This window comes from Pseudomonas laurentiana (assembly GCF_014648275.1).
Lineage (GTDB): Bacteria > Pseudomonadota > Gammaproteobacteria > Pseudomonadales > Pseudomonadaceae > Aquipseudomonas > Aquipseudomonas laurentiana.
In genome coordinates this window covers 1-56,798 of record NZ_BMQU01000014.1, presented here as the reverse complement: position 1 = coordinate 56,798, position 56,798 = coordinate 1, and the positions used below count along the sequence as shown (strand labels likewise).

Below are 56,798 nucleotides of genomic sequence, written 5' to 3'. Positions count from 1 at the left end.
CGTGCGCGATTTCTGCTGGAGCAACTGGAGGCCCACGCCCGTGAGTTGGGCCTTGAGCGCGGTGTTCACGCGTATTCGGCGTACCGCAACACCTTGTCGCTAGAGCAGCAAGGTACCTATCCTGGCGATCTGGAAATTGAAGAGCGGATTACCCGTTTGTTGCGCTGGAACGCCTTGGCAATGGTGGTTCGGGCCAACCATGCCTACGGTGACCTGGGTGGGCATATCGCCAGCTACGCGTCGGCAGCGGAAATTTTCGAGGTTGGTTTCCAGCATTTCTTCAAGGGGGGTGAGCGTCAGCACGCCGATTTGGTGTTTTTTCAGCCGCATTCAGCCCCTGGCGTTTACGCCCGGGCGTTCCTTGAAGGGCGTCTGAGCGAGGCGCAACTGTCGCGCTATCGGCAGGAGGTCGAGGGTGGCGGCCTGTGCTCTTATCCGCATCCTTGGTTGATGCCTGACTTCTGGCAGTTCCCTACCGGTTCGATGGGAATCGGCCCAATCAGTGCGATTTACCAAGCGCGTTTCATGCGTTACCTGCAGCACCGAGGCTTGGCGGATACGCGTGCTCGGCATGTCTGGGGGGTGTTCGGCGATGGTGAAATGGACGAGCCGGAGTCCATTGCCGGGCTGACCCTGGCGGCCCGTGAGCAACTGGATAACCTGACATTCGTGGTCAACTGCAACCTGCAACGCCTGGACGGGCCGGTACGGGGCAATGGACAGATTGTTCAGGAGTTGGAAGCCCTGTTCAGCGGTGCCGGCTGGCAGGTCATCAAGGTGCTCTGGGGTTCAGAGTGGGATGCCTTGTTCGCCCGCGACAGTGAGCATGTATTGTTACGCCAACTTGCGGCGACCCCGGACGGGCAGTTTCAGACCTTGGGAGCCAATGACGGCGCCTATAACCTTGAGCATTTCTTCAATCAAAGCCCGGCGTTGCAGCAGTTGGTCGCGCACATGAGCTCCGCCGAGATCAATGCTCTGAAGCGGGGCGGCCACGATTTTCGCAAGCTGTATGCCGCCTTTGCTGCGGCCAAGGCCTGTAAGGGGCGGCCAACAGTGATCCTGGCCAAGACCAAGAAGGGCTATGGCATGAGTGCTGCCGGTGAGTCGCGGATGACTGCGCACCAGGCGAAGAAACTCGATGTGCAGGCCCTGCTGGCCTATCGCGACCGCTTCAATCTGCCGCTCTCGGATGCTGATGTCGAACAGTTGCGTTTCTACCGTCCGCCTGAGGACAGCCCGGAAATGCGCTATCTGCACGCGCGTCGTGCAGCACTAGGAGGCTTTTTGCCGGCGCGCCGCAGTGAGGTTCGGTCGATACCGGTACCTTCGCTGGAGGCTTGGGCAGGGTTTGCGCTGCAGGCTGAAGGCAAGGAAATGTCCACCACCATGGCGGCGGTTCGTGTGCTCAGCGCTTGGTTGAAAGCGCCGGAGCTGGGGCCGCGCATCGTGCCGATCGTGGCTGATGAAGCGCGAACCTTTGGTATGGCCAGCCTGTTCCGGCAGATTGGTATCTACTCCCCGCAAGGGCAGCGCTACGAGCCGGAGGATGCCGGTTCACTGCTGTTCTACAAAGAGGCACAGGACGGTCAGTTGTTGGAGGAGGGCATTACCGAAGCCGGAGCATTGTCGTCCTGGGTTGCTGCTGCCACTTCATATGCGGTGCATGGCGAACCGATGTTGCCTGTGTATATCTACTACTCGATGTTCGGTTTCCAGCGGGTGGGCGACCTGATCTGGGCCGCCGCCGACCAACGTGCCCGGGGCATCCTGCTGGGAGCTACTGCCGGGCGTACCACGCTGGGTGGTGAAGGCCTGCAGCATCAGGATGGCTCCAGCCTGGTGATGGCGTCGATGGTGCCCAATTGCCGGGCCTGGGAACCATGCTTTGCGGGCGAGTTGGCGGTCATCCTGGAGCATGCTGCACGGCGGATGCTCGGTGAGCAGTGCGACGAGTTTCACTACATTGCCGTGATGAACGAGAGTTATCCACAGCCTTCGCTGTCCGACGCCGTTCATGCGGGTGTATTGCGGGGCATGTACCGGTTCACTGAGCACTCGCTGGAGCACGCTGCAGGGCGTGTACGTCTGCTGGGCTCCGGGGCGATTCTGCGTGAGGTGATCGCCGCCAGTGAGCTGCTGGCAAGCGAGTGGCAGGTTGAGAGCGAGGTGTTCAGTGTCACCAGTTTCAGTGAGCTGGCTCGCGATGCACGTGATACGCAACGTGCTGGACGGTTCGCGGAGTCGGGGGTAGAGGCTAGTCACCTGCAGCAGTGCCTGGGCGGCAGCGCACCGATCATTGCCGCCACTGACTATGTGCGAGCCTGGCCGCAGTTGATTGCCGAGTACCTGTCGGCACCTTATGTCACGTTGGGCACTGACGGGTTTGGCCGTAGTGATACGCGGCAGCAGTTGCGTCGGTTCTTTGAGGTCGACCGCTTCAGTATTGTCCTGGCCAGTCTGCATAGCTTGGTGCAGGCCGGGTCGTTGGCGCCGCGTGTGCTGGAGCAGGCTGTAGCGCGGTATCCCGCCTGTAGCGAGACCGCACCGTGGTACAGCTGACCCGCTTGTCGGACCTGAAAATGCGTTTCCTGCCTGCAACGGCTTGCCCGCGTGTGCCAGCGAATGCGCGGCGCTTGCATCGTTGGCAAGCCAACTCCCACAGGGATCCGAGCAGGGCACCGCTTTTTCTGTGGGAACAGGCTTGCCTGCGATGGTTCTGGCGGGTGTCAGCAAGTGCGCGGCGAGGGATTAGCGCCAGAATGTCTTTGGCCTAATAAAAGAACCCCCGCTAAAGAGCGGGGGTCGTCAGCAACCTGAGGGGCCTTGCAAAGGCCCTTTGGGGGCTCAGTTGCGCTTGAGCCCGTAATGCTCGTCGAGCATGCCCGGGGCGTTTGGCGTCTTCGGTGCGTAGTCCTTCGGCGCTTCCTGATCGCGCGGAGGCGTCAGGCGCTCGCGAGGTGCCTGTGGTGTTTCGGCGTGCAGCGAGGCCAGCAGGCGTTGACGGGTGAGTTCGTCCAGGGCCAGGCGGTTGGCGCCTTCAGTCAGATGGTCCTGAACATCCTGATAGCTTTGAGTGAGTTTTTTCACCAGCGCTGCAGTGCTGTTGAAGTGGGTGACCACTTCGTTCTGATAATTGTCGAAACGTTCCTGGATTTCGTCCAGCTGCCGCTGGGTGCTGCTCGGCGCGGCATTGGGCAGCAGGCGAGCGACCAGAAAACCAACGACGACACCTACTGCCAGGGCTAGGGTCGGCAACAACCAAACTAAGAGCGAGAGTTCCACGAGTCCTTCCTCTATAAACGGCTTTGCTTTACGTTAACGGCTCGGACCTGCGCTGTATACCGCGAACTATCGCAAATATCTCAGACAGAATCATTCAGCTAGACGAGTCGACCCTTTCCGAGGTCACGGAGTTCTTCCTTGCTTATCCGCGAAACCCCCGTATTCATCGATGGCCCGGTTGGCCAGCTCGAAGCCCTTTACCTCGATGCCGCTGACGCCCGTGGCGTGGCCTTGCTCTGCCACCCTAACCCCGTTCAGGGCGGTACCATGCTCAACAAGGTGGTTTCCACCTTGCAGCGTACGGCGCGTGATGCGGGTTACATCACGGTGCGCTTCAATTATCGCGGCGTCGGTGCCAGCGCCGGCAGCCATGATATGGGCACTGGTGAAGTCGATGACGCTCAGGCGGTGGCCGCCTGGGTGCGCGAGAAACATCCCGAATTGCCTTTGACGCTGTTCGGCTTTTCCTTCGGTGGTTTTGTCGCCGCCAGCCTTGGCGGTCGCCTGGAAGCGGCGGGCGTGCCGCTGGCCCGGCTGTTCATGGTAGCCCCGGCGGTCATGCGCCTGAGCGCGAATGATGTGCTGCCGCAAGACTGCCCGCTGATCGTGATTCAGCCTGATACCGACGAAGTGGTTGCGCCGCAATGGGTCTATGACTGGTCTGCCGCACTGTCACGCCCCCATGAGCTGCTGAAAGTGGCAGAATGCGGACACTTTTTTCATGGCAAGCTGACCGACCTCAAGGATCTGGTGCTGCCGCGCCTTTCGAACTGATACAAGCCTGATAAGCGATTACCCATGACCACTCGTATCCTTACCGGTATCACCACCACGGGCACGCCCCACCTGGGCAACTACGCTGGTGCCATCCGCCCGGCGATCCTGGCCAGCCGCCAGGACAATGTCGACTCGTTCTACTTTCTGGCCGACTACCACGCCCTGATCAAGTGCGATGACCCGCAGCGCATCCAGCGCTCGCGCCTGGAAATCGCAGCGACCTGGCTGGCCGGTGGTCTGGATCCTGAGCGGGTCACGTTCTACCGTCAGTCCGATATCCCTGAAATTCCAGAGCTGACCTGGCTGTTGACCTGTGTCGCCGCCAAGGGTTTGCTCAATCGCGCCCACGCCTACAAGGCGTCCGTGGACAAGAACCTGGAGAACGGCGAAGACCCGGATGCCGGTATCAGCATGGGCCTTTACAGCTACCCGGTGCTGATGGCCGCTGACATCCTGATGTTCAATGCGCACAAGGTGCCGGTGGGCCGTGACCAGATTCAGCACGTGGAAATGGCGCGTGACATTGGTCAGCGGTTTAACCACCTGTTCGGCCAGGGCAAGGAATTCTTTGTCATGCCTGAAGCGCTGATCGAGGAAAGCGTGGCGACCCTGCCAGGCCTCGACGGGCGCAAGATGTCCAAGAGCTACGACAACACCATCCCGCTTTTCAGCAGTGCCAAGGAGATGAAAGACGCGATCTCGCGCATCGTCACCGACTCGCGTGCGCCGGGTGAAGCGAAGGACCCGGACAATGCCCACCTGTTCACCTTGTACCAGGCGTTCTCTACACCGGATCAGGCGGCAGAATTCCGTACTGAGCTGCTGCAGGGCCTGGGCTGGGGTGAAGCCAAGCAGCGCCTGTTCCAGTTGCTCGATGGCCAGTTGAGCGAAGCGCGTGAGCGCTACCATCAACTGATCGCACGTCCAGCCGATCTGGAAGACATCCTGCTGGCCGGTGCACAGAAAGCGCGCAAGGTGGCAACGCCTTTCCTTGAACAGCTGCGTGAGGCGGTAGGCCTGCGCTCGTTCCGTAACATCGTGCAGGGGCCTGCCGAGGTCAAGAAAAAGGCTGCCAAGGCTGCGCGCTTCGTCAGCTTCCGTGAGGATGATGGCAGCTTCCGCTTCCGTCTGCTGGCCGCCGATGGTGAGCAGCTGCTGCTGTCGCGCAACTTTGCCGATGGCAAGACGGCCGGTGCGGTGACCAAGCAACTGCAGCGGGGGCAAGCACTGGATGTACGCAGTGAAGGCCTGGGCTTCAGCCTCTGGCTGGAAGGCGAATGTGTCGCCGACGGCCCGCAGTTCAGCGACGCAGCGGCTCGCGATGTTGCCATTGAGAGCTTGCGTGTGGCCTTGCAGCCACAACAGGACTAAACAGGCTATCGGAAGTCTGATTGCCAATAACCGGGGCCGTCGCTACAGTGACGGCCCGCTTTTGTTGCCTTGCTAACGAATTATGACGCCCCTAGAACGATATCAAGCAGATCTGAAACGTCCCGAATTCTTCCATGATGCGGCGCAGGAAACAGCGGTGCGTCACCTCCAGCGCCTGTATGACGATTTGATCGCGGCGCAGAACAGCAAGCCAGGCGTGTTTGGCAAGCTGTTTGGCAAGAAAGACCAGACGCCTGTAAAGGGCCTGTATTTTTGGGGTGGGGTAGGGCGGGGCAAGACCTACCTGGTCGATACCTTCTTCGAGGCGCTGCCGTTCAAGCAGAAGGTGCGCACGCACTTCCACCGCTTCATGAAGCGGGTCCACGAGGAAATGAAAACCCTCAAGGGCGAGAAAAACCCGCTGACCATCATTGCCAAGCGTTTCTCTGAAGAAGCGCGGGTGATTTGCTTCGACGAGTTCTTCGTTTCCGACATCACCGACGCGATGATCCTCGGCACCCTGATGGAAGAACTGTTCAAGAACGGCGTTACGCTGGTGGCAACGTCCAACATTGTCCCCGATGGTCTGTACAAGGACGGTCTGCAGCGTGCGCGCTTCCTTCCGGCCATTGCCCTGATCAAGCAGAACACCGAGATCGTCAACGTCGACAGTGGCGTCGACTATCGTCTGCGTCATCTGGAGCAAGCCGAGCTGTTCCATTACCCACTCGATGAGGCGGCTCATGAGAGCCTGCGCAAGAGTTTCCGTGCCCTGACGCCGGAATGCACCCAGGCTGTCGAGGGTGACGTGCTGATCATCGAGAACCGTGAAATTCGTGCACTGCGTACCTGTGATGACGTCGCCTGGTTCGACTTCCGCGAGCTGTGTGACGGCCCGCGCAGCCAGAACGACTACATCGAACTGGGCAAGATCTTTCATGCGGTGCTGCTCAGCGGCGTCGAGCAGATGGGCGTGGCGACTGACGATATCGCTCGGCGCTTCATCAACATGGTCGATGAATTCTATGACCGTAACGTGAAGCTGATCATCTCTGCCGAGGTCGAGCTGAAGGACCTGTATACCGGTGGGCGCTTGAGCTTCGAGTTCCAGCGTACCTTGAGCCGGTTGCTCGAGATGCAGTCCCACGAGTTCCTGGCCCGGGCACATCGTCCTTAATCAGGAAACAACCCATCGCTGGCGAAGCCTGATCCCGCACTGAGCACGCTGTGCTGCGGGACAGGCTAGCCTGTGTGCTGCTTACGCTTCCTGCATGAACTGCTGGCGGTACTGGTTGGGTGACAGTGCCGTGTGCTGGCGGAACAGCCGTGCGAAGAAGCTCGCATCGTCATACCCCACCTCATAGCTGATGGTCTTGATGCTCTTGCGCGTACCGGACAGCAAACCCTTGGCTGTTTCGATCCGCAGGCGCTGCAGGTAGTGCAGCGGCTTATCGCCCGTGGCGCTCTGGAAGCGACGCATGAAATTGCGAATGCTCATGCCGTGGTTGCGTGCCACGTCCTCAAAACGGAACTTGTCGGCAAAGTGCTCTTCGAGCCATTGCTGGATTTGTAGAATGATCAGGTCCTGATGCAGTTTCTGCCCACCAAACCCCATGCGTCCCGGCGTATAGCTGCGCTGCACCTCGTAGAGAATGTCACGGGAGACCGCCTGGGCCACATTGGAGCCGCAGAAGCGCTCGATCAGGTAAATGTAGAGATCGCATGCTGAAGTGGGGCCACCCGCGCAGTACAGGTTGTCGGCATCGGTCAGGTGTTTGTCCTGATTGAGGCTGACCTTGGGGAAGCGCTCCGCGAACTGGTTGAAAAAGCGCCAGTAGGTGGTGGCTTCCTTGCCGTCGAGCAGCCCGGCTTCGGCCAGCCAGAACACACCGCTGGCTTCACCGCAGAGGACAGCGCCGGCGGCGTGTTGCTCACGTAGCCAGGGCAGGACCTGTGGGTAGCGCTGGCACAGGGCATCGAAGTCATCCCAGAACGCCGGCAGGATGATGATATCGGCCTGTTCCAGGCCGCCGTCTACGGGCACCAGCACATCGCTGAAGCTGCTTACAGGTTTGCCGTCAGGGCTGACCAGGCGTGTTTCGAACATGGGCTTGAGGCCCAGGCCCAGTTGCTTGCCATAACGCAGGCTGGCCAGATGGAAGAAATCCTTGGCCTGCATCAGGGTTGAAGCGAACACCTTGTCGATGGCCAGAATGCTGACGCGCCGCAGGGACGCGGAGGGTTGGGTAAAGATCATTTCGTTATTCTTATAGGGGAAAGTGGTCAATCACCGGCTGGATCGTCTTATTTTTTGCCGGTGATGTCTACCCTGCGTACCCGCGTTTGGCGCGGGCACGCTGTTACCCTCTACGGTGCGGGGTTCGGCTGGTCCTGGTGGATGGCTTCAATGCTGGCCAGCAGCTCATCACTCAACCTGAGTTCATGGCTGGCCAGGTTGCTGTCCAGTTGCTTCAGGGACGTGGCACCGATGATGTTGCTGGTGACAAAGGGTTGCTGGGTGACGAAAGCCAGTGCTATCTGTGCCGGGTCCAGGCCGTGTTCGCGGGCCAGTGCCACATAGCGGCTACAGGCCGCCACGGTCTGTGGGTTGGAGTAGCGAGAGAAGCGGCTGAACAGTGTCAGGCGACCCTTGGCAGGGCGTGCACCGTTCTCGTACTTGCCCGAGAGCATGCCAAAGGCCAGGGGCGAGTAGGCCAGCAAGCCGCACTGCTCGCGGATGGCGACTTCCGCCAGGCCGACTTCAAAGCTGCGGTTGAGCAGGTTGTAGGGGTTCTGTATGGAGACCGCCCTGGGCCAGCCACGGCTTTCTGCCAGCTGCAGGAACTTCATGGTGCCCCATGGCGTTTCGTTGGATAGACCAATATGACGGATCTTGCCGGCCTTGACCTGCTCGTCAAGGACTTCGAGGGTTTCTTCCAGCGGGGTGAAGTGGTCGTTTGGCAGGTGCTGGTAGCCCAGCTTGCCGAAAAAGTTGGTACTGCGCTCTGGCCAATGCAGTTGGTAAAGGTCGATCCAGTCGGTCTGCAGGCGCTTGAGGCTATCGTCTAGCGCGGCAACGATGTGTTGGCGATTGTGCTTCAGTTGGCCGTCACGAATGTGGCTGATGCCATTGCCTGGGCCGGCCACCTTGCTGGCGAGAATCCAGTCCGCGCGGTCACCTTGCTGCTTGAACCAGTTACCGATGATTTGCTCGGTGGCGGCATAGGTTTCCGGGCGTGGGGGCACGGGGTACATTTCCGCGGTGTCGATGAAATTGATGCCGGCTGCCTTGGCTCGTTCGATCTGGGCGAAGGCTTCGGCCTGGCTGTTTTGCTCGCCCCAGGTCATGGTGCCCAGGCACAGGGCGCTTACATTGAGGTCGCTGCGGCCCAGTTTGCGGTAGTCCATTTGCATCTCCCAAGGCAAAAGAAGCATAAAAGCAGGTTGAATTTTTTTTCGCAATCTGGATAATTCAGCCCCTCTCTGTACTGCGGAAGTGATGCCCCGCGTACCGAAGAACCCTGCCGAATATTGGACGCGCTGACCCGAGCCCCCGATAGCGTCCGTGTGCGGCTGTGTCCTTGACTTGTCAAGGTGCGCACTATCCAGTAAGATCTGCCGTCTTATTTTCGCTGGGCGGCCTCTGAGGCTATAAAGAATGAAAACTTTTACTGCTAAACCGGAAACAGTAAAGCGCGACTGGTTCGTAGTTGACGCCGCTGGTCAGACCCTGGGTCGTCTGGCTACCGAAATCGCTAGCCGTCTGCGTGGCAAGCACAAACCAGAATACACCCCTCACGTTGACACCGGCGACTACATCGTCGTTATCAATGCCGAGCAGGTGCGTGTTACTGGCGCCAAAACTTCGGACAAAATGTACTACTCCCACTCCGGCTTCCCGGGCGGTATCAAGGAAATCAACTTCGAGAAGTTGATCGCCAAGGCCCCAGAGCGCGTGATCGAGACCGCGGTTAAAGGCATGCTGCCTAAGAACCCACTGGGTCGCGACATGTACCGTAAGCTGAAAGTCTATGCGGGCGCTACTCACCCTCATACTGCTCAGCAGCCCCAAGAACTGAAGATTTAACGGAATAGTTCATTATGTCGGCGACTCAAAATTACGGCACTGGCCGTCGCAAGACCGCAACCGCTCGCGTTTTCCTGCGTCCGGGCACTGGTAACATCTCCATCAACAACCGTTCTCTCGAGACGTTTTTCGGTCGTGAAACCGCGCGCATGGTAGTTCGCCAGCCGCTGGAACTGACTGAAACCACCGAGAAGTTCGACATCTACGTCACCGTTATCGGTGGTGGTGTCAGCGGTCAAGCCGGTGCTATCCGTCACGGTATCACTCGCGCTCTGATGGACTACGACGAAACCCTGCGTGGCGCTCTGCGTCGTGCTGGCTACGTCACCCGCGACGCCCGTGAAGTCGAGCGTAAGAAAGTGGGTCTGCGTAAAGCACGTAAGCGTCCGCAATACTCCAAGCGTTAATTCGCTGCAGTATTCAAAAAAAGCCCAGTTCCAGGTGGAACTGGGCTTTTTTTATGTCTTGAATACATGAGTCGGACTTCAGTGTGACAACTTGCCGCATAGATGCAAGTCAAGCACTGCAAGGGGTCCAAGGTTTTGGCCGGGCTAATCACCTTGTCAGAGCAGGGTCTTTTAATTACCATTCGGCAAATTTTTACGCAGTTCAGAAATTATTTAGTAGATGCCTGTTGCAACAGGCCACAAAGCTGATGGGAGAGGACTGAATGAGCAATGACGGCGTCAATGCAGGCCGGCGTCGCTTCCTAGTAGCAGCCACGTCTGTGGTGGGTGCTGCTGGAGCGGTGGGGGCTGCGGTCCCGTTCGTGGGGTCATGGTTCCCCAGTGCCAAGGCGAAAGCCGCAGGTGCACCGGTGAAGGTCAATATCGCCAAGGTCGAGCCAGGACAGCAGCTAATTGCTGAGTGGCGCGGTCAGCCCGTCTTCGTCGTTCGCCGTACAGAAGAAATTCTTGGCAACCTGAAAAAGATTGCCGGCGATCTCTCTGACCCGGAATCCAAGGCATCGGTTCAGCCAACGTACGTTGATCCGTCGAATCGCTCGATCAAGCCTGAAATTCTCGTGCTGGTTGGTCTTTGCACTCATTTGGGCTGCTCCCCGACGTTCCGCCCTGAAGTGGCACCCGTCGACCTAGGGCCGAAGTGGGTCGGTGGTTATTTCTGCCCTTGCCACGGCTCCCACTACGATTTGGCGGGCCGGGTCTACAAGTCTCAGCCAGCGCCGCTCAATCTGCCGGTGCCGCCGTACTCTTATGAGTCGGACGACATCATTGTCGTCGGTGTCGATCAGGAGAAAGCGTGATGAGTAAGTTCATGGATTGGGTTGATGCGCGCTTCCCCGCGACCAAAATGTGGGAAGACCATCTCAGCAAGTACTACGCGCCGAAGAACTTCAACTTCTTCTATTTCTTTGGCTCCCTGGCGCTGTTGGTGCTGGTTAACCAGATCGTCACGGGTGTCTGGCTGACCATGAGCTTCACGCCGTCGGCGGAAGAGGCCTTCGCCTCCGTCGAATACATCATGCGTGACGTCGAATACGGCTGGGTGCTGCGTTACCTGCACTCTACGGGTGCATCGGCGTTCTTTATCGTCGTCTACCTGCACATGTTCCGCGGCCTGCTCTACGGTTCCTACCAGAAGCCGCGTGAGCTGGTGTGGATCTTCGGCATGCTGATCTACCTGGCCCTGATGGCTGAAGCCTTCATGGGTTACCTGCTGCCATGGGGCCAGATGTCCTACTGGGGCGCCCAGGTGATCATCTCGCTGTTCGGTGCGATCCCTGTCATCGGTGGCGACCTCACCCAGTGGATTCGTGGTGACTACCTGATCTCCGGCATCACCCTGAACCGCTTCTTCGCCCTGCATGTGATTGCCCTGCCCATCGTTATCCTGGGCCTGGTTGTGCTGCACATTCTGGCGCTGCACGAAGTGGGTTCGAACAACCCGGACGGCGTTGACATCAAGAAGCTCAAAGATGAGAACGGTGTTCCGCTCGACGGCATTCCTTTCCATCCGTACTACACCGTCAAGGATATCGTCGGTGTCGTGGTCTTCCTGTTCGTCTTCTGTCTGATCGTGTTCTTCTTCCCGGAAATGGGCGGTTACTTCCTCGAGAAACCGAACTTTGAGCAGGCGAACGCCTTCAAGACACCCGCGCACATCGCGCCTGTCTGGTACTTCACACCGTTCTACGCGATTCTGCGTGCCGTACCTGACAAGCTGCTTGGCGTCGTAGCCATGGGTGCTGCCATTGCCGTGCTGTTCGTACTGCCTTGGCTTGACCGTAGCCCGGTCAAATCGATGCGTTACAAAGGCTGGCTGAGCAAGATCTGGCTGGTGGTGTTCTGCATTTCGTTCGTGATCCTGGGTGTGCTGGGTGTTCTGGCGCCGACTCCGGGTCGTACCTTACTGTCGCAGGTATGTACCTTCCTGTACTTCGCCTACTTCATTCTGATGCCGTTCTACACCAGGCTTGAGAAGACCAAACCGGTTCCGGAAAGGGTGACTGGCTGATGAAAAAGCTATTTGCAGTATTGATTCTGGCAGTGATGCCTTCGTTGACCTTTGCATCCGGTGGCGAGACCGTCGAGCTGCAGAAGGTTGATATCGATCTGACTGACAAGGCCGCTCTGCAGGACGGTGCGCGCACCTTTGCAAACTATTGCATGGGCTGCCACAGCGCCAAGTTCCAGCGCTATGAGCGCGTTGCCGACGACCTCGGTATCCCGCATGAGCTAATGCTCGAGAAGCTTGTGTTCACCGGTGCGAAGATCGGCGATCACATGAAAGTCGGCATGCAGCCTAATGATGCCAAGGCCTGGTTTGGTGCTGCGCCGCCCGACCTGACCCTGGTTGCCCGGGTGCGTGGCACGGACTGGCTCTACAGCTACCTGCATGGTTTCTATGAAGACAAGGCGCGTCCTTGGGGTGTGAACAACACCATCTTCCCTAACGTGGGCATGCCTAACGTGTTGGTAGGGCTGCAGGGCAAGCAGGTAATCGGTTGCAAGCAGGTTCAGATCGTCACCGACGGCAAGAAGCAATTCGACCCGCTGACCGGCACGCCTTTGACGCATGAGGCATGCGACCAGCTGACCATCGTGCCGAAATCCGGTACCCTGAACGAAGAGCAGTTCGACGAGAAGGTCAAGAATCTGGTGACCTTCCTGGCGTACTCGGCCAACCCGGTCAAACTGGAAAGCCAGCGCATCGGTACTTACGTGCTGCTGTACCTGGCCTTCTTCTTCGTATTCGCTTACCTGCTCAAGCGCGAATACTGGAAGGACGTGCACTGATCACGCAGTAGTTTCTGGTAGTTGAACGCGCCCTGGGGCGCCTCTGCAACGCAGGGGTGTCCGCAGGGCGCGTTTGCATTTGTACCATTCATAATTACATTCGCGAGGAGGATCACCATGGGCGTGACCAACCGGTTAGCCTGCTACTCCGACCCCGCTGACCACTATTCTCATCGGGTACGCCTTGTTCTCGCCGAGAAGGGGGTCAGTGTCCAGATCATTGATGTGCCAGCGGGCCAGCAACCGGCGAAGCTGATTGAAGTGAACCCATACGGCAGCCTGCCAACGCTGGTTGATCGCGATCTGGCGTTGTTCGAGTCGACCGTGGTGATGGAATACCTCGACGAGCGTTATCCGCACCCGCCGTTGCTGCCGGTGTATCCGGTGGCCAGGGCCAACAGTCGGTTGCTGATACACCGTATCCAGCGCGACTGGTGCGGGCTGGTTGACCTGATTCTCGATCCGCGTAGCAAGGACAGCGCGCGCGCCCAGGCGCGCAAAGAGCTGCGAGAGAGCCTGACCGGCGTTTCTCCGCTGTTTGCTGAAAAACCTTGTTTCTTGAGCGAGGAGCAAAGTCTGGTCGACTGTTGTCTACTGCCCATACTCTGGCGATTGCCGGTGTTGGGTATCGAATTGCCGCGGCCGGCCAAACCGCTGCTGGACTACATGGAGCGACAGTTCGCTCGTGAAGCTTTCCAGGCGAGCCTGTCCGCTGCTGAACGTGAAATGCGTTAGGTTTTAAGGAGCCGTTTATGAACTCCAGTCGCCCTTATTTGGTGCGTGCGTTGTATGAGTGGATCGTGGATAACGATTGCACGCCGCATATGCTGGTCAATGCCGAGTACCCGGCGGTACAGGTGCCGCAAGGTTTTGCCAGTGATGGTCAGATCGTCCTGAACATTTCGCCCAGTGCAGTGCGCCATTTGCACATGGATAACGAGGCCGTGAGCTTCGAGGGGCGCTTTGGTGGTGTCGCGCATACCCTCTACGTGCCCACAGGCGCGATTCTGGGCATTTACGCTCGGGAGAATGGTCAGGGTATGGTGTTTGAGCTTGAGCCACCTCTGATGGACGATGACGAGCTTGAGGGGGAGGATGAATCGGACGATGACACCGATAACCCGCCGCCGCGTCCAAGTGGCCGGCCTAGCTTGAAAGTGGTCAAGTAACAAAAAAGGCGATCCTGAGGGATCGCCTTTTTTGTGCTCGCTGTACCGCCGATCAGGCAACCGACAGGGCACCTGGTCAGGGGTCAGTCGATGTATTCGAACAGCTTGACGATCTTCTGTACCCCGGACACGCCCTGCACCAGGCTGGTCGCCCGTGCGGCTTCTTGTTGGGTCATGAGGCCGAGCAGGTACACGATGCCGTTCTCAGTGATCACCTTGATGCGTGAGCCAGGTATGTTGGCGTCGGCCAGCATCTGGGTTTTGATCTTCGTGGTCAGCCAGGTGTCATTGTTGCGGGCGAGCAGCGAAGAGGGCTGGATGACCTGCAGTTCGTTATGCACTTTCTTGACCCGCTGAACCTGGCTTGCAGCCTGTTCAGCGAGGCTCTTGAGGTCGGCGCGTGGGGTCTGGCCGGCCAGCAGGACGATGCCGTTGTAGCTGCTGACGACAATGTGCGAATTCTTGTCCAGGTCTGGACTGGCCTTGGCGACGTTCACCGCCACCTTGGTTTCGATCAGCGAGTCGTCAATCTTGCTGCCCAGTGTGCGAGTGCCGCGATCATCTTCGATCGGGGCTTCGCGGCTGGCGCTGATTACCGAGCTGCAACCGGCATTCAGGCCGAGGCACAAGGTCAGGGCCATCAGGCTCAGGCGTTTTGCGGTCATTCTTCACTCCCAAACAATTGGCTGTCGATCAGATCGCAGAGACAGTGGATCGCCAGCAGGTGGACTTCCTGGATACGTGCGGTGACGTCGGCCGGGACGCGAATCTCGACGTCCTCTGGCAGCAGCAGCGAAGCCATGCCGCCACCGTCGCGTCCAGTCAGAGCTACGACAATCATTTCGCGATCATGTGCGGCCTGGATCGCTTGAATAATGTTTGCCGAGTTACCGCTGGTCGAAATTGCCAGCAGTACATCGCCGGGTTGGCCAAGGGCGCGGATCTGTTTGGAGAACACCTCGTTGTAGCTGTAGTCATTGGCGATCGAGGTGATGGTCGAGCTGTCGGTCGTCAGGGCGATTGCAGGCAGGCTTGGGCGTTCACGTTCGAAACGGTTCAGCAGTTCCGAGGAAAAGTGCTGGGCATCTCCGGCCGATCCACCGTTGCCGCATGCGAGCATCTTGCCCTCGTTGAGCAGGGCATTGACCATGACCTGGCTGGCTTGCTCAATGTGAGGTGCAAGGACGTCCATCGCCTGTTGCTTGGTGTTGATGCTGGCCTGGAAAAGCTGGCGAATTCGGGATTGCATGTCCATCAGTGTGACCTTAAGTGGGGCGGCTGGCCGGGCGCGTCGGGAAGCCGGATACCCCGGCACATGACTGTGCAGCCCGTGAAGCAAAGAGCAAATTGAGTTCGGTGGGCAAAAGATGCATTGCCAAGCGCGGGTTCAGCACTCAAAGGCATTTTTCAGCCATTCGAGTGACTGGCCTGCATGGCCGCTGCCTTGCAGGGCAATGACATCGAATCGGCAGGGGTGCTGGGCCCATCGAGCTTCCTGCTGCAGAAAATGTTCGGCGGCAAGCGCCAGTCTTTCCTGCTTGCGCGCATCGATACTGCCGAGTGCGCCGCCGAAGCTCGTGTGCAGCCGGTAACGAACTTCGACGAATACTACTGTATCGCTGTCGAGCATGACCAGATCAAGCTCGCCGCGTTTGCATCGCCAGTTCTGCGCCAGCAGGTGCAAACCCTGCCCTTGAAGGTACTGCAGGGCCTGCTGTTCGGCGGCTTGGCCGGCCTTTTGGCGCGAACTGTCGGGCATCAGCGCGGTGTATCGGGCAGGCGTTTGACCTGGCCAGCGGAGAACTCGGCCCAAGGCAGTTGGCGTTCGATGCGCTGGTTCGGGCTCATGCTCAGGCTGCCGGAGAAGCCTTCGATGCGGGTATCTGGCAGGGCCTTGAGTTGGCTCAGGCGTGGTGCAAGGCTGTAGGCATCGATACCCATTGCATAAAGACGACCCAGGCTCCCGCCCGCTTGTGGCCACTGGCGAACGACCTGCTGACGCAGCGAGTTGCCGGTGTCGAGCAGCCATGGGGTTTCGCAGAAGCGAATGCCATTCATGTCGTTGTACTGGTTGACGTCGCCCGAGGCGCTGTACAGGTGCGACGTTGCATACACGGGAACGTCACCGGCGTACTGGAAGTTCAGGGTCGGCTTGATCTGCTGGGCTTGTTGCGGGGTGGCGGCCAGGAAGATGAAGTCGATGTCCTGGCGGCGCGACGGTTGTGCCGAAACATTGCCACCAACCGTGCTCTGCAGGCTCTTCGCGCGACCTTCGCTCTGACGCAGTTGGAACAGCTCGGCGATCTGCTGGGCGAGGGCAACGGGTTGGTCGATATGTTCGGCTGCGATCAGCGTGCCGCCCTTGGCTTCCCAGTCCTGACGGAAGGCCTTGAGTACGCGGTCGCCCCATTCGCCACGTGGCACCAGGGCTGCAGCGCGGCGCATGCCGTCGGCGCGTGCACGGCGCGACACTTCACGTGCCTCGTCTTCGGCGGCCAGGCCGAATTGGAACAGTTGCGGCGGGTTACCCTGACCGACATCGCTGTAGTTCAGGGCGAGGGTGGTGATAGGCAGTTGGGTGCGTGCACTCAATTGCTTGACCAGTGGCTTTTCCAGTGGGCCGATGACCAGCTGTACGCCGGCAGCCTGCGCCTGGCGATAGAACTCATCGAGGGAGGTCAGGCGCGAGCTGTCGAATACCTGAATGGCGGGTGGCTGCTGGCCGGCCTGCTGGGCTTGCAAGTGGGCGGCCATGAAGCCGTCACGCAGGGCGCGTGCGACCGACGCCAGTGGGCCTTCCTGCGGCAGCAGCAGGGCAATTTTGGTCAATGGCTGGCTAGCCAGTTGCTTGAGTTTGACCAGTGGCAATGGCAGCTGCAGGGCGGCAGGGTGCTCACTGTGTTGGCCGCGCCAGGCTTGGATGGCTGCTTGTTGCTGCTCCAGGGTACCGGCGTTTTTTACGGCAAGGGCCAGGCTGGCCCAGCCGGCCAGGGTGTCGTTGCCCATGCTGATGCTCTGCAGCTGTTCGCTCGGCAAGGCGGCGACCAGGTTCCAGATGGCTTCATGGTTGGCACTGGCTGCATTACCTTCAAGCAGTGGTGCCAGCTGAACGCGTTCCTGGGCAGCGGCCAGGGTTTGGCCGTCGGCCTCAAGGGCCGCGGCGCGCACGCTGTAGGTGCGTGCCTGTTGCTCCTTTGGCAGCTCGTTCAGGCGTGCCAGGCTCGGATGGCTCAGGGCGCTGAGTGCGGCTTTGGGCTGATTGCGGCTCATGGCCAGTTCGGCGGCCAGGGTGCTGGCAAATACCTGTTGTGCTGGCTTGAGTGACTCCAGCGGCACTTGCTCAAGAATCTGAGAGGCGCGCGCGTTGTCTTTTTGCGTGTGGGCCAGGTCTGCTGCACTCAGGCGCAGCAGTGCGGCTTTTTCCGGTGTCTTGCTGGTGGCGGCCTGGTCGAGCAGTTGCTCGATGCTGGCATCTGGAGTGCGTGGCAGCTCGCCCAGGCTTGATGAGGGCGAACTGGCGCAGGCTGCCAGCAGGGCAGCGAGACAGAGGGCTGAGAGCAGCCGCAGGCTTGCGATCATGTAAATGTCCTGTTACTCGATCAAATTAACCTGCAATTGTACCCAAGCGCTTGCCCGGGTGCGATCTCGCTGGCGCTAAACCTTCACTATAGGTCGTTCGGCTTCGCGTCAGACGGGTCTTGGTTACGCATTGTTGCTGGCGATCGGGCTACAATGGCGCCTTTGATCTAGATGACGGGTGTGTGCTGTGACCGATGCTTCAGGTGCTTCCAATTCCACTGCCGGTACGCTGTATGTAGTGGCCACGCCAATTGGCAATCTGGATGACATCAGTGCTCGCGCCCTGAAGATTCTGAGTGATGTGGCGCTGATTGCTGCAGAAGACACCCGGCACTCGGTGCGGTTGCTGCAGCACTTCGGAATCAACACGCCCTTGGCTGCCTGCCATGAGCACAATGAGCGTGATGAGGGTAATCGCTTCATCACCCGTCTGCAGGCGGGTGACAGTGTTGCGCTGATTTCCGATGCGGGCACACCGTTGATTTCCGATCCGGGCTATCACCTTGTGCGGCAGGCACGTGCTGCGGGTATCGCGGTGGTGCCGGTCCCGGGTGCGTGTGCCTTGATCGCGGCGTTGTCCGCAGCGGGCTTGCCGTCCGATCGTTTTATCTTTGAAGGGTTTCTGCCGGCCAAGGCGGTCGGGCGCAAGTCGCGCCTGAGCCAGCTGAAGGAGGAGCCCCGCACGCTGATCTTCTACGAGGCACCGCATCGGATCCTGGAGTGCCTGCAGGATATGGAGTCGGTGTTCGGTGCTGACCGTCCGGCACTGTTGGCGCGTGAGTTGACCAAGACATTTGAGACGCTCAAGGGTTTGCCGCTGGCCGAGTTGCGAGCCTTTGTCGAGGCTGACAGCAATCAGCAGCGCGGAGAATGCGTGGTGCTGGTGGCCGGTTGGGTGGCGCCGGAGGACGAGCAGGCCGTCAGTGCCGAGGTTATGCGTGTGCTCGATCTGCTACTTGCGGAAATGCCACTCAAGCGAGCAGCTGCATTGGCTGCGGAAATTACCGGTGTGCGCAAGAATGTTCTGTATCAAGTTGCCTTGGAAAAACAGAAAGGCGAGTGATATCACCTGGCCATTCTTTCTATTTAAGCTTGTCCTTGAGCCTTTCTACCGTTAACCTTCGCGGCGGAGAGTCGATTGGACAGTCGCTGCCTTCTTTTGTTCTGCAAAAGAGGGGGGAGGAAAGTCCGGGCTCCATAGGGCAGAGTGCCAGGTAATGCCTGGGGGGCGCGAGCCTACGGAAAGTGCCACAGAAAATAACCGCCTAAGTACTTCGGTACCGGTAAGGGTGAAAAGGTGCGGTAAGAGCGCACCGCACGTCTGGTAACAGTTCGTGGCTAGGTAAACCCCACTCGGAGCAAGACCAAATAGGGTTCCATATGGCGCGGCCCGCGTTGGAACCGGGTAGGTTGCTAAAGGCGTCCAGTGATGGCCGTCGTAGAGGAATGACTGTCCTCGACAGAACCCGGCTTACAGATCGACTCTCCACCTTTTTCCTCCCCTGCTTGAATCGATAGCAGATTCGCTTTGGTAATACCGAAAAAATCTTACTCTTAAGAAACTACTTTAAGTTCGCACTCCATCCGTTTGAGTGAATTTGTAATTTATCGTCAAAAATCCCTCCGATAAGTCTCTTCATTTTCCAATGTTGCGCTAAATCTCCGATCTGTAAGGGTTTTCCCTATAAGGGTGCCTTGACGGTGTGGTGGGCGGATTCCTATAGTGTGCGCAAGTGGCAGAAAGTGGCATGAAGTGGGTTTTCAGGCACAAAAAAACAAACATTTAGGGAAGCGCAGCCGTGTTTCGCGGAGCAAACGCTATCAACCTCGACGCCAAGGGCCGTCTCGCAATGCCGAGCCGGTACCGTGACGAGCTTGATTCGCGCAGTTCCGGGCAGTTGATCGTGACGATTGATGCTGTTGACCCGTGTTTGTGTGTCTACCCGCTCGACGAGTGGGAAGTTATTGAAGCCAAGTTGCGAGCGTTGCCGTCATTGCGTGAAGAGAACCGCCGCCTGCAGCGTTTGCTGATCGGTAATGCGGTGGATCTGGAGCTTGATGGCAGTGGGCGTTTCCTGGTGCCTCCGCGTTTGCGTGAGTACGCCAAGCTCGACAAGCGGGCAATGCTTGTGGGGCAACTGAACAAATTCCAATTGTGGGACGAGGATGCCTGGAATGCTGTTGCGGCAGCAGACCTGGTCGCCATTCAACAACCGGGCGCCATGCCTGATGAACTACGTGATTTGATCCTGTGACTATAGATAGCGGCTTTAACCACATCACCGTGCTGCTTGACGAAGCCGTCGAGGCTCTCGCCATACGCGCCGATGGCTGCTACCTGGACGGCACGTTCGGTCGCGGCGGTCACAGCCGTTTGATCCTTCGGCACCTGGGGCCGGAGGGACGACTGCTCGGCTTCGATAAAGATCCTCAAGCGATTGCAACCGGGCAAGCGCTGGCGGCCGAAGACGGCCGCTTTGTTATTGTGCAGCGCAGTTTTGCCGAGCTGGGTGCAGAGGTTTCCGAACGTGGCCTGGCCGGCAAGGTCAGTGGCGTGCTGCTCGACCTGGGGGTTTCCTCGCCTCAGCTGGATGACCCCGAGCGCGGTTTCAGCTTTCTGAACGATGGCCCACTGGATATGCGCATGGACCCATCGCGGGGTATCAGTGCAGCGGAATTCATTGCTACGGCGCCCGAGGAGGAAATTGCCCGGGTGTTCAAGGAGTACGGAGAGGAGCGCTTCGCCAAGCGCATGGCCCGTGCCGTGGTTGAGCGTCGCCAGGTGCAACCGTTCACTCGCACAGCAGACCTTGCTGAGGTTTTGAAAGTGGCCAACCCGGCATGGGAGAAGGGCAAGAACCCGGCAACCCGTGCATTCCAGGGGCTGCGTATTCACGTCAACAACGAGTTGGGCGATCTTGAGGCAGGCCTTGAAGCAGCCCTCGACATGCTGGAGATCGGCGGTCGTCTGGTGGTGATCAGTTTCCACTCCCTGGAAGACCGGATCGTCAAACTGTTCATGCGCAAACTGGTCAAGGGTGAGGCCGACAACCTGCCGCGCAACCTGCCTGTACAGCACAAACATTTCGAGCCGAAGATCAAGGTACACGGCAAGGCGCAGTTTGCCTCCGATGCCGAGCTCAAGGCTAACCCGCGTTCGCGTAGTGCGGTCATGCGGGTTGCGGAGAAGCTGCGGTGAGCAAGCTTTTTGCCAAGCCTCTACCAGGCGGAAGCTTCCTGATGCTTCTGCTGTTCATCGGCGTGCTCGTTTCGGCGATCGCCGTGTCCTACAGCGCGCACTGGAATCGTCAGCTGCTTAACACGCTCTATGGCGAACTGAACGAACGCGACAAGGCGCAGGCCGAGTGGGGTCGCTTGATCCTTGAACAAAGTACCTGGACCGCCCATAGCCGGATCGAGAGCCTGGCTAGCGAGCAACTGAAAATGCGTATTCCTGGCGCCGATGAGGTAAGGATGGTGGTGCCATGATGAAGCTTGAAGGCGCACTTTATCCTTGGCGGTTTCGCGTGGTGCTCGCATTGCTGGCCGTGATGGTCGGCGCCATTGCCTGGCGGATTGTCGATTTGCAGGTGGTCGACCGTGACTTCCTCAAAGGGCAGGGCGACGCGCGCAGCTTGCGACATATCCCTATTCCCGCACACCGCGGCCTTATCACCGACCGTAACGGCGAGCCGTTGGCGGTCAGTACGCCTGTTACCACGCTGTGGGCCAACCCGAAGGAAATGCAGGCGGGCAAGGACCGTTGGCCAGTACTGGCGGCTGCCCTCAAGCAGGACCCCAATCAGCTGAGCCAGCGTCTTGAAGCGCAGGCCAACAAAGAGTTCATTTATCTGGTGCGTGGCTTGACCCCTGAGCAGGGGCAGGTTGTGCTCGACCTGAAAATGCCAGGCGTCTACGGCATTGAAGAGTTCCGACGGTTCTATCCGGCCGGTGACGTAACCGCGCACATGGTCGGTTTTACCGACCTTGATGATCACGGCCGCGAAGGCGTTGAGCTGGCCTACGATGACTGGCTGGCTGGGGTTCCTGGAAGGCGCCAGGTGATCAAGGATCGGCGTGGCAGGCTGATCAAGGACATTCAGGTAACCAAGAACGCCAAGGCAGGGAAGACCTTGGCGTTGTCGATTGACCTACGTTTGCAGTACCTGGCGACCCGTGAGTTGCGTAACGCGATTGCCGAGCAAGAAGCCAAGGCCGGCAGCCTGGTGATCATGGACGTGAAGACCGGCGAAGTGCTGGCCATGGTCAACCAGCCAACGTACAACCCGAACAACCGTCGCAGCATGTTCCCGGCTGCAATGCGCAACCGGGCCATCATCGACGTGTTCGAGCCAGGCTCCACCGTCAAGCCGCTGTCGATGAGCGCGGCATTGCAAAGTGGGCGCTGGAAGCCGACTGACAAGGTCGAGGTGTACCCCGGTACCCTGCAGTTGGGCCGTTACACCATTCGTGACGTGTCCAAGACTGAAGGCCCGATTCTTGACCTGACCGGCATCCTGATCAACTCCAGTAACGTCGGCATGAGCAAGATCGCCTTCGATATCGGTGGTGAGTCGATCTATCGCGTCATGGCTCAATTGGGCCTGGGCCAGTACACCGGCCTGGGGTTCCCGGGTGAGCGTGTCGGCAACCTGCCGAACCACCGCGAGTGGCGCAAGGCCGAGACTGCCACGCTGTCTTATGGCTATGGCCTGTCGGTGACTGCGCTGCAGCTGGTGCACGCGTATGCGGCATTGGCCAACGACGGCAAGATGGTGCCGCTGAGCATCCTCAAGACCGACAAGGCACCTGAAGAAACCCAGGTTGTGCCTAAGGAAACCGCAGAAACCATCCAGGGCATGCTGCAGCAAGTGATCGAAGCGCCGCGTGGTGTATTCCGGGCGCAGGTGCCGTTCTATCACGTCGGCGGCAAGAGCGGTACGGCCCGTAAGGCCACCATCGGTTCCAAAGGTTACACCGAGAATGCCTACCGCTCGCTGTTTGCAGGCTTCGGGCCAATGAGTGATCCGCGTTACGCCATCGTGGTGGTTATCGACGAGCCGAGCAAAGGCGGCTACTTCGGTGGCCTGGTTTCTGCGCCGGTGTTCAGCAAGGTCATGTCGGGCACCCTGCGTTTGATGAACGTTCCGCCGGACAACCTGCCGGCACCTATTCCACCGCAGCAGGTCAATGCTGCGCCCGCCAAGGGAGGGCGCGGATAATGACAATGCCATTGAGTAAGCTGTTTGCCCAAGCGTCCCGTGATCCATTGATTCGCGAGCTGACGCTCGACAGCCGTAACGTGCGTCCCGGCGACTTGTTCCTGGCTGTGCCGGGTACGCGTGTCGACGGGCGCGAGCACATTGCCGACGCCCTGGCGCGTGGGGCTGCTGCCGTTGCCTATGAGGTGGACGGTGCCAGTGTCTTGCCGTTGACGGATGTGCCGTTGATTCCGGTCAAAGGCCTTGCCGCGCAGTTGTCGGATATTGCCGGGCGTTTCTATGGCGAACCCAGCCGCCTGCTGGATCTGGTCGGTGTTACCGGGACCAATGGCAAGACCAGCGTGACTCAGCTTGTGGCCCAGGCGCTGGACCGACTGGGTCAGCACTGCGGCCTGATCGGCACCTTGGGTACCGGTTTTTATGGCGCTTTGCAAAGTGGTCGCTTGACCACGCCTGACCCGATTGCGGTACAGGCCACACTTAATGATCTGAAGAGCCAGGGCGCTCGCGCCGTGGCCATGGAAGTGTCCTCCCACGCTCTGGATCAGGGCCGGGTAGCGGCGCTTGCGTTCGATATTGCAGTAATGACCAACCTGTCCCGTGATCATCTGGATTACCACGGCAGCATGCAGGCGTATGAAGAAGCCAAGGCGCGCTTGTTCGATTGGCCGAATCTGCGGTGCCGGGTGGTCAACCTTGATGACGAGTTCGGTCGTCGTTTGGCTGCCGAACAGGGTAGCTCGCGTCTGATCAGCTACAGCCTGAACGATGCCGATGCCTCGCTTTACTGTCGTGAAGCACACTTCGACGATGATGGCGTGCGCGCCGTCATCGTGACTGCTCAGGGGGAGCGCACCCTGCGTAGCCGCCTGCTCGGGCGCTTCAACCTGAGCAACATGCTGGCTGCGGTTGGCACGTTGCTGGCCCTGGATTACCCGCTGGACGAAATTCTCAAGGTGACCCCTGAGCTGGACGGACCGGTTGGGCGCATGCAGCGCCTGGGCGGCGGCGGTCAGCCGTTGGTCGTGGTCGATTACGCGCACACACCGGACGCCCTGGAAAAGGTGCTCGATGCCTTGCGTCCACACGCCAAGGGGCAGTTGGTGTGCCTGTTCGGCTGTGGTGGTGATCGTGATCGCGGCAAGCGCCCATTGATGGCGCAGGTGGCTGAGCGTCTGGCTGACCGCGTGCTGGTCACTGATGACAACCCGCGTAGCGAAGATCCGCAGCAGATCTTTGCGGATATTCGCGCGGGCTTCAGTGATGTGACCGCCGCTGAGTTCGTTGCCGGGCGCGGTGAAGCCATTGCGCAGCTGATCGCCAGTGTTGCGGCGGATGATGTTGTCGTCCTGGCCGGTAAAGGTCACGAGGATTATCAAGAGATCAATGGTCAGCGGCATGCCTTCTCCGATCTGGTTGAAGCCGAGCGCGCGCTGTCTGCCTGGGAGGCTGCTCATGCTTAAGCCACTGTCGCTCAGCGAGTTGACCGTAGCGTTGCAAGCACGCGTGCAGGGTCGCGATGCGACCTTCAATGGCGTCAGCATCGACAGCCGCGCAATTGCTCCCGGGCAGTTGTTCGTGGCCCTGACCGGTCCGCGTTTCGATGGCCACGACTACCTGAATGACGTTGCAGCCAAAGGGGCTGTGGCGGCATTGGTCGAGCGTGAAGTGCCGGGCACTGATCTGCCGCAACTGATCGTGGCCGACAGTCGTGTTGCATTGGGCCAGTTGGGCGCCCTGAACCGTGCCGCCTTCGACAAGCCTGTCGCGGCGATTACCGGTTCCAGTGGTAAAACCACGGTGAAAGAGATGCTTGCCAGCATCCTGCGTACCCGTGGGCCTGTGTTGGCTACCCGTGGCAACCTGAATAACGACCTCGGGGCACCGTTGACGCTGCTGGAGCTGGCGCCGGAGCACACGGCCGCGGTTATTGAGTTGGGGGCTTCGCGTATTGGCGAGATCGCCTACACCGTTGGTCTGACCAAGCCGCACGTCGCCGTGATCAACAATGCCGGTACGGCCCATGTCGGCGAATTTGGCGGTCCGGAAAAGATCGTTGAGGCCAAGGGCGAAATTCTCGAAGGCCTGGGACACGACGGTGTGGCGATCCTGAACCTTGACGACAAGGCCTTCGCGATCTGGAAGCAGCGCGCAGGTGATCATCGTGTCATCAGCTTTGCACTGAACAATGCGGCTGCTGATTTTCACGCCAGTGCGCTTGATCGCGATGTGCGCGGCTGCCCGGCGTTCGACCTGCATAGCCCGCTGGGTTCTGCGCGGGTGCAGTTGAACCTGCTTGGCACGCACAACGTCAGCAATGCCTTGGCTGCCGCTGCTGCTGCCTATGCCTTTGGTCTGACACTTGACGGTATTGTCGCCGGCCTGAACGCCGTGCAACCGGTCAAGGGCCGCACTGTGGTGCAGATGGCGGCAAATGGCGTGCGGGTAATCGATGACACTTACAACGCAAACCCCACCTCCATGTGTGCTGCCGTTGATATACTCGCCGGCTTTTCCGGTCGCACTGTTCTGGTGCTCGGGGATATCGGCGAATTGGGCCAGTGGGCCGAGGAAGGGCATCGGCAGGTTGGCGATTACGCCAAGGACAAGGTTTCGGCACTCTACGCCGTAGGGCCGATGATGGCTCACGCTGTTGCGGCGTTTGGTGCAAATGCCCGCCACTTCGCTACTCAAGCTGACCTGATAGAATCCGTTCGCGGTGAGCAGGCTGGCAATACCACCATTTTGATCAAAGGTTCGCGCAGCGCTGCGATGGAAAACGTCGTGGCGGCCTTGTGCGGTTCCAGCGGGGAGAAACATTAATGCTGCTGCTGTTGGCCGAGTATCTGCAACAGTTCTATAAAGGCTTCGCGGTCTTTCAGTACCTGACCCTGCGTGGGATTCTGGGCGTGCTGACCGCGTTGTCGCTGGCCCTGTGCCTGGGGCCCTGGATGATCCGTACACTGCAGATTCGCCAGATCGGTCAGGCAGTACGTAATGACGGCCCGCAATCGCACCTGTCCAAGTCCGGCACCCCGACCATGGGTGGCGCCTTGATCCTGTCGGCCATTGCCATCAGTACGCTGCTCTGGGCGGACCTGAGCAACCGTTATGTGTGGGTCGTGCTGATTGTCACGCTGCTGTTCGGCGCCATTGGCTGGGTGGATGACTACCGTAAGGTGATCGAGAAGAACTCGCGTGGCCTGCCGAGCCGCTGGAAGTATTTCTGGCAATCGGTGTTCGGCCTGGGCGCTGCGATTTTCCTGTACATGACCGCACCGACCAGCGTTGAAACCACGCTGATCGTACCGATGCTCAAGGACGTCACCATTCCACTGGGCATTGGCTTCGTGGTGCTGACCTATTTCGTGATCGTCGGTTCGAGCAACGCGGTCAACCTGACCGATGGCCTCGACGGCCTGGCGATCATGCCCACTGTGATGGTGGGTGGTGCCTTGGGCATTTTCTGCTACCTGTCGGGTAACGTGAAATTCGCCGAATACCTGCTTATCCCTTACGTACCGGGCTCGGGCGAGCTGATCGTGTTCTGTGGCGCATTGATCGGTGCGGGCCTGGGCTTCCTCTGGTTCAACACCTATCCGGCCCAGGTCTTCATGGGTGATGTCGGCGCACTGGCACTGGGTGCTGCGCTGGGCACCATTGCCGTGATCGTCCGCCAGGAAATCGTTCTGTTCATCATGGGCGGCATCTTCGTCATGGAGACCCTGTCGGTGGTCATCCAGGTGGCGTCCTTTAAATTGACCGGTCGTCGTGTGTTCCGCATGGCGCCTATCCACCACCACTTTGAACTCAAGGGTTGGCCCGAGCCGCGTGTGATCGTCCGTTTCTGGATCATTACCGTGATTCTGGTGCTGATTGGCCTTGCCACCCTGAAACTGAGGTAGACACGCGTGTCACTGATCGCTTCTGACCACTTCCGCATTGTTGTCGGCCTCGGCAAGAGCGGCATGTCCCTGGTTCGCTTCCTGGCGAGCCGGGGCATTGCGTTTGCGGTCGCCGATACGCGCGAGAACCCGCCGGAGCTGGCAACGCTGCGACGCGACTATCCACTGGTGGAAGTACGTTGCGGTGAGCTGGATGTGGACTTTCTGTGCCGCGCCGATGAGCTGTATGTCAGCCCGGGGTTGGCGCTGGCGACCCCAGCCTTGCAACAGGCGGCTGCCCGTGGCGTGAAACTGTCGGGTGATATCGAGCTGTTTGCCCGCAATGCCAAGGCGCCAATTGTCGCGATCAGCGGCTCCAATGCCAAAAGCACCGTGACCACCTTGGTCGGGGAGATGGCGGCGGCTGCCGGCAAGCGTGTGGCAGTGGGCGGCAACCTGGGGACGCCGGCCCTGGACCTGCTGAGCGACGATGTCGAACTGTATGTCCTGGAGCTGTCCAGCTTCCAACTGGAAACCACGGACCAGCTCAACGCCGAAGTGGCGACCGTACTGAACATCAGTGAAGACCACATGGACCGCTACAGCGGCCTGCCGGCCTACCACCTGGCCAAGCACCGGATCTTCCGCGGTGCGCGTCAGGTCGTGGTCAACCGCCAGGATGCGCTGAGCCGCCCCCTGCTGACCGAGGGCCAGACCTGCTGGACCTTCGGTTTGAATACGCCTGATTTCAGGGCATTCGGTCTGCGTGAAGAGAATGGCGAGAAGTTCCTGGCCTTCGAATTCCAGAACCTGATGCCGGCGCGTGAACTGAAGGTTCGCGGTGCTCACAACCAGTCCAATGCCCTGGCCGCGCTGGCGCTGGGTCATGCTGTTGGCCTGCCGTTCGACGCCATGCTGAGCAGCCTGCGCAGCTTTACCGGCCTTGCTCACCGTTGCCAGTGGCTGCGTGAGCGTGACGGGGTGAACTGGTATGACGACTCCAAGGCGACCAACGTCGGTGCGGCACTGGCCGCTATCAAAGGCCTGGGAGCCGATATCGACGGCAAGCTGGTGTTGGTGGCTGGCGGTGATGGTAAAGGCGCCGATTTCAGCGCCCTGCGTGCGCCAGTGGCCACCCATTGCCGCGCTGTGGTGCTGCTGGGGCGTGATGCCGAATTGTTGGCGCAGGCCCTGGGTGACAGCGTGCCGCTGATTCGTGTCAAGACGCTCGACGAAGCTGTTCAGCAATGCGCCGTGTTGGCCCGTCCGGGCGATGCCGTGTTGCTGTCTCCAGCCTGCGCCAGCCTCGACATGTTCAAGAACTTTGAAGAGCGTGGGCGCCTGTTCGCCCAAGCGGTGGAGGGGCTCTCATGATCTTTGGCGTCATCAAGCCCTACCCGTCGCCGTTGATTACCGGGCGTGGCATCGACCTGGACTTCCCGCTGCTTGCCGGTTGCCTGGCCCTGTTGGGCCTGGGCCTGGTGATGATCACCTCGGCGTCTTCGGAAGTGGCGGCCGCGCAATCAGGCACACCGCTGTACCACATGTTCCGGCACCTGGTGTACGTCCTGTTGGGCTTGGGTGCTGGCGTGGTGACCATGATGGTGCCGATTGCCACATGGCAACGCATGGGTTTCCTGATGCTGGTGGGGGCGTTCGGCCTGCTGGTGTTGGTGCTGGTGCCGGGTATTGGACGGGAAGTGAACGGTTCGATGCGCTGGATCGGCTTCAGCTTCTTCAACGTGCAGCCGTCGGAAATTGCCAAGGTTTTCGTGGTGATCTACCTCGCCGGGTATCTGGTGCGACGCCAGACAGAGGTACGCGAAAGCTGGATGGGCTTCTTCAAACCGTTCATCGTTTTGCTACCGATGGCCGGCCTGTTGCTGATGGAGCCTGACTTCGGTGCCACCGTCGTGATGATGGGCGCTGCTGCGGCGATGTTGTTCCTCGGTGGTGTTGGTCTGTTTCGCTTCAGCCTGATGGTGGTGTTGGCGGTCGGGGCCGTGTTTGTCCTGGTACAGGCTCAGCCTTACCGGATGGCGCGTTTGATCACCTTCACCGACCCCTGGTCCGATCAGTTCGGTTCGGGATACCAGCTGACCCAGGCGCTGATTGCGTTCGGTCGTGGCGAATGGCTGGGTGTCGGCTTGGGCAACAGCGTCCAGAAGCAGTTCTACCTGCCTGAAGCGCATACCGACTTCGTGTTCTCGGTGCTGGCTGAAGAACTGGGCGTCGTTGGCTCGCTGGCGACCGTGGCGTTGTTCCTGTTTGTCACGGTGCGTTCGCTGTACATCGGTTTGTGGGCCGAGAAGGCCAAGCAGTTCTTTGCCGCCTACATGGCGTTTGGCCTGGCGTTCCTGTGGATCGGTCAGTTCTTGATCAATATCGGTGTGAACGTCGGCCTGCTGCCGACCAAGGGCCTGACACTGCCGTTCCTCAGTTACGGCGGTAGTTCCCTGGTGATTTGCTGTGCCTGTGTGGGGTTGCTGCTGCGAATCGAGTGGGAGAGTCGAACCCACCTGGGCAGTGAAGAGCACGAATTCGATGAAAGCGATTTTGCCGAGGAGCCGAATCATGGCCGCTAACGGCAAGAACGTATTGATCATGGCGGGTGGCACCGGAGGCCATGTGTTTCCGGCGCTGTCCTGTGCCCGTGAGTTCCAGGCGCGCGGTTACACCGTGCATTGGCTGGGAACGCCGCGTGGCATTGAAAATGAACTGGTTCCTCAAGCCGGGCTGCAGTTGCACCTGATCAATGTCAGTGGCCTGCGTGGCAAGAGCAAGCTGTCGCTGCTCAAGGCGCCGTTCACGGTGCTCAAGGCCGTGTTGCAGGCGCGCCAGGTGATTCGTCGGCTCAAGCCCGTATGCGTACTGGGTTTCGGCGGTTATGTAACAGGTCCGGGCGGTGTCGCCGCGAAGCTGTGTGGCGTGCCGCTTGTGATTCACGAGCAGAACGCGCGAGCAGGTACCGCCAATCGTTTGCTGGTGCCGCTGTCTGCGCGGGTCTGCGAAGCGTTCCCTGACACCTTCGCCGCGTCTGAAAAACGTCGTACCACCGGCAATCCGGTGCGCAGCGAACTGTTCCTTGAGACCGTGCGTGAACCGTTGGCTGGGCGCCGCCCGCACCTGTTGGTGCTGGGTGGCAGCCTGGGTGCCGAACCGTTGAACAAATTGTTGCCTCAGGCATTGGCACTGGTTGCGGAACCAATCCGCCCGAAAGTGTTCCATCAGGCCGGGAAACAGCATGATCAGATCACTGCAGAGCGTTATCGCGAAGCAGGGGTCGAGGCTCAGGTAGAGCCCTTTATCAAGGATATGGCCCAAGCCTATGGCTGGGCTGATCTGGTGGTCTGCCGTGCAGGAGCCTTGACGGTCAGTGAGCTGGCGGCAGCGGGACTGCCTTCGTTGCTGGTGCCCTTGCCCCACGCGATCGACGACCACCAGACCCATAACGCCCATTATCTGGCTCGTGAAGGCGCCGCCTTCCTGATGCCGCAAGCGACAACTGGCGCAGCGCAGCTCGCTGAACGCCTGAACGAGGTGCTGATGCAACCGGAAAAACTCAACACGATGGCCAGCACCGCACGGCGCCTGGCCAAGCCTGCTGCCACCCGCACCGTGGTCGATATCTGCCTGGAGGTGGCCCATGGTTGAGAATCAGAAAGCCATGCCTCAACCCGAAATGCGCCGTATCCGCCGTATTCATTTCGTCGGTATTGGCGGTGTGGGGATGTGCGGTATCGCCGAAGTACTGTTGAACCTGGGTTATCAGGTATCAGGTTCTGATCTCAAGGCGTCGCCGGTCACCGAGCGTCTGTTGTCGTTCGGCGCCGAGATTTTCATCGGTCACCGTGCCGAGAACGCTGCCAGCGCCGATGTGTTGGTGGTCTCCAGCGCGATCAATACGGCCAACCCGGAAGTTGCTACTGCCCTGGAGCGCCGTATTCCGGTGGTGCCGCGTGCCGAGATGCTCGCTGAGTTGATGCGTTACCGTCACGGCATTGCCGTTGCCGGCACCCATGGCAAGACCACCACCACCAGCCTGCTGGCCTCGGTGTTTGCTGCAGGTGGGCTTGACCCGACGTTTGTCATCGGTGGTCGTCTGAATGCAGCCGGTACCAATGCCCAGCTGGGTACCAGCCGCTACCTGATCGCTGAAGCCGATGAGAGCGACGCCAGCTTCCTGCACCTGCAGCCGCTGGTGGCTGTGGTGACCAACATCGACGCCGACCATATGGCGACCTACGAAGGCGACTTCAACAAACTGAAGAAAACCTTCGTCGAGTTCCTGCACAACCTGCCGTTCTATGGTCTGGCGGTTGTGTGCCTGGACGATCCGGTGGTTCGCGAGATTCTGCCGCAGGTCAAGCGTCCGACCGTCACGTACGGTGTCAGCGAAGAAGCTGACGTGCGGGCAATCAATATTCGTCAGTCGGGCATGCAGACCCACTTCACCGTGCTGCGTCGTGATCGCGAGCCGCTGGATGTGTCGGTGAACATGCCGGGTAACCATAACGTGCTCAACGCCCTGGCAACCATTGCCATCGCGACCGATGAGGGCATTAGCGACGAGGCCATCGTCCAGGGGCTTTCGGGCTTCCAGGGTGTCGGTCGACGCTTCCAGGTCTATGGCGAGCTGCCAGTGGACGGTGGCAGCGTGATGCTGGTGGATGACTACGGTCACCACCCGACCGAAGTGGCTGCAGTGATCAAGGCCGTGCGCGGTGGTTGGCCGGAGCGTCGTCTGGTGATGGTGTACCAGCCGCACCGTTATAGCCGCACCCGCGACCTCTACGACGATTTCGTGCAGGTACTGGCTGATGCCAACGTGCTGCTGTTGATGGAAGTCTATCCCGCTGGAGAGGAGCCAATCCCCGGCGCCGACAGCCGTCAGCTTTGCCGCAGCATTCGCCAGCGTGGGCAGCTCGACCCGATCTACATCGAGCGTGGCATCGAACTGGCCCCACTGGTCAAGCCACTGCTGCGTGCCGGCGACATCCTGCTGTGCCAAGGGGCGGGTGATATCGGTGGCCTGGCCCCGCAACTGTTGAAGAGCCCGTTGTTCGCGAGTGCTGCTGCCAGCGAAGGGAAATCGAAATGACTGTTAACGACTATTCGAAACTGCATTCACACATCGCACCGAAGGATTTCGGCCGGGTAGCGGTGCTCTATGGCGGCAAAAGCGCTGAGCGTGAGGTCTCGCTCAAGTCGGGAGCGGCAGTCATTGACGCGCTGCAGACTGCAGGCGTCGACGTGGTTGCCATTGATGTGGGTGATGACCTGCTCAGCCGTCTGCAGAGCGAGAAGATCGACCGCGCGTTCATCATTCTCCATGGCCGGGGTGGTGAAGACGGCAGCATGCAGGGGCTGTTGGAGTGCCTGGGCATTCCTTACACCGGCAGCGGCATTCTTGCTTCGGCGTTGGCCATGGACAAGCTGCGGACCAAGCAGGTCTGGCAGAGCCTGGGTATTCCAACCCCGCGCCATGCCGTGCTGGCCAGCGAAGCTGACTGTGTGGCTGCTGCATCGACACTAGGCTTTCCGCTGATCGTCAAGCCGGCCCATGAGGGCTCGAGCATTGGAATGGCCAAGGTACACAGCGGTGAAGAGCTGATCGCAGCCTGGAAAGACGCTGCCCGTTATGACGCACAAGTATTGGTCGAGCAGTGGATTCAGGGCCCGGAGTTTACCGTGGCTGTGCTGCGCGACCAGGTGTTGCCACCCATCGCCCTGGGCACACCGCACTCGTTCTACGACTACGACGCCAAGTACCTGGCAAACGATACCCAGTACCGCATTCCCTGCGGGCTGGAGGCTGCAAAGGAACAGGAGCTGATCGACCTCACTGCCCGTGCTTGCGAAGCCATCGGCATCGCAGGTTGGGGCCGGGTCGATGTAATGCAGGACGAGCAGGGCCGGTTCTGGCTGCTTGAAGTCAATACCGCACCAGGCATGACTGATCACAGCCTGGTCCCGATGGCGGCTCGCGCAGCCGGTCTGGACTTCCAGCAGTTGGTGCTGGCAATCCTGGCCGCTAGCGTTGAGGCGCGAGGTTAAGCCCATGCAAGGCGCGATGTTACGTCATCAGCAACCCGCCACCGGTCGCAAGCCGGTGCCGCGTGGTGCCAGCCGAATGGTGGCCAAGGAGCCACTGTCGGCGCGCCTGCCCAAGGCAAGGTTCAGCGTTTTCAAGCGTCTGCTATGGCCTGTGCTGCTGGTGGTCGCCGGTTTCGGTGCCTACGAAGGTGCACAGCGCCTGATGCCGTATGCCGATCGGCCGATTACCAAGATTGCCGTACAGGGTGACCTCAGTTACATCAGCCAGCAGGCCGTGCAGCAACGGATTGCGCCTTATGTTGCCGCAAGCTTCTTTACCGTAGACCTGGCGAGCATGCGTGCCGAGCTGGAGCAAATGCCCTGGATCGCTCGTGCCGAGGTCCGCCGGGTGTGGCCGGATGAAGTTGTGATCCACCTGGAGGAACAGCTACCGATCGCGCGCTGGGGGGATGATGCACTGCTCAACAACAAGGGGCAGGCCTTTGCCCCGCGTGAGCTGGCCAATTACGAGCACCTGCCGCAGCTGATCGGGCCGCAGCGGGCGCAGTTGCAAGTGATGCAGCAGTACCAGATTTTGAACCAGATGTTGCGGCCCATGGGGTTCTCGATCGCTCGACTGGAATTGCGCGAGCGTGGCAGTTGGTTCCTGACCACGGGTGCCGGCAGTGCCGGTCCGGGTATCGAACTGCTGCTGGGACGCGACCACTTGGTGGAAAAAATGCGCCGTTTCATTGCCATTTACGACAAGACACTCAAAGAGCAGATCACCAACATCGCCCGCATTGATCTGCGATATGCCAACGGCCTGGCCGTTGGCTGGCGGGAACCGAATGCACCGACGACGGCCCAACCCGCCGTTGCGAAGAATTAGAGAGAGGCAGGACCATGGCAAATGCGCATAGCGGCAAAATGATCGTCGGGCTGGACATCGGCACCTCCAAGGTGGTGGCGCTGGTGGGCGAAGTCGCGGCTGACGGCACCCTGGAGATCGTCGGGATCGGTACGCATCCATCGCGCGGCCTGAAGAAGGGCGTCGTCGTGAATATCGAGTCGACCGTACAGTCGATTCAGCGCGCGGTCGAAGAGGCCCAACTGATGGCCGGCTGCCGCATCCACTCGGCATTCGTTGGCGTTGCCGGCAATCACATTCGCAGCCTGAACTCCCACGGTATTGTTGCCATTCGCGACCGTGAAGTCAGCGCCGCCGACCTTGAGCGCGTCCTGGACGCTGCCCAGGCCGTGGCGATCCCTGCCGATCAGCGCGTTCTGCACACCCTGCCGCAAGACTATGTGATCGATAACCAGGAAGGCGTGCGCGAGCCGCTGGGCATGTCTGGCGTGCGTCTGGAAGCCAAGGTCCACGTGGTGACCTGTGCGGTCAATGCCGCCCAGAACATCGAGAAGTGCGTGCGTCGCTGCGGCCTGGAAATCGACGACATCATTCTCGAACAGCTGGCGTCGGCGTATTCGGTACTGACCGACGATGAAAAAGAACTGGGCGTGTGCCTGGTTGATATCGGCGGCGGCACTACTGATATCGCCATCTTCACCGAAGGCGCTATCCGTCATACCGCAGTGATCCCGATTGCGGGCGACCAGGTGACCAACGACATCGCGATGGCCCTGCGTACTCCGACCCAATACGCCGAAGAAATCAAGATTCGCTATGCCTGCGCCCTGGCCAAACTGGCGGGCGCTGGTGAAACCATCAAAGTGCCGAGCGTAGGTGATCGCCCTCCGCGTGAACTGTCGCGTCAGGCGCTGGCTGAAGTGGTCGAACCACGTTACGACGAACTGTTCACCCTGATTCAGGCCGAACTGCGTCGTAGCGGTTACGAAGATCTGGTTCCCGCAGGCATCGTCCTGACCGGCGGTACCTCGAAGATGGAAGGCGCGGTAGAGCTGGCGGAAGAGATTTTCCACATGCCGGTACGCCTGGGTGTGCCGCACAGCGTTCGCGGCCTGAGCGATGTGGTCCGTAACCCGATTTATTCCACTGGTGTGGGCCTGCTGACCTACGGGCTGCAAAAGCAGTCCGACGGCGTGACCCTGACCGGTATCAACAGCAACAGCTATGGCGATGAACCGAAGGCACCCGTGCTGGAACGCTTGAAGCGTTGGGTGCAGGGCAACTTTTAAAGTTTCAAAGCAGTAGTAGTAGGCGCAAAAACTAGAGAACTGTAAGGAGAGGGAAAATGTTCGAGCTCGTAGACAACGTCCCGCAAAGTCCGGTCATTAAAGTGATCGGCGTCGGTGGCGGCGGTGGCAACGCCGTCAATCATATGGTCAAGAGCAACATCGAAGGCGTCGAGTTCATCTGCGCCAACACCGATGCTCAGGCGCTGAAAAACATCGGCGCGCGCACCATCCTGCAACTGGGTACCGGCGTGACCAAGGGCCTGGGTGCTGGTGCCAATCCTGAAGTCGGTCGTCAAGCGGCACTGGAAGACCGTGAGCGCATCGCTGAAGTACTGCAGGGCACCAACATGGTGTTCATTACCACCGGCATGGGTGGTGGTACCGGTACCGGTGCGGCGCCGATCATCGCCGAAGTGGCCAAGGAACTGGGCATCCTCACCGTTGCCGTCGTTACCCGGCCATTCCCGTTCGAAGGCCGCAAGCGCATGCAGATTGCCGATGAAGGCATTCGCGCACTGGCGGACAGCGTCGACTCGTTGATCACCATTCCCAACGAAAAACTGCTGACCATCCTGGGTAAGGACGCCAGCCTGCTGTCGGCGTTCGCCAAGGCCGATGACGTGCTGGCGGGTGCCGTTCGCGGTATCTCCGACATCATCAAGCGCCCAGGCATGATCAACGTCGACTTCGCCGACGTGCGTACCGTGATGAGCGAAATGGGCATGGCAATGATGGGTACTGGCTGCGCCAGCGGCCCGAACCGTGCTCGCGAAGCCACTGAAGCGGCCATTCGCAACCCACTGCTCGAAGACGTCAACCTGCAGGGCGCCCGTGGCATCCTGGTGAACATCACCGCAGGTCCTGACCTGTCGCTGGGTGAATACTCCGATGTGGGTAGCATCATCGAGGCGTTCGCTTCTGATCACGCCATGGTCAAGGTCGGTACCGTTATCGATCCGGACATGCGTGACGAGTTGCACGTCACCGTTGTTGCGACCGGCCTGGGTGCGAAAATCGAGAAGCCAGTCAAGGTTATCGACAACACCATGCAAACCGCTTCCGTGCAGACCCCTGCACCTGCGCCAGTGCGTGCCGAGCAACCGTCGGTGAACTACCGTGATCTGGAGCGCCCGACTGTCATGCGCAATCAGGCACATGCCGGTGCCGCAGCGGCTGCTAAACTCAACCCACAAGACGATCTGGATTACCTGGACATCCCGGCATTCCTGCGTCGTCAGGCTGATTAATGAAATTTATCAGGGGTATAAGGGTGATTGGTGTTCAGCAAAGGCCGGGTCTGCTATTATCCCCAGCCTTTGTTGATACCAGTTCGCAATTTGCGCTGAAGCGGCCAATGCCATGATTAGACAACGCACCCTGAAGAATATTATCCGTGCCACAGGTGTCGGCCTGCACTCCGGGGAAAAGGTTTACCTGACCCTCAAACCCGCCCCTGTGGATACCGGCATTGTATTTTGCCGCGCCGACCTCGACCCCGTGGTGCAGATCCCTGCCCGCGCGGAAAACGTTGGCGAGACCACTATGTCGACGACGCTGGTCAACGGCGATACCAAGGTAGATACGGTAGAGCATCTGCTCTCGGCCATGGCTGGCCTGGGCATCGATAACGCCTACGTCGAGCTCTCCGCGTCCGAAGTGCCGATCATGGACGGTAGCGCTGGGCCCTTTGTATTCCTGATTCAATCTGCCGGCCTGGAAGAACAGGACGCAGCCAAGAAGTTCATCCGCATCCTGCGCGAAGTGACAGTGGAAGACGGCGACAAGCGCGCTACTTTCCTGCCGTTCGACGGGTTCAAGGTGAGTTTCGAGATCGATTTCGATCACCCGGTGTTCCGCAACCGTACCCAAAGCGCCAGCGTGGACTTTTCCAGCACTTCGTTTGTGAAGGAAGTCAGCCGCGCCCGTACCTTCGGGTTCATGAGCGACATCGAGTACCTGCGCAAGCATAACCTCGCACTCGGCGGCAGCGTGGAAAACGCCATCGTCGTCGACAAGGAAGGCGTGTTGAACGAAGACGGTCTTCGCTACGAAGACGAGTTCGTCAAACACAAGATCCTCGACGCCATTGGTGATCTCTACCTGCTGGGCAACAGCCTGATTGGCGAGTTCCGTGGCTTTAAGTCCGGGCACGCGCTGAACAACCAGCTGCTGCGCAAGCTGATTGAGGAAAAAGATGCTTGGGAAGTGGTGACTTTCGAAGATGCCAGTACGGCACCGATCTCTTACATGCGTCCGGTTGCGGCAGTGTAAGTACGAACACTCTCTTCTTTAGTTTTTGAGGCCACCTTCGGGTGGCCTTTTTTATGTGCCGCCCGTCAGTCTTGCGTGGAGCCTTTGTCTTTGTCTTTGTCCTTGTCCTTGTCCTTGTCCTTGGCATGGCTGGCCAGGCGTTCCAGCGCTGCCCGTAGCTTCGGATCACTGATGCCCTCGGCTGTCGCCTGAATGTTCTCGGCAGCCCGGCTGGAGATGTCGATGGGATGCCCGGTGGCTCGTGGCGCTGCAGTGGGGGGCTGCACCTTGAACAGGATTCGATTCAGGTTGTAGAACGCCTCCAGGCCCTGTAGCTGGCGTTGCAGGCGTTTTTGCTGATACCGCAGGCGGGTCGCCCAGTGGCCGTCAGTGACAATCAGCAGCAGTGTTCCTTCTCGCCAGGAGGCGACATGGCAATGTTCTCGAGCTGCAGGCTGCAACTGGCTTTCCAGCAGGCGCTGTAAGTGCGCCAGGCGTTGAGCCTGGTTGAGCAGCGCCTTGAGAGGCCGCGCCTCGCGCAGCAATATGGCTGGCGCGCGTGCAGTCAGGGGGCGAAAAGCCATGGTTGGTTACCTGAGGTTACAGAGCCTGTATCTTATCAGATCACCCTGCCCGGACCCCTGTAGAGGCGCTGTAAATGCAATCTTGTCGTGGCGATGGGTTGAACTTCACGAAAAAGCCCTTATTTTAAGTAGGCCCCGTCAAAGCGCTGTGCCAGCACTGTGGAAAACAACGCCACTTTCCTCTCCATCGTTTCCGGGTAGAATGCTCGTTCGCATGCGGCCATAAGGGCTGCACGGGCGACTCACGGGGCCGCCCTCCATCCCTACGTGTGGAAGATCCTGCCGATATGTTTGCGCCTTTGTTAAAGAAACTTTTTGGAAGCAAGAATGAGCGTGAAGTCAAACGCATGCTCAAGACGGTACAGATCGTCAATGCCTTCGAAGAGCAGATGGTGGCCCTTTCGGATGAGCAACTACGCGGCAAGACCGCCGAGTTCAAAGAGCGCCTGGCCAAAGGCGAGACCCTGGACAATCTGCTGCCTGAAGCCTTCGCGGTCGCTCGCGAGGCGGGTAAGCGGGTCATGGGGATGCGTCACTTCGACGTGCAGTTGATCGGTGGCATGACCTTGCACGAAGGCATGATCGCAGAAATGCGCACCGGTGAAGGCAAGACCTTGGTCGCAACCCTGGGCGTGTACCTCAACGCATTGTCCGGCAAGGGCGTGCACGTGGTCACGGTCAACGACTACCTGGCCCGCCGCGATGCCAACTGGATGCGTCCACTGTATGAATTCCTCGGCCTGACCGTCGGTGTGGTTACACCGTTCCAGCCGCCGGAAGAGAAGCGTGCTGCCTACGCTGCCGATATCACCTACGGTACCAACAACGAATTCGGTTTCGACTACCTGCGCGACAACATGGCGTTCAGCATGGAAGAGAAATTCCAGCGTGAGCTGAATTTCGCCGTGATCGACGAAGTCGACTCCATCCTGATCGACGAAGCGCGTACGCCACTGATCATCTCCGGCCAGGCAGAAGACAGCTCCAAGCTGTACATCGAGATCAACAAGTTGATCCCGCGCCTCAAGCAACACATCGAGGAAGTCGAGGGCCAGGTCACCCAGGCCGGTCACTTCAGCATCGACGAGAAGAGCCGTCAGGTCGAGCTCAACGAAGCTGGCCACCAGTACATCGAGGAGATGCTCTCCCAGGTCGGTCTGCTGGCCGAGGGCGAAAGCCTCTATTCGGCGCACAACCTGGGCCTGCTGACCCACGTTTATGCCGGCTTGCGTGCGCACAAGCTGTTCCATCGCAACGTCGAGTACATTGTTCAGGATGGTCAGGTCCTGCTGATTGACGAGCACACCGGCCGCACCATGCCAGGCCGCCGCTTGTCCGAAGGCCTGCACCAGGCGATCGAAGCGAAGGAAAACCTGAATATCCAGGCCGAGAGCCAGACCCTGGCTTCGACCACCTTCCAGAACTACTTCCGTCTTTACACCAAGCTGTCCGGCATGACCGGTACTGCTGACACCGAGGCGTTTGAATTCGCGCAGATCTATAACCTGAACGTTATGGTCATCCCGCCGAACAAACCGCTGGCGCGTAAGGACTTCAACGACCTGGTCTACCTGACGGCCGAAGAGAAGTACGCCGCGATCATCGCTGACATCAAGGAAAGCATGGCCCTGGGCCGTCCTGTTCTGGTGGGTACCGCGACGATTGAAACCTCCGAGCACATGTCCAACCTGCTCAAGAAGGAAGGCATCGATCACAAGGTTCTCAACGCCAAGTACCATGAAAAGGAAGCTGAGATCATTGCCCAGGCCGGTCGTCCGGGTGCATTGACCATCGCGACCAACATGGCTGGTCGTGGTACTGACATTCTCCTGGGCGGTAACTGGGAAGTCGAAGTGGCGGCCATGGAAAACCCGACCCCAGAGCAGGTTGCCCAGATCAAGGCCGACTGGCAGAAACGTCACCAGCAGGTTATCGAGTCCGGTGGCCTGCACGTGATTGCCTCCGAGCGTCACGAGTCGCGTCGTATCGACAACCAGTTGCGCGGCCGTTCCGGTCGTCAGGGTGACCCGGGCTCCAGCCGTTTCTATCTGTCGCTGGAAGACAGCCTGATGCGCATCTTTGCCTCTGATCGGGTGAAGAATTTCATGAAAGCGCTGGGCATGCAGTCCGGTGAGGCGATTGAGCACCGCATGGTGACCAATGCCATTGAAAAAGCTCAGCGCAAGGTCGAAGGGCGAAACTTCGATATTCGTAAGCAATTGCTGGAGTTCGACGACGTTGCCAACGAGCAGCGTAAAGTGATCTACCACATGCGTAACAGCCTGCTGGCGGCTGACAATATTGGCGACACCATTGCCGATTTCCGTCAGGAAGTGCTCGATGCCACCGTCAGTCAGCACATTCCGCCACAGTCGCTGCCCGAGCAGTGGGACGTGGCCGGTCTGGAAGCCGCGTTGGCCAGCGATTTCGGCGTCAAGCTGCCGATTCAGAAGTGGCTCGACGAAGATGACCACCTGTATGAAGAAACCCTGCGTGAGCGCCTGCTGAGCGAACTGCTGGCGGCGTACAACGAGAAGGAAGAGCAGGCCAGTGCCGATGCCCTGCGCACCTTCGAGAAGCAGATCTTGCTGCGCGTACTGGACGACCTGTGGAAAGACCACCTGTCGACCATGGATCACCTGCGTCATGGTATCCATCTGCGTGGCTATGCACAGAAGAACCCGAAACAGGAGTACAAGCGCGAGTCGTTCAACCTGTTCCAGGAACTGCTGGACTCGATCAAGCGCGACACCATCCGCGTGCTCTCGCACGTTCAGGTTCGCCGCGAAGACCCGATCGAAGAAGAAGCACGCCTGCGCCGCGAGGCGGAGGAGCTGGCTCAGCGCATGCAGTTCCAGCACGATGCTGCACCCGGTCTGGAGCAGAGTGACGTACAGGAAGACGGCGCCGAAGTCGCTGTTGCTGCTGCGCCAGTGCGCAACGAACAGAAACTGGGGCGTAACGAACTGTGCTGGTGTGGTTCGGGCAAGAAGTTCAAGCATTGCCACGGCCAGATCAACTGACGATCCAGCTCGGGTAACACGCTGATATCTGAACACCGCGCCGCGACAGGCTTCCTGCCTTCGCGGCGTTGTTCCATCTCAAGCGCCGCTGCAATGAGCACGGTGTATTTTTTCTAGGAGCGCTTTCATGGCTGTTGGTCTTGGTCCTTTGCCAACGTTGCACCCGGTCCCAGGTTTTGAACTCGGCATCGCCTCGGCGGGCATCAAGCGCCCAGGGCGCAAGGATGTCGTGGTCATGCGCTGCGCTGAAGGCTCCAGCGTGGCAGGTGTGTTCACCCTGAACGCCTTCTGTGCGGCCCCGGTGATCCTCTCCAAGCAACGTGTGCAGGGCACCGTGCGTTACCTGTTGACGAATACAGGCAATGCCAACGCCGGTACCGGCGCGCAGGGCCTGGCGGCTGCCGAGCGCACCTGCGCCAAGCTGGCCGAGCTGGCGGGCGTCGAAGCCAGTGCAGTGTTGCCATTCTCCACCGGTGTCATCGGCGAGCCGCTGCCGGTCGAGAAGATTGAAGGGGCCCTGCAGGCCGCCCTGGACGACCTGTCGGAAAACAACTGGGCCTCTGCCGCGACCGGCATCATGACCACCGACACCCTGCCCAAGGGCGCGAGCCGTCAGTTCCAGCACGATGGCGTCACTGTCACCGTGACGGGCATCAGCAAGGGCGCAGGCATGATCCGTCCGAACATGGCAACCATGCTGGGTTACATCGCCACCGATGCCAAGGTCGCACCGAATGTGCTCAAGGACCTGCTGCTGGACGGCGCCAACAAGTCGTTCAACCGTATTACGATCGATGGCGATACCTCGACCAACGATTGCTGCATGCTGATTGCGACCGGCAAGGCAGCGGTACCTGAAATCACCGAAGCCAGCGGCCCGCTGTTTGCCGCGCTGAAGCAAGCGGTGTTCGAGGTGTGCATGGAAGTGGCGAAAGCCATCGTTCGCGATGGTGAAGGTGCGACCAAGTTCGTGACCGTTGAGGTCAACGGCGGTGGCAATCATCAGGAATGCCTGGACGTCGCTTATGCAGTGGCCCATTCGCCGCTGATCAAGACTGCGTTGTTCGCCTCCGACCCGAACTGGGGCCGCATCCTGGCCGCAGTAGGCCGTGCCGGTGTGCCGAACCTGGATGTGAGCCTGATCGATGTGTACCTGGGCAGTGTCTGCATCGCTAGCAAAGGCGGTCGCAGTGCCAGCTACACAGAAGAGCAGGGTGCTGCTGTCATGGCGCAGGAAGAAATCACTATTCGCATCGAGCTGGGCCGTGGCCAGTGCAGCGAGATCATCTGGACGACGGACCTGTCCCATGAGTACGTGAAGATCAACGCCGAATACCGGAGCTGATCGAACCGCCGACAAGGCCGGCTCCAGCGCGAGCCTGCCTTGTTGGCGACCGGATCCGTACAATCGCCAAACCTTCTGGAGCCGAACCATGAGCTATCACCTGATCATCGGCGACAAGCTTTATTCCTCCTGGTCATTGCGCGCCGCCCTGGCGCTGGAACTGACCGGCGCGTCTTACTCCGAGCAACTCGTCAAACTCAACCAGCCTGATACCCGCGCCCGCCTGCTCGAGCATTCGCCGACCGGCAAGGTACCGCTGCTCAAGTGCGAGCACGGCACCATCGCCGACTCCTTGGCAATCGCCGAGTACCTGGCTGAGCGTCACCCCGATGCCCATCTGTGGCCGACTGACGTCTCGGCGCGTGCACAGGCCCGCTCGGCCTGCGCGCAGATGCACAGCGGTTTCTTCGCCCTGCGCGGGACCATGCCATTCGACCTGAGCCGTGACCAGGCGTTGGACTCGACCCCGGCTGATGTCCAGGCCGATATCGACCGCATCGTCGCCTTGTGGGCCGAGTGTCGTGCGGCAGCCAAAGCCAGTGGTCCTTTCCTGTTCGGTACGCCTGGCCTGGCCGACGCGTTTTTCGCGCCGGTGGCGGTTCGCTTGCGTACCTACCGGGTTGAACTGCCGGTCGAAGCGCTCAACTACATCGAGACGATTTACCAGTGGCCAGCCTTCCAGGCCTGGCAGAAAGCCGGATTGGCGGAGTGTGGACGGTGAAACGTATTCATGTAGCAGCCGCCGTGATTCGCGGTACCGACGGCCGGGTATTGATTGCTCGGCGTGCCGATAGCCAGCACCAGGGCGGTCTTTGGGAGTTTCCAGGCGGCAAGGTCGAGGAGGGCGAGGCCGTGCAGGCTGCGCTGGCCCGTGAGCTTCAGGAAGAGCTGGGCATTGTCCTCAGTGCAGCGCGACCGCTGATCAAGGTCAAGCACGACTACCCCGACAAACAGGTACTGCTGGATGTCTGGGAGGTGTCTGCGTTCACTGGCGAACCCCATGGTGCCGAGGGCCAGCCGTTGGCCTGGGTGGCGCCACGTGAGTTGGCGCAGTATGACTTCCCGGCAGCCAATCAGCCGATTGTGGCCGCAGCGCGTTTACCGGGTGAGTACCTGATCACCCCGGATGGTCTGGAAATGCCGCAATTGCTGCGTGGCATGCAGAAGGCTATTGCTGGTGGCGTCAAGCTGGTGCAATTACGCGCACCGAATATGTACGACCCGCAGTATCGCGACCTGGCCGTGGATGCCGTTGGCCTCTGTGCTGGCAAGGCGCAGCTGATGCTCAAGGGACCGCTGGAGTGGTTGGGGGATTTCCCGGCTGCCGGTTGGCATTTGACCTCCACGCAATTGCGTAAGTACGCGAGCAAAGGTCGTCCATTCCCAGAGAATCGTTGGCTGGCAGCCTCCTGCCATAACGCCGAGGAGTTGGCGTTGGCTGAACAGATGGGGGTAGATTTCGTGACGCTCTCGCCAGTGCAGGCGACGCAGAGTCACCCGGATACCGCCCCCTTGGGTTGGGAGCAGGTCACACAGTTGATCGAGGGCTTCAACCGTCCTGTGTTCCTGCTCGGTGGCGTTGGCGCTGCAGAGCGTGAGCGGGCCTGGCAGAGTGGTGCGCAGGGCGTTGCAGGGATTCGGGCGTTCTGGCCCGAAGTGTAACCGCACGGGACGAGTGCCCGACCGCCGCTGAAACGTGCCTCAGGGTTTGGCCGCAGGCTGCCACAGCACCTCGGCCACGCCCTGGCGTCGGGCAATCAGTCGGGCCGCTACGAACAGCAGGTCGGACAACCGGTTGATGTAGGCCAGGCCAACCCCGGCCAGCGGTTCAATGGCGTTCAGCGATTGGCAGCGTCGCTCAGCACCACGCGCCAGGCTGCGGCAGACATGGGCCTGGGCCACCAGGGTCGAGCCACCGGGCAGAATGAAATTCTCCAGTGGCCCCAGCTCTTCGTTCCAGCGATCGATCACGGCCTCCAGTGACTCGACTTGCGCAGCATTCAAGGCTTGATAGCTGGGCATCGCCAGCTCGCCCCCCAGATCGAACAGCCGATGCTGGCAGGGTGAAAGCACCTCGACCAGTTCCGCCAAGGCAGGCTCCGCCGCAAGGCCAGCCAGTAAAACACCAAGCTGGCTGTTGAGCGTATCGACCTCGCCGATGGCTTCGATTCGTGGGTGATCCTTCGGTACTCGGCGACCGTCGCCCAGGCCCGTTTCACCCTTGTCGCCGGTTCGGGTGTAGATCTTCGACAAACGAAAACCCATGCTCAAGACTCCGTTTTCTGGTTCGGTGGGGTGGTTGCCAAGGGCAGGCGCAGTGTGAAACAGGTGCCTTGGCCGGGGGCTGACTGCACCTCCATCTGGCCTTTGTGGTTATTGGTGATGATGAAGTAGGACACCGATAGCCCGAGCCCGGTGCCCTGGCCAATCTCCTTGGTGGTGAAGAATGGCTCGAAGGTTCGTTTACGCACGGCCTCGGTCATGCCGACACCGTTGTCTTCGACCTGGATCTCGGCCCAGGGTGGATTAAGTCGGGTGCGCAGGATGATCCGCCCGGGTTCGCTGCCGTCCTGGCGTTGGTGGATGGCCTGAGCTGCGTTTTTCAGCAGGTTCAGCAGCACCTGTTCCAGTTCGTTGGCCGTGCAGGGGACAGGTCCCAGGGCGGGATCGAACTGGCGGACAATGGCTTGGCCTTTGAAGTCGAAACCAATGGTCAGGTCGAAGTCGTTGCTGGCGATTTCGACTGCTTGGTCGATCAAGGCAGGCAGGTCGCAAGGCACCAGTTGGCGATTGCTGCGGCGGCTGAAGCTGAGCATATGAGTAACGATCTTTGCTGCTCGGGTGCCGGCTTGCTGAATGCCGTCGAGCAGTTGCGGTACTTCGCGCAGTTGCAGGTAATGGTTGACGACATTCAGGTCGATGCCCGCTTCGTTGGCTTGCTCGATGTTCTTCGGCAGTTCAGGCGACAGCCGTCGGCGGATGTTCTGGACGTTGTGCAGAATCGCACCAAGAGGGTTATTGATTTCATGCGCCATGCCCGCAGCGAGGCCACCGACCGAGAGCATTTTTTCCGATTGCACCATCATTTCTTCCAGCGAAAGGCGCTGGGTAATGTCGTCGATACGGATCACCACGCCACGTCCGCCGCCACCCATCAGCGGATAAAAGGTCAGGGCATAGTGGCGAGGCTCGTCGTCTTTGGTCCAGGTGACGCGTTCTATTTTCGCTACCCGGTGTTTCTCGACACTTTCCTTGAGCTGCGGCAGGAAGGGGCGTAGCGGCTCAAACGCGAGGAAAATCGGCTGGTTCAGCGCTTCGTCCAACGGCGTGCCAGAGAGCGCTGTGGCTTCCTGGTTCCATTGGGTGACGTAGAGCTGTTCGTCGAGGGCGATGAGGGCCGAGGGCATCGAATCGATAATGCTGTTGAGGTAGTTCTGAAAGCCGGTGAGCTTTTTCTCGATCTTGCTACGCACCTGGACTTCCAGTTCCAGCTTGCGGTTGGTATGGCGGGTTTCCTCGGCCAGGCCCTGAGCCTGATCAAAGGCATCCTGGAACTCGTCGCGGGCACGCTTGAGTTGTTGTTCCCGCGCTTCAATGCGCGAGAGCATGGTGTTGAAAGCTTCCGCCAGGCTGCCGATCTCGTCGCGGTTACCGGGTTGTGCACGCAGGGCATAGTTTTCTTCACGGGTGACCTGGCGCGTGAGCTGTTCAAGCCGGTTGATCGGCTCGGTAATCAGGCGTTTGATCTGCCGGGCGATGATCATCCATAGCAGCACGCTGAACACCAGAATGCCCAGGCTCGCCGTCAGTGTGCCGGTGTAGAAGGCCATTGGCAGTTCGCTACTGGCTACCAGCAGCAAGTGGCTGGGCGGTGAGCCCGGGCGTGGCAGTGGTATCAGTTGGGTGTTGCGAAACTCGGTAAGCCGCCACGTTTCAATATTGCGATAGCGTTTGGGCAGGTCGAGCAACTCGCCGTGCTGCAGTTGCGCAAGGCGCTTGCCATCACTGCCATACAAGGCGGCAGCGCGCAGTGGCGAATAACTGTCCAGCTCCTTGAGCAGCCTGTCGGCGGCTTCTGGCGAGTCGGTGGCCTGTTGCGCCAGTTGAGGGTTGGACACCAGTCGACCGATGGTCTGCAGTGCCTGGGGCGCCATGCTTTCCTGGGAAATCCAGTAGGCCGCACTGATGAAGGTCAGGTTGGCGACCAGCATCACGGTCACCAGCAGCACCAGCAGTGCGGCCAGTAGTTTTTGCCCAACGGGCAGGTTTTCCAGGCGTTCGCGCAGTGGCATGGTGTGGGCGTGATCCTGGTTGGGGGTTAGAGGGGCAGGGTACCGCTCGGCTCAGTCGCTGGGCAATCCGTGCGCGTTCAGGTATTCGACCAGACGTCGATGGAGCCGCTCCAGATGAGGCAGTTCGCAACCGTGACGGGCGGCAATGCGGCAGGCGTGGCCGAGCAGGTAGTGGATCTCGGTACGGCGTCCCTGACGGACGTCCTGGTACATTGACGAGTAGTTGGCGGCTGTGGCCTGAATCACTCGCTCGACCTCTTCGGCAAGGCCCTCTGCCGCCTGTGGCTGACCACAGTGGCGCAATAGTTCTGCGAGCTCCATGCACAGGGTTGCCACTTCACAGTGGTGCTCGTTCAGGCCGCCATTGCGGCATTCATGCAATACCGTCAGTGGGTTGATGGCGCAGTTCAATGCCAGTTTGCGCCAGAGCCGGGTCAGGATATCTGGCGTCCACTGATGGGGAATCCCTGCATCCTCCAGCTCATCGAGCCAGTCAGGGGCATTGGGTCTGGCAGGATCTCCCAGCCAGTTGAAGCCGTGCCCGGCAAAAACCACCTGCCAGTCGGCCTGGCGAAAAGCCCCTTCCGTACTGGAAGCGAAGATGCAGCGGGCATGGGGTACCAGGGCGGCGACTTCGTCCTGGCTGCCAAGGCCGTTCTGCAGCAGGATCAGCTCGGCATCAGGCGCCAACCGTGGCAGCAGGGTAGCGACTGCCTTGTGCGCGTCGTAGGCCTTGCAGGCAACCAGGAGGCGGTGGACAGGTCCTGTGCCTGCCGCTGTCTGCGCGGGAATCGCATGGGTGTGGGCGTGGCCCTGTTCGATCAGCGTCAGGCCGCCTGCCGCTTCATAGGCGGCCACGCGCTCATCGTCACGTAGAATCAGGCGTACTGCCTTGCCGGCGCGAGCCAGCCGACAGGCCCAGAGGCTGCCCAGGCTACCGGCGCCGAGAATATGCCAGGTGCTGCTCATCAGCGTTTCGCAACCGTTATAATGAGCGAGCATTTTAACCGTCAAACCCGGCGCGCTCCATCGTGCTCTTTAAATCAGGGCAGCGGGCGTGCCTTTTATTTTTGGAGAAAGGATATGCCGTCGTTCGACGTGGTATCGGAACTGGACAAACACGAAGTCACCAACGCGGTAGACAACGCGATCAAAGAACTGGACCGGCGCTACGACCTGAAAGGCAAAGGCAGCTTCGAGTTCAAGGAAAAGGAGCTCACTGTCAACCTGACAGCCGAAGCCGAATTCCAGCTTGAGCAGATGATTGAAATCCTCCGGTTGTCGCTGATCAAGCGCAAGATCGACTCGCAATGCCTGGAGATCAAGGATGCTTACCCGTCCGGTAAGGTCATGAAGCAGGAAGCCGTCCTCAAGGAAGGCATCGACAAAGAGCTGGCGAAAAAGATCGTTGCCCACATCAAGGAGGCCAAGCTCAAGGTTCAGGCCGCCATTCAGGGTGAGCAAGTGCGGGTAACCGGCAAGAAGCGCGATGACTTGCAAGAGGCCATCGCCGCCCTGCGTGCCAAGGAATTCGGCATGCCATTGCAGTTCAACAATTTCCGCGACTGAGCACTTTGCGTCAGGAACCTCGGCGCCATTTTGGCGTCCGAGGTTCCTCGGGCCGTTGATACGATTGCGGTGGGATATTTACGCTTTTTGCCATTTGGCATCAGGAGAGCACTATGGATTTGAACGCTGAAGTCGATCAACTGGTCAAGACCTCACAAAGCTGGATTCCATTGATCATGGAGTACGGCAGCCGTTTTCTGTTGGCGTTGCTGACCCTGTCCATTGGTTGGTGGCTGATCAACAAGGTGACATTCCGTCTCGGCAAGTTGCTGGCCTTGCGTAATGCCGACCTGGCACTGCAGGGGTTCATCAGCAGCCTGGCCAACATTGCCCTCAAGGTGCTGTTGATGGTCAGTGTCGCCTCGATGATTGGCGTAGAAACCACCTCGTTCGTTGCCGCCATTGGTGCCGCCGGTCTGGCCATCGGCCTGGCGTTGCAAGGCAGCCTGGCCAATTTCGCCGGTGGCGTGCTGATTCTGCTGTTCCGTCCGTTTCGCATTGGTGATGTGATTGAAGCGCAGGGTGTCAGCGGAACGGTGGATAACATTCAGATCTTCCACACGGTGCTGCGCACCGGTGACAACAAGACAGTGATCATGCCCAATGGCAGCCTGTCCAACGGTATCATCACCAACCACAACCGCCAGCCGACCCGTAAAGTCGTGTTCGATGTGGGTGTGGACTACGACGCCGACCTGCAAGCTGCACGTCGGGTGTTGCTTGAACTGGCCAATGATCCTCGGGTTCACAAGGATCCGGCGCCACAGGCCGTGGTATCGACCCTGGGCGACAGTTCGATCACTGTTTCCCTGCGTGTCTGGGTGAATACCGGTGACTACTGGGATGTGTTGTTCATGCTCAACGAGCATGCCCGTGATCGCTTGCGCACCGAGGGTATCGACATCCCCTTTCCGCAGCGTGTGATTCGCGTGGTTCAGGAAGCGACGGCCTAAGCGGGGCCTTCGTACAGGACGTCGGCCTTGCCGGTGATTCGGGCACTACACCCCACATGGGGCCGGTGCCGATAGCATCGCCAGCAAGGTCGGCGCCTACAATGTTCTATCGCGGGCGTGACTTTTCTGGCATACAGGCTGGCCGGATCTCCTTTGGCCCAGCGTTTTCATGTTGACCCCACTGCTGCAAATCACCCCAGTGCGCGCATTCTGCTTCGCACTGACCTTGGCGCTCTTCGAGCTGCTGACCTATGTCGCCAGTGATGTGGTCATGCCTGCCATGCCTACGGTCGTGAGCGACCTTCAGGCAAGTGCAGATTTCATCCCCCATGCCCTGAACCTCTATCTGCTTGGCGGTGTACTGCTGCAATGGCTGATCGGTCCACTGGCGGACCGTTATGGGCGGCGCCCGCTGTTGCTCGGTGGCTGCGTGTTTTTCAGCCTGATGTGCCTGCTCACTCATTGGGTGGAGGGCATTGAACTGTTCAACCTGCTGCGATTGTTGCAGGGCATTGGTCTGGGCTTTGTGGTGACGGTGAGCTATCCCGCCCTGAACGAAGCCTTCAGCGAGGCAGATGCGGTAAGGATGATGGCCCTGCTCGCGAATATCGCCTTGCTTTCACCCTTGTTGGGGCCCTTGCTTGGCACACTGTTGCTGGAGTGGATGTCCTGGCGCTGGATTTTTGTGTTGATTGGCGCCAGTGGCGTGCTGGCCTGGTTGGCGCTGTATCGCTTTATGCCTGAAACCCTCGGCGTTGAGCGGCGCGATGGCAGTCGACTAGCGTTTCAGCCGATTCATCTGATGTCGTTGTTGGCGGGCTATCGGCAGTTGTTGCTCCACCGCGGCTTCGTAGCAGGCAGTGCTGCGCTGGGCTTGATCGGCTTGCCGTTGATTGCCTGGATCGGGCTCTCGCCGGTATTGCTCATTCACGGCCAGGGCTTGAGCACGTTGCACTATGCGCTGTGGCAGTTGCCGGTGTTTGGCGGTTTGATTGTCGGGAACCTGATCATCAACCGGATTGCCGAGCGCTACGCGTTGCTGACCCTCGTGCGCGCTGGGTTGTGGCCGCTGGTGGGGGGCTTGCTGGCGATGATGGCTGTTGCCTGGTTGTACCCGTCGGTGGTCAGTGTGGTTGCCGGGCTATCGCTGTACGCGCTTGGGCTCGGGATCTGTAACGCGGTGTTGTACCGCATCACCCTGTTCGCCAGCGAGCAAAGCAAAGGCCTGGTGTCGGCGATGCTGGGCATGATCACGATTGCCTTGCTTGGCCTGGGTGGCTCGTTGCTGGCGATACTGGGCGCGGGCGAGGGGTTGCTGACGTTTGCCTTGGTTTCGGGGGGCGCCGGCTTGCTGGCGCTCTGGCCGTTACGTACGGTGCTGAGCGCTGGCGAACCGGCTATTTCGGACTAGGGGCGTTCGCCTACCGGGTTCTGTGGTTGATCCTGAGGTTCAGGCTTTCCACGGCGGATTTCTTGATGCCAGTGCAGGGCAATCAGGATAAGGGTCGGTACCCCCAGCAGTGCGGTAATCAGGAAGAAGTCGTGGTAGCCGAACTTTTCCACCATGACGCCTGAGTATCCGCCGATCAGTCGCGGCAGCAACAACATGATGGAACTGAGCAGGGCATACTGGGTTGCCGAGAACTTCAGGTTGGTCAGGCTCGACAGGTAGGCAACGAACGCCGAGGTCGCCAGCCCGGAGCTGAAGTTATCCAGCGAGATGGTGACGATCAGCATGTTCAGGTTAGGGCCCATGTCTGCCAGCATCAGGAACAGGATGTTGGTGCTGGCCGACGCCGCGCCACCGATGAACAGGATCGGCAAAATGCCGAAACGAACGATCAGCAGCCCACCAAAGCCGGCGCCAACCAAGGTCATGATCAGCCCGAAGATCTTGCTGACGCTGGCGATCTGATCCTTGGTGAAACCTTGGTCGATGTAGAACACGTTGGCCATAACGCCCATCACCGTATCCGACATCCGGTACGTAGCGATCAACCCGAGCAATAGCAGGGCCTGCCAGCGGTAACGCATGATGAAGTCGTTGACCGGGGTTAATACCGGTGCCAAGCCTCGCCGACCCATTGAAGACAGGCACAATGCTGTCAGGGTGATGTAGAGGATTGCACGCAGGAACGCGCGGTCTTCCAGCAGCAGGTCGAGCAGGCTCGTGCCCCCGAATAGCACGCTGGCGAAGTCGGTGTAGTACAGCTGGGTAAAGGTCGCGGGTACCGACACCAGCAGCACGATCAGCACGAACACGGACACCAATTGATGGGTGAAACCGTAGCGCGCCGCCGACAGCTGTGTGCGCAGCGGTACGGGAGGCTCACGCATCAGCAGGCTGGTGACCAGTGCTGGCACCATCATCACACCGAACAGTACATAGGTGCCGGTCCAGGCCTTGTGCAGGTAGTTGAAACCGGTTGAGCCGAAGCCCTCAGCGAAAAACAGGGCACCCGCGGTGGCGAGCAGGGCTGCGACGCGGTAGCCCGCCATGTAGCTGGCAGCCAAGGCAGCCTGACGCTGATCGTCGGCGATCTCCAGACGATAGGCATCGACGGCGATATCCTGGGTTGCCGAGGCAAATGCGACAAGCACAGCCAGGGCAATCAGCCAGGACAGGTGCTTTTGCGGGTCGCAGAAGCCCATCCCGATCAGGCCGATGATCACCAGTATCTGCGATAGCACCAGCCAGGAGCGGCGTCGACCGAGCTTGCCCAGTACAGGGAGGCGCCACTGGTCGAGCAGTGGCGACCACACCCATTTAAAGGCGTAAGCCAGGCCGATCAGGCTGGCATAACCAATCGTCTCGCGGGCCACACCCGCCTCACGCAGCCATACGGACAGGGTCGAGAACACCAACATGTACGGCAGGCCGGCGGCAAAGCCGAGTAGCAACAGCACCAGCGTCGACGGGCTGGCATAGGCAGCGAGCGCAGCGCGCCAGGTTTTACGGGGCATGGGCCAACATCTGCCTCAAGTTTACGAAAACAAAGCGCGCACTCTAACCGCTGTGCTCCATTGGACGCCAGCCATGGCACGACATATCCACATGATTATTCCGGATGGTGACCCCTTCTGCACGCAGTCTGGCACGTTGTTCATCGCCCGAGGGCGTACCTTGAACCAGGCTCAAACGGCCACCGGCAGCAATCACGCGATGCCAGGGAAGCTGTGTCGAATCAGGCAGTTGCCCCAGCGTACGCCCGACCCAGCGCGCTGCACGCCCCAGGCCGGCCATTTCGGCCAGTTGACCATAGCTGACGACCTTGCCGGGCGGTATCTGGTCCAGTACCACATAGAGTGCCGTTCGTCTGGCTTCTGGTGTTTGTCGTGGATCACCGGCTACCACGTTCATGACTGAGCACTCACCGCGATAGCGTGCTGGATCGCTGTGAGCCGGGAAACAGGCCGTGAACGCGTGTGCATGGTTTGGCTCAGTCCTCGCTCAGGGGGCGACTGGATAACGCTTTTACAGACGCAAACCGCCGTCCAGCTCCAGAATACGCCCACTGAAGTAATCGTTTTCAAGAATGTAGGCGGCCGAGTGAGCAATTTCCGCTGGTGTACCCATGCGTTTGAGTGGGATGCCGGAGGTCATTTTCTCCAGCGCCTCGGGCTTCATGCTGGCGGTCATTTCAGTCTCGATAAACCCGGGAGCAATGCCTGCGACCCGGATACCGTAACGGGCCAACTCTTTCGCCCAGGTAACGGTGGCAGCCGCGACACCGGCCTTGGCAGCCGAATAGTTGGTCTGGCCCAGGTTTCCTGCGCGGGAAATCGAGGAAATGTTGATGATCGCGCCCTGATTGTTCAGCTCGATCATTTTCGCGGCGACTTCGCGGGTACAGAGGAAAACCCCCGTAAGGTTCACATCAATCACCGACTGCCATTGAGCCAGGCTCATTTTGCTCATTTGGCCGTCCTTGACCTTCACCAGCAAGCCATCACGCAGGATACCCGCATTATTGATCAGGCCATGAATAGCGCCGAAATCTGCGGCGACCTGTTCAACCATCTGGACGACCTGCTCTTCGTCGGCGACATTGCACAGGTAGTAGCGTGCTTCGACACCCAGTGCCTTGCACGCAGCGACGGTGTGCTGGAGTTTTTCTTCGTTGAGGTCGACGAGTGCCAGGCGAGCACCTTTGCCGGCCAGGTACTCAGCCATTGAACGACCCAAGCCCTGGCAACCGCCGGTGATAATGATTACTTTGTCGGTTAATTGCATAGCGATGCTCCACGGGCAGGTTTGGGGGCGGGCGAACACATTTTTTGTTTATGACGGATTCTAGTCTGAGGGTCACAAAGTGAGCGCTAAAGCGACGAAGCATGCACGAGAACTGCTGCTCAAGGAATACCGGGGTGTCCTGTCGACCCACTCCAAGTCGATGCCGGGTTTTCCATTTGGTTCGGTGGTGCCCTATTGCCTGGATGCCGAAGGCCACCCGCTGATTCTCATCAGCCGTATCGCTCAGCACACCCATAACCTGCAGCGTGATCCGAAATGTTCGTTGCTGGTCGGTGAGCGGGGGGCCGAAGACGTCCAGGCCGTAGGGCGCCTGACGTTGCTGGCCGAGGCCCAGCCGCTCGAGAGCGCCGAAGCCATTGAGGCCGCGGCTGAACGCTACTACCGATACTTCCCGGAGTCGCGTAACTACCATCGCGCCCATGATTTCGACTTCTGGGTACTCAAGCCCGTACGTTACCGCTACATCGGCGGTTTCGGTGCAATTCACTGGCTAGACCACGTGGCCCTTGCCAACCCGTTTGCCGGGAAGGCAGAGGCCAGCATGATCGAGCACATGAACAGCGATCATGCCAAGGCAATCGCCCACTATGTGGCTTTGGGCGGTTTGCCGCAGGTCGTGCCTGCGCAAATGGCCGGCATTGACAGTGAAGGCATGCACTTGCGGATTGGCCAAGGCCTCTACTGGCTGCCCTTTGGTCAGCCTTGCAATACGCCGACACAAGTGCGCGAAGCCCTGGTTTTTCTGGCCCACGCCGACGACTGGCCGACCAGCGAGCAGGCGGAGGCTTGAAATTGCAATGGAATGCAACCATTAAGGATTTTTTGGAAGGTCGTCTTCCATCGAGGAACCCTTGATGCGTGCTTTTCTACTGCTGTTCTTGCTTTTTCCGGTGCTCGAGCTCTATGTGTTTTTCAAGGTCAGCACCGCCATTGGATTCTTCCCGGCGCTGCTGCTGATCATTGCCTCTTCGGCATTGGGCGTGCTGGTTATGCGGGTGGCCGGCCTGGCTACCGCGCTACGCGCGCGTGAAAGCCTGCAGCGTGGCGAGTTGCCTGCCGAGCAGATGTTCCAGGGGCTGCTGCTGGCTGTCGGTGGTGTACTGCTGCTGGTGCCAGGTTTCATTACCGATGTTGTGGGCCTGATTTGCCTGCTGCCGGTTACCCGGCGTCTGATCGGGCGTCGTTTGCGTGAGCGTGCCGAGGCGCAGGCGATGCGTCAACGGGCGTTTTCCGATGACCCGTTTGCGGGCCGTCCTGGTGCTCAGGGCAATGCTCCGCGACAGCCGAATGTCATCGAGGGTGAGTACGAGCACCGCGACTCTTGAGTCCAGGCTATTTACTTGACGGCCCCCTACGGGGCCGTTTTTTATGCGACCGCTCGACAAAAAAAATTTCAGGTGAAGCCTTGTAATCGCCTTGGGCGACCTCATGTATGGGTCACCGAAAGGTTTCTGGTTATATACGCCAGACAAGACATGCGTGGTTCGCCTGGCGAGCCACGAACGGTCGGGCCAACTTGGGCCACGCCGATAGCCTCAACCAGCCGGTTTAAACCGGCCGATGAAAACCACAATTAGGAGAGATCGACAATGAAGCTTCGTCCTCTGCATGACCGCGTCGTCATCCGTCGCAGCGAAGAAGAATCGAAAACCGCTGGCGGTATCGTTCTGCCAGGTTCGGCTGCTGAAAAACCTAACCGTGGCGAAATTGTCGCTGTAGGTACCGGCCGCATTCTGGACAACGGTGAAGTACGTGCGCTGGCCGTGAAAGTGGGTGACAAGGTTGTTTTCGGCCCTTACTCCGGTAGCAACACTGTGAAAGTCGACGGCGAAGACCTGCTGGTGATGAGCGAGAACGAAATTCTCGCGGTCATCGAAGGTTAATCAACCGCTGGTTTCCCGTTACTTCAAAGTATTCAAGGATTAAACGATCATGGCTGCTAAAGACGTAAAATTCGGCGATTCCGCCCGTAAGAAAATGCTGGTTGGTGTCAACGTTCTGGCTGACGCGGTAAAAGCGACCCTGGGCCCGAAAGGCCGTAACGTGGTTCTGGCCAAGAGCTTCGGTGCACCGACCATCACCAAGGACGGCGTTTCTGTCGCCAAAGAAATCGAGCTGAAAGACGCCTTCGAAAACATGGGCGCTCAACTGCTCAAAGACGTCGCTTCCAAAGCCAACGACGATGCCGGTGACGGCACCACCACCGCGACCGTCCTGGCTCAAGCCATCGTCAACGAAGGCCTGAAAGCCGTCGCTGCCGGCATGAACCCAATGGACCTGAAGCGCGGTATCGACAAGGCGACCATCGCCATCGTCAAAGAGCTGAAAGGTCTGTCCAAGCCATGCGCCGACTCCAAGGCCATCGCTCAGGTGGGTACCATCTCGGCCAACTCCGACAACTCCATCGGTGACATCATCGCCGAAGCCATGGAAAAAGTCGGTAAAGAAGGCGTGATTACCGTCGAAGAAGGCTCGGGCCTGGAAAACGAACTGTCTGTTGTCGAAGGCATGCAGTTTGACCGTGGCTACCTGTCTCCTTACTTCGTCAACAAGCCAGACACCATGGTTGCCGAGCTGGAAGGCCCGCTGCTGCTGCTGGTTGACAAGAAGATCTCCAACATCCGCGAACTGCTGCCAGTTCTGGAAGCGGTTGCCAAGTCCGGCCGTCCGCTGCTGATCGTGGCTGAAGACGTTGAAGGCGAAGCGCTGGCGACTCTGGTCGTCAACAACATGCGCGGTATCGTCAAGGTTGCTGCAGTCAAGGCACCTGGTTTCGGCGACCGTCGCAAGGCCATGCTGCAGGACATCGCTGTCCTGACCGGCGGTACCGTGATCTCCGAAGAAATCGGCCTGAGCCTGGAGTCCGCTACTCTGGAGCACCTGGGTAATGCCAAGCGCGTCACCCTGTCGAAAGAAAACACCACCATCATTGATGGTGCTGGTTCCGAAGCCGACATCGAAGCACGCGTCAAGCAGATCCGTGCCCAGATCGAAGAGACTTCCTCGGACTACGATCGTGAAAAACTGCAAGAGCGTCTGGCCAAGCTGGCTGGCGGTGTTGCCGTGATCAAGGTCGGTGCTGGCACCGAAGTCGAGATGAAAGAGAAGAAAGCCCGCGTTGAAGACGCCCTGCACGCTACCCGCGCAGCCGTCGAAGAAGGCGTGGTACCTGGCGGTGGCGTAGCGCTGGTTCGCGCCCTGCAAGCCATTTCTGAGCTGAAAGGCGACAACGCCGATCAGGACGTGGGTATCGCTCTGCTGCGTCGCGCTGTCGAAGCACCGCTGCGCCAGATCACCGCTAATGCCGGCGACGAGCCAAGCGTTGTGGTTGACAAGGTCAAGCAAGGTTCGGGCAACTTCGGTTACAACGCTGCTACCGGTGAGTACGGCGACATGATCGAAATGGGCATCCTGGACCCAGCCAAGGTTACCCGTTCGGCTCTGCAAGCTGCAGCGTCCATCGGTGGTCTGATGATCACCACCGAAGCGATGGTTGCCGACGCTCCAGAAGACAAGCCAGCCGGTGGCATGCCTGATATGGGCGGCATGGGTGGCATGGGCGGTATGGGCGGCATGATGTAAGCCAGCCTTACCCGCTTCAAAACAAAACCCCTGGCCGAAAGGCCAGGGGTTTTTTGTTGTGCGCCAGGCATGGCGCGTTGCGCGTTAGCGCAACCCGTTTGGCTGTGGTGGCTGAATG

Annotated in this window: 53 protein-coding genes and 1 other RNA gene (1 of these 54 running past the window's edge); 40 read left to right on the top strand and 14 right to left on the bottom strand. The window is 59.6% G+C overall.

The window, feature by feature from the left end; translation table 11 throughout:
* Positions 1-2,562 carry the 3' portion of an alpha-ketoglutarate dehydrogenase gene (gene mdeB, locus IE038_RS15495; protein WP_229775679.1) on the top strand. 105 nt of this gene lie to the left of the window's left edge, so only the last 2,562 of its 2,667 coding nucleotides appear in the window; the start codon falls outside the window, past its left edge; the stop codon is at positions 2,560-2,562.
* A 285-nt stretch (positions 2,563-2,847) separates the two neighbouring features.
* Here mdeB and IE038_RS15490 read toward each other — a convergent pair whose 3' ends face one another.
* Positions 2,848-3,285 (bottom strand): Z-ring associated ZapG family protein, encoded by a 438-nt coding sequence (locus IE038_RS15490; protein ID WP_102052796.1) that lies wholly within the window; start codon positions 3,283-3,285, stop codon positions 2,848-2,850.
* Between the two features lie 138 nt (positions 3,286-3,423).
* Between IE038_RS15490 and IE038_RS15485 the strand changes: the two genes are divergently transcribed.
* From IE038_RS15485 to zapE, 3 genes are all read left to right on the top strand, one after another.
* Positions 3,424-4,059 carry an alpha/beta hydrolase gene (locus IE038_RS15485; protein ID WP_163931904.1) on the top strand — a complete coding sequence of 212 codons (636 nt, stop codon included), beginning with the start codon at positions 3,424-3,426 and terminating at the stop codon, positions 4,057-4,059.
* Positions 4,060-4,083: 24 nt separating this feature from the next.
* Entirely contained in the window at positions 4,084-5,433 is a 1,350-nt protein-coding gene (locus tag IE038_RS15480; RefSeq protein ID WP_163931901.1) for a tryptophan--tRNA ligase, read from the top strand.
* An 82-nt stretch (positions 5,434-5,515) separates the two neighbouring features.
* Entirely contained in the window at positions 5,516-6,610 is a 1,095-nt protein-coding gene (gene zapE / locus IE038_RS15475) for a cell division protein ZapE (protein ID WP_163931897.1), read from the top strand.
* Between the two features lie 81 nt (positions 6,611-6,691).
* Here zapE and IE038_RS15470 read toward each other — a convergent pair whose 3' ends face one another.
* Positions 6,692-7,588 carry a GlxA family transcriptional regulator gene (locus tag IE038_RS15470; protein ID WP_163931940.1) on the bottom strand — a complete coding sequence of 299 codons (897 nt, stop codon included), beginning with the start codon at positions 7,586-7,588 and terminating at the stop codon, positions 6,692-6,694.
* 212 nt (positions 7,589-7,800) lie between these two features.
* Positions 7,801-8,841, bottom strand: coding sequence for an NADP(H)-dependent aldo-keto reductase (locus tag IE038_RS15465; protein ID WP_163931894.1), 1,041 nt, complete (start codon positions 8,839-8,841; stop codon positions 7,801-7,803).
* Positions 8,842-9,091: 250 nt separating this feature from the next.
* Between IE038_RS15465 and rplM the strand changes: the two genes are divergently transcribed.
* The 7 genes from rplM to IE038_RS15430 all read left to right on the top strand — a co-directional run bounded on the left by rplM (position 9,092) and on the right by IE038_RS15430 (position 13,946).
* Positions 9,092-9,520: a 50S ribosomal protein L13 gene (gene rplM / locus IE038_RS15460; protein WP_009404632.1), complete on the top strand. Its 429-nt coding sequence runs from the start codon at positions 9,092-9,094 to the stop codon at positions 9,518-9,520.
* Between the two features lie 14 nt (positions 9,521-9,534).
* On the top strand, positions 9,535-9,927 hold the full coding sequence (gene rpsI / locus IE038_RS15455) for a 30S ribosomal protein S9 (RefSeq protein ID WP_163931891.1): 393 nt from the start codon (positions 9,535-9,537) through the stop codon (positions 9,925-9,927).
* A 263-nt stretch (positions 9,928-10,190) separates the two neighbouring features.
* A complete protein-coding gene (petA, locus tag IE038_RS15450; protein ID WP_163931887.1) occupies positions 10,191-10,784 on the top strand; it encodes a ubiquinol-cytochrome c reductase iron-sulfur subunit in 594 nt (197 codons plus the stop codon).
* Positions 10,784-11,995 (top strand): cytochrome b, encoded by a 1,212-nt coding sequence (locus IE038_RS15445; RefSeq protein WP_163931884.1) that lies wholly within the window; start codon positions 10,784-10,786, stop codon positions 11,993-11,995. Before petA ends, IE038_RS15445 begins: the two co-directional genes overlap by 1 nt.
* Positions 11,995-12,777, top strand: a complete 783-nt coding sequence (locus IE038_RS15440; RefSeq protein ID WP_189395879.1) for a cytochrome c1 — start codon at positions 11,995-11,997, stop codon at positions 12,775-12,777. Before IE038_RS15445 ends, IE038_RS15440 begins: the two co-directional genes overlap by 1 nt.
* A 117-nt stretch (positions 12,778-12,894) precedes the next feature.
* The gene (locus IE038_RS15435; protein ID WP_065761948.1) at positions 12,895-13,512 is read left to right on the top strand and encodes a glutathione S-transferase N-terminal domain-containing protein; all 618 of its coding nucleotides are present in this window, start codon (positions 12,895-12,897) and stop codon (positions 13,510-13,512) included.
* A 17-nt stretch (positions 13,513-13,529) separates the two neighbouring features.
* Complete coding sequence (locus tag IE038_RS15430) at positions 13,530-13,946, top strand: ClpXP protease specificity-enhancing factor (RefSeq protein WP_163931881.1); 417 nt, start codon at positions 13,530-13,532, stop codon at positions 13,944-13,946.
* Positions 13,947-14,029: 83 nt separating this feature from the next.
* On the opposite strand, the gene IE038_RS15425 is transcribed toward IE038_RS15430, so the two are convergent.
* From IE038_RS15425 to IE038_RS15410, 4 genes are all read right to left on the bottom strand, one after another.
* Positions 14,030-14,611, bottom strand: coding sequence for a BON domain-containing protein (locus tag IE038_RS15425; RefSeq protein WP_163931878.1), 582 nt, complete (start codon positions 14,609-14,611; stop codon positions 14,030-14,032).
* Positions 14,608-15,201 carry a phosphoheptose isomerase gene (locus IE038_RS15420; RefSeq protein ID WP_065758902.1) on the bottom strand — a complete coding sequence of 198 codons (594 nt, stop codon included), beginning with the start codon at positions 15,199-15,201 and terminating at the stop codon, positions 14,608-14,610. The genes IE038_RS15425 and IE038_RS15420 overlap by 4 nt, the downstream gene beginning before the upstream one ends.
* 132 nt (positions 15,202-15,333) lie before the next feature.
* Positions 15,334-15,705 (bottom strand): YraN family protein, encoded by a 372-nt coding sequence (locus tag IE038_RS15415; protein ID WP_163931875.1) that lies wholly within the window; start codon positions 15,703-15,705, stop codon positions 15,334-15,336.
* Entirely contained in the window at positions 15,705-17,525 is a 1,821-nt protein-coding gene (locus IE038_RS15410; protein ID WP_163931872.1) for a penicillin-binding protein activator, read from the bottom strand. The genes IE038_RS15415 and IE038_RS15410 overlap by 1 nt, the downstream gene beginning before the upstream one ends.
* A gap of 187 nt (positions 17,526-17,712) precedes the next feature.
* Between IE038_RS15410 and rsmI the strand changes: the two genes are divergently transcribed.
* The 18 genes from rsmI to lpxC all read left to right on the top strand — a co-directional run bounded on the left by rsmI (position 17,713) and on the right by lpxC (position 37,098).
* Entirely contained in the window at positions 17,713-18,588 is an 876-nt protein-coding gene (rsmI, locus tag IE038_RS15405) for a 16S rRNA (cytidine(1402)-2'-O)-methyltransferase (protein WP_163931869.1), read from the top strand.
* A 67-nt stretch (positions 18,589-18,655) separates the two neighbouring features.
* Positions 18,656-19,015, top strand: an RNA gene (rnpB, locus tag IE038_RS15400) — RNase P RNA component class A.
* 309 nt (positions 19,016-19,324) lie between these two features.
* Positions 19,325-19,780 carry a division/cell wall cluster transcriptional repressor MraZ gene (gene mraZ, locus IE038_RS15395; RefSeq protein WP_189395878.1) on the top strand — a complete coding sequence of 152 codons (456 nt, stop codon included), beginning with the start codon at positions 19,325-19,327 and terminating at the stop codon, positions 19,778-19,780.
* Positions 19,777-20,724 (top strand): 16S rRNA (cytosine(1402)-N(4))-methyltransferase RsmH, encoded by a 948-nt coding sequence (gene rsmH / locus IE038_RS15390; RefSeq protein ID WP_163931864.1) that lies wholly within the window; start codon positions 19,777-19,779, stop codon positions 20,722-20,724. Before mraZ ends, rsmH begins: the two co-directional genes overlap by 4 nt.
* Complete coding sequence (ftsL, locus tag IE038_RS15385; protein WP_065758908.1) at positions 20,721-21,014, top strand: cell division protein FtsL; 294 nt, start codon at positions 20,721-20,723, stop codon at positions 21,012-21,014. The genes rsmH and ftsL overlap by 4 nt, the downstream gene beginning before the upstream one ends.
* Complete coding sequence (locus IE038_RS15380) at positions 21,014-22,747, top strand: peptidoglycan D,D-transpeptidase FtsI family protein (RefSeq protein ID WP_189395909.1); 1,734 nt, start codon at positions 21,014-21,016, stop codon at positions 22,745-22,747. The genes ftsL and IE038_RS15380 overlap by 1 nt, the downstream gene beginning before the upstream one ends.
* Positions 22,747-24,210, top strand: a complete 1,464-nt coding sequence (locus IE038_RS15375) for a UDP-N-acetylmuramoyl-L-alanyl-D-glutamate--2,6-diaminopimelate ligase (protein ID WP_163931861.1) — start codon at positions 22,747-22,749, stop codon at positions 24,208-24,210. Before IE038_RS15380 ends, IE038_RS15375 begins: the two co-directional genes overlap by 1 nt.
* Positions 24,203-25,570, top strand: a complete 1,368-nt coding sequence (locus IE038_RS15370) for a UDP-N-acetylmuramoyl-tripeptide--D-alanyl-D-alanine ligase (protein WP_189395877.1) — start codon at positions 24,203-24,205, stop codon at positions 25,568-25,570. Before IE038_RS15375 ends, IE038_RS15370 begins: the two co-directional genes overlap by 8 nt.
* Positions 25,570-26,652: a phospho-N-acetylmuramoyl-pentapeptide-transferase gene (mraY, locus tag IE038_RS15365; RefSeq protein ID WP_163931858.1), complete on the top strand. Its 1,083-nt coding sequence runs from the start codon at positions 25,570-25,572 to the stop codon at positions 26,650-26,652. Before IE038_RS15370 ends, mraY begins: the two co-directional genes overlap by 1 nt.
* Positions 26,653-26,658: 6 nt before the next feature.
* Positions 26,659-28,005: a UDP-N-acetylmuramoyl-L-alanine--D-glutamate ligase gene (gene murD, locus IE038_RS15360; RefSeq protein ID WP_163931855.1), complete on the top strand. Its 1,347-nt coding sequence runs from the start codon at positions 26,659-26,661 to the stop codon at positions 28,003-28,005.
* On the top strand, positions 28,002-29,216 hold the full coding sequence (ftsW, locus tag IE038_RS15355; RefSeq protein WP_163931852.1) for a putative lipid II flippase FtsW: 1,215 nt from the start codon (positions 28,002-28,004) through the stop codon (positions 29,214-29,216). Before murD ends, ftsW begins: the two co-directional genes overlap by 4 nt.
* Positions 29,206-30,285, top strand: a complete 1,080-nt coding sequence (gene murG / locus IE038_RS15350; RefSeq protein WP_163931849.1) for an undecaprenyldiphospho-muramoylpentapeptide beta-N-acetylglucosaminyltransferase — start codon at positions 29,206-29,208, stop codon at positions 30,283-30,285. Before ftsW ends, murG begins: the two co-directional genes overlap by 11 nt.
* Positions 30,278-31,732, top strand: a complete 1,455-nt coding sequence (gene murC / locus IE038_RS15345) for a UDP-N-acetylmuramate--L-alanine ligase (protein ID WP_163931846.1) — start codon at positions 30,278-30,280, stop codon at positions 31,730-31,732. Before murG ends, murC begins: the two co-directional genes overlap by 8 nt.
* On the top strand, positions 31,729-32,688 hold the full coding sequence (locus IE038_RS15340; protein WP_163931843.1) for a D-alanine--D-alanine ligase: 960 nt from the start codon (positions 31,729-31,731) through the stop codon (positions 32,686-32,688). Before murC ends, IE038_RS15340 begins: the two co-directional genes overlap by 4 nt.
* Before the next feature lie 4 nt (positions 32,689-32,692).
* Positions 32,693-33,559: a cell division protein FtsQ/DivIB gene (locus tag IE038_RS15335; RefSeq protein ID WP_065758918.1), complete on the top strand. Its 867-nt coding sequence runs from the start codon at positions 32,693-32,695 to the stop codon at positions 33,557-33,559.
* Positions 33,560-33,573: 14 nt separating this feature from the next.
* Positions 33,574-34,827 carry a cell division protein FtsA gene (ftsA, locus tag IE038_RS15330; RefSeq protein WP_065758919.1) on the top strand — a complete coding sequence of 418 codons (1,254 nt, stop codon included), beginning with the start codon at positions 33,574-33,576 and terminating at the stop codon, positions 34,825-34,827.
* Between the two features lie 56 nt (positions 34,828-34,883).
* Positions 34,884-36,074 (top strand): cell division protein FtsZ, encoded by a 1,191-nt coding sequence (ftsZ, locus tag IE038_RS15325; RefSeq protein WP_065758920.1) that lies wholly within the window; start codon positions 34,884-34,886, stop codon positions 36,072-36,074.
* Between the two features lie 112 nt (positions 36,075-36,186).
* The gene (gene lpxC, locus IE038_RS15320; RefSeq protein ID WP_065758921.1) at positions 36,187-37,098 is read left to right on the top strand and encodes a UDP-3-O-acyl-N-acetylglucosamine deacetylase; all 912 of its coding nucleotides are present in this window, start codon (positions 36,187-36,189) and stop codon (positions 37,096-37,098) included.
* 65 nt (positions 37,099-37,163) lie between these two features.
* On the opposite strand, the gene IE038_RS15315 is transcribed toward lpxC, so the two are convergent.
* Complete coding sequence (locus IE038_RS15315) at positions 37,164-37,661, bottom strand: DUF721 domain-containing protein (RefSeq protein ID WP_163932131.1); 498 nt, start codon at positions 37,659-37,661, stop codon at positions 37,164-37,166.
* A gap of 287 nt (positions 37,662-37,948) precedes the next feature.
* Between IE038_RS15315 and secA the strand changes: the two genes are divergently transcribed.
* The 4 genes from secA to IE038_RS15295 all read left to right on the top strand — a co-directional run bounded on the left by secA (position 37,949) and on the right by IE038_RS15295 (position 43,691).
* Complete coding sequence (gene secA / locus IE038_RS15310; RefSeq protein ID WP_163932135.1) at positions 37,949-40,684, top strand: preprotein translocase subunit SecA; 2,736 nt, start codon at positions 37,949-37,951, stop codon at positions 40,682-40,684.
* A 127-nt stretch (positions 40,685-40,811) separates the two neighbouring features.
* A complete protein-coding gene (argJ, locus tag IE038_RS15305; RefSeq protein WP_189395876.1) occupies positions 40,812-42,029 on the top strand; it encodes a bifunctional glutamate N-acetyltransferase/amino-acid acetyltransferase ArgJ in 1,218 nt (405 codons plus the stop codon).
* 88 nt (positions 42,030-42,117) lie between these two features.
* Positions 42,118-42,750, top strand: coding sequence for a glutathione S-transferase family protein (locus tag IE038_RS15300; RefSeq protein WP_163932138.1), 633 nt, complete (start codon positions 42,118-42,120; stop codon positions 42,748-42,750).
* Positions 42,747-43,691, top strand: a complete 945-nt coding sequence (locus IE038_RS15295; protein ID WP_163932141.1) for a Nudix family hydrolase — start codon at positions 42,747-42,749, stop codon at positions 43,689-43,691. The genes IE038_RS15300 and IE038_RS15295 overlap by 4 nt, the downstream gene beginning before the upstream one ends.
* 39 nt (positions 43,692-43,730) lie before the next feature.
* Here the strand turns inward: IE038_RS15295 and IE038_RS15290 are convergent, their stop codons facing one another.
* From IE038_RS15290 to IE038_RS15280, 3 genes are read right to left on the bottom strand one after another with little or no spacing between them, the layout of a single operon-like run.
* Positions 43,731-44,294 carry a cob(I)yrinic acid a,c-diamide adenosyltransferase gene (locus IE038_RS15290; protein ID WP_189395875.1) on the bottom strand — a complete coding sequence of 188 codons (564 nt, stop codon included), beginning with the start codon at positions 44,292-44,294 and terminating at the stop codon, positions 43,731-43,733.
* A gap of 2 nt (positions 44,295-44,296) precedes the next feature.
* Complete coding sequence (locus tag IE038_RS15285; protein WP_189395874.1) at positions 44,297-46,321, bottom strand: sensor histidine kinase; 2,025 nt, start codon at positions 46,319-46,321, stop codon at positions 44,297-44,299.
* A gap of 51 nt (positions 46,322-46,372) precedes the next feature.
* The gene (locus IE038_RS15280; RefSeq protein ID WP_189395907.1) at positions 46,373-47,290 is read right to left on the bottom strand and encodes a putative 2-dehydropantoate 2-reductase; all 918 of its coding nucleotides are present in this window, start codon (positions 47,288-47,290) and stop codon (positions 46,373-46,375) included.
* A 114-nt stretch (positions 47,291-47,404) separates the two neighbouring features.
* On the opposite strand from IE038_RS15280, the gene IE038_RS15275 reads away from it, so the two are divergent.
* The 3 genes from IE038_RS15275 to IE038_RS15265 all read left to right on the top strand — a co-directional run bounded on the left by IE038_RS15275 (position 47,405) and on the right by IE038_RS15265 (position 50,254).
* On the top strand, positions 47,405-47,890 hold the full coding sequence (locus IE038_RS15275; protein ID WP_163932144.1) for a YajQ family cyclic di-GMP-binding protein: 486 nt from the start codon (positions 47,405-47,407) through the stop codon (positions 47,888-47,890).
* Positions 47,891-48,003: 113 nt separating this feature from the next.
* Entirely contained in the window at positions 48,004-48,843 is an 840-nt protein-coding gene (locus IE038_RS15270; protein ID WP_189395873.1) for a mechanosensitive ion channel family protein, read from the top strand.
* A 172-nt stretch (positions 48,844-49,015) separates the two neighbouring features.
* Entirely contained in the window at positions 49,016-50,254 is a 1,239-nt protein-coding gene (locus IE038_RS15265; protein ID WP_189395906.1) for an MFS transporter, read from the top strand.
* Here IE038_RS15265 and IE038_RS15260 read toward each other — a convergent pair.
* The 3 genes from IE038_RS15260 to IE038_RS15250 all read right to left on the bottom strand — a co-directional run bounded on the left by IE038_RS15260 (position 50,251) and on the right by IE038_RS15250 (position 53,077).
* Complete coding sequence (locus tag IE038_RS15260; protein WP_163932146.1) at positions 50,251-51,807, bottom strand: AmpG family muropeptide MFS transporter; 1,557 nt, start codon at positions 51,805-51,807, stop codon at positions 50,251-50,253. The genes IE038_RS15265 and IE038_RS15260 overlap by 4 nt on opposite strands.
* Positions 51,808-51,850: 43 nt before the next feature.
* A complete protein-coding gene (locus IE038_RS15255) occupies positions 51,851-52,204 on the bottom strand; it encodes an MGMT family protein (protein WP_163932150.1) in 354 nt (117 codons plus the stop codon).
* Between the two features lie 114 nt (positions 52,205-52,318).
* On the bottom strand, positions 52,319-53,077 hold the full coding sequence (locus IE038_RS15250) for an SDR family oxidoreductase (protein WP_189395872.1): 759 nt from the start codon (positions 53,075-53,077) through the stop codon (positions 52,319-52,321).
* Positions 53,078-53,156: 79 nt separating this feature from the next.
* Here IE038_RS15250 and IE038_RS15245 point away from each other — a divergent pair, with 79 nt between their 5' ends.
* The 4 genes from IE038_RS15245 to groL all read left to right on the top strand — a co-directional run bounded on the left by IE038_RS15245 (position 53,157) and on the right by groL (position 56,680).
* Entirely contained in the window at positions 53,157-53,888 is a 732-nt protein-coding gene (locus IE038_RS15245; RefSeq protein ID WP_163939868.1) for a HugZ family pyridoxamine 5'-phosphate oxidase, read from the top strand.
* 64 nt (positions 53,889-53,952) lie between these two features.
* The gene (locus IE038_RS15240; protein ID WP_163939867.1) at positions 53,953-54,423 is read left to right on the top strand and encodes an FxsA family protein; all 471 of its coding nucleotides are present in this window, start codon (positions 53,953-53,955) and stop codon (positions 54,421-54,423) included.
* Positions 54,424-54,687: 264 nt separating this feature from the next.
* The gene (locus IE038_RS15235; RefSeq protein WP_065758936.1) at positions 54,688-54,981 is read left to right on the top strand and encodes a co-chaperone GroES; all 294 of its coding nucleotides are present in this window, start codon (positions 54,688-54,690) and stop codon (positions 54,979-54,981) included.
* 49 nt (positions 54,982-55,030) lie between these two features.
* Positions 55,031-56,680, top strand: coding sequence for a chaperonin GroEL (gene groL, locus IE038_RS15230; RefSeq protein ID WP_065758937.1), 1,650 nt, complete (start codon positions 55,031-55,033; stop codon positions 56,678-56,680).
* Positions 56,681-56,798 lie beyond the last annotated feature (118 nt).

Bases quoted from the DNA above. Each gene is read 5' to 3' on its own strand.
- secA (WP_163932135.1), top strand. From the start codon at position 37,949: ATGTTTGCGCCTTTGTTAAAGAAACTTTTTGGAAGCAAGAATGAGCGT.
- groL (WP_065758937.1), top strand. From the start codon at position 55,031: ATGGCTGCTAAAGACGTAAAATTCGGCGATTCCGCCCGTAAGAAAATG.
- IE038_RS15480 (WP_163931901.1), top strand. From the start codon at position 4,084: ATGACCACTCGTATCCTTACCGGTATCACCACCACGGGCACGCCCCAC.
- IE038_RS15300 (WP_163932138.1), top strand. From the start codon at position 42,118: ATGAGCTATCACCTGATCATCGGCGACAAGCTTTATTCCTCCTGGTCA.
- IE038_RS15380 (WP_189395909.1), top strand. From the start codon at position 21,014: ATGAAGCTTGAAGGCGCACTTTATCCTTGGCGGTTTCGCGTGGTGCTC.
- IE038_RS15410 (WP_163931872.1), bottom strand. From the start codon at position 17,525: ATGATCGCAAGCCTGCGGCTGCTCTCAGCCCTCTGTCTCGCTGCCCTG.
- murG (WP_163931849.1), top strand. From the start codon at position 29,206: ATGGCCGCTAACGGCAAGAACGTATTGATCATGGCGGGTGGCACCGGA.
- IE038_RS15420 (WP_065758902.1), bottom strand. From the start codon at position 15,201: ATGGACATGCAATCCCGAATTCGCCAGCTTTTCCAGGCCAGCATCAAC.
- IE038_RS15435 (WP_065761948.1), top strand. From the start codon at position 12,895: ATGGGCGTGACCAACCGGTTAGCCTGCTACTCCGACCCCGCTGACCAC.
- IE038_RS15270 (WP_189395873.1), top strand. From the start codon at position 48,004: ATGGATTTGAACGCTGAAGTCGATCAACTGGTCAAGACCTCACAAAGC.
- murC (WP_163931846.1), top strand. From the start codon at position 30,278: ATGGTTGAGAATCAGAAAGCCATGCCTCAACCCGAAATGCGCCGTATC.
- IE038_RS15370 (WP_189395877.1), top strand. From the start codon at position 24,203: ATGCTTAAGCCACTGTCGCTCAGCGAGTTGACCGTAGCGTTGCAAGCA.
- IE038_RS15430 (WP_163931881.1), top strand. From the start codon at position 13,530: ATGAACTCCAGTCGCCCTTATTTGGTGCGTGCGTTGTATGAGTGGATC.
- IE038_RS15280 (WP_189395907.1), bottom strand. From the start codon at position 47,290: ATGAGCAGCACCTGGCATATTCTCGGCGCCGGTAGCCTGGGCAGCCTC.
- IE038_RS15255 (WP_163932150.1), bottom strand. From the start codon at position 52,204: ATGAACGTGGTAGCCGGTGATCCACGACAAACACCAGAAGCCAGACGA.
- lpxC (WP_065758921.1), top strand. From the start codon at position 36,187: ATGATTAGACAACGCACCCTGAAGAATATTATCCGTGCCACAGGTGTC.
- ftsZ (WP_065758920.1), top strand. From the start codon at position 34,884: ATGTTCGAGCTCGTAGACAACGTCCCGCAAAGTCCGGTCATTAAAGTG.
- mraY (WP_163931858.1), top strand. From the start codon at position 25,570: ATGCTGCTGCTGTTGGCCGAGTATCTGCAACAGTTCTATAAAGGCTTC.
- IE038_RS15415 (WP_163931875.1), bottom strand. From the start codon at position 15,705: ATGCCCGACAGTTCGCGCCAAAAGGCCGGCCAAGCCGCCGAACAGCAG.
- IE038_RS15465 (WP_163931894.1), bottom strand. From the start codon at position 8,841: ATGGACTACCGCAAACTGGGCCGCAGCGACCTCAATGTAAGCGCCCTG.
- IE038_RS15440 (WP_189395879.1), top strand. From the start codon at position 11,995: ATGAAAAAGCTATTTGCAGTATTGATTCTGGCAGTGATGCCTTCGTTG.
- IE038_RS15290 (WP_189395875.1), bottom strand. From the start codon at position 44,294: ATGGGTTTTCGTTTGTCGAAGATCTACACCCGAACCGGCGACAAGGGT.
- IE038_RS15315 (WP_163932131.1), bottom strand. From the start codon at position 37,661: ATGGCTTTTCGCCCCCTGACTGCACGCGCGCCAGCCATATTGCTGCGC.
- IE038_RS15425 (WP_163931878.1), bottom strand. From the start codon at position 14,611: ATGACCGCAAAACGCCTGAGCCTGATGGCCCTGACCTTGTGCCTCGGC.
- IE038_RS15260 (WP_163932146.1), bottom strand. From the start codon at position 51,807: ATGCCCCGTAAAACCTGGCGCGCTGCGCTCGCTGCCTATGCCAGCCCG.
- IE038_RS15335 (WP_065758918.1), top strand. From the start codon at position 32,693: ATGCAAGGCGCGATGTTACGTCATCAGCAACCCGCCACCGGTCGCAAG.
- IE038_RS15235 (WP_065758936.1), top strand. From the start codon at position 54,688: ATGAAGCTTCGTCCTCTGCATGACCGCGTCGTCATCCGTCGCAGCGAA.
- ftsA (WP_065758919.1), top strand. From the start codon at position 33,574: ATGGCAAATGCGCATAGCGGCAAAATGATCGTCGGGCTGGACATCGGC.
- rplM (WP_009404632.1), top strand. From the start codon at position 9,092: ATGAAAACTTTTACTGCTAAACCGGAAACAGTAAAGCGCGACTGGTTC.
- zapE (WP_163931897.1), top strand. From the start codon at position 5,516: ATGACGCCCCTAGAACGATATCAAGCAGATCTGAAACGTCCCGAATTC.
- IE038_RS15250 (WP_189395872.1), bottom strand. From the start codon at position 53,077: ATGCAATTAACCGACAAAGTAATCATTATCACCGGCGGTTGCCAGGGC.
- ftsW (WP_163931852.1), top strand. From the start codon at position 28,002: ATGATCTTTGGCGTCATCAAGCCCTACCCGTCGCCGTTGATTACCGGG.
- IE038_RS15375 (WP_163931861.1), top strand. From the start codon at position 22,747: ATGACAATGCCATTGAGTAAGCTGTTTGCCCAAGCGTCCCGTGATCCA.
- IE038_RS15275 (WP_163932144.1), top strand. From the start codon at position 47,405: ATGCCGTCGTTCGACGTGGTATCGGAACTGGACAAACACGAAGTCACC.
- IE038_RS15240 (WP_163939867.1), top strand. From the start codon at position 53,953: ATGCGTGCTTTTCTACTGCTGTTCTTGCTTTTTCCGGTGCTCGAGCTC.
- argJ (WP_189395876.1), top strand. From the start codon at position 40,812: ATGGCTGTTGGTCTTGGTCCTTTGCCAACGTTGCACCCGGTCCCAGGT.
- petA (WP_163931887.1), top strand. From the start codon at position 10,191: ATGAGCAATGACGGCGTCAATGCAGGCCGGCGTCGCTTCCTAGTAGCA.
- IE038_RS15340 (WP_163931843.1), top strand. From the start codon at position 31,729: ATGACTGTTAACGACTATTCGAAACTGCATTCACACATCGCACCGAAG.
- IE038_RS15285 (WP_189395874.1), bottom strand. From the start codon at position 46,321: ATGCCACTGCGCGAACGCCTGGAAAACCTGCCCGTTGGGCAAAAACTA.
- IE038_RS15445 (WP_163931884.1), top strand. From the start codon at position 10,784: ATGAGTAAGTTCATGGATTGGGTTGATGCGCGCTTCCCCGCGACCAAA.
- rpsI (WP_163931891.1), top strand. From the start codon at position 9,535: ATGTCGGCGACTCAAAATTACGGCACTGGCCGTCGCAAGACCGCAACC.